General features: G+C 35.5%; 41 protein-coding genes (1 of these 41 cut by a window edge). 17 read left to right on the forward strand and 24 right to left on the reverse strand.

What is annotated here, in order from left to right; translation table 11 throughout:
* The 4 genes from WH267_RS19140 to hutI all read right to left on the reverse strand — a co-directional run.
* A protein-coding gene (locus tag WH267_RS19140) for an aldehyde dehydrogenase family protein (protein ID WP_115970447.1) crosses the window boundary here: on the reverse strand, positions 1-774 show its 5' portion. It extends 519 nt beyond the left edge of the window; the window shows 774 of its 1,293 coding nt (coding positions 1-774); the start codon lies at positions 772-774; its stop codon lies beyond the left edge, outside the window.
* A gap of 137 nt (positions 775-911) precedes the next feature.
* Entirely contained in the window at positions 912-1,835 is a 924-nt protein-coding gene (hutG, locus tag WH267_RS19145; protein ID WP_340010323.1) for a formimidoylglutamase, read from the reverse strand.
* Positions 1,836-1,995: 160 nt separating this feature from the next.
* A complete protein-coding gene (locus WH267_RS19150) occupies positions 1,996-3,060 on the reverse strand; it encodes a DUF695 domain-containing protein (protein WP_340010324.1) in 1,065 nt (354 codons plus the stop codon).
* A 12-nt stretch (positions 3,061-3,072) separates the two neighbouring features.
* Positions 3,073-4,299 carry an imidazolonepropionase gene (gene hutI / locus WH267_RS19155; protein WP_340010325.1) on the reverse strand — a complete coding sequence of 409 codons (1,227 nt, stop codon included), beginning with the start codon at positions 4,297-4,299 and terminating at the stop codon, positions 3,073-3,075.
* A 227-nt stretch (positions 4,300-4,526) separates the two neighbouring features.
* Between hutI and ruvB the strand changes: the two genes are divergently transcribed.
* From ruvB to coaE, 4 genes are all read left to right on the forward strand, one after another.
* Positions 4,527-5,549, forward strand: coding sequence for a Holliday junction branch migration DNA helicase RuvB (gene ruvB, locus WH267_RS19160; RefSeq protein ID WP_115970451.1), 1,023 nt, complete (start codon positions 4,527-4,529; stop codon positions 5,547-5,549).
* Positions 5,550-5,612: 63 nt separating this feature from the next.
* Positions 5,613-6,224 carry an FMN-binding negative transcriptional regulator gene (locus tag WH267_RS19165; protein ID WP_340010326.1) on the forward strand — a complete coding sequence of 204 codons (612 nt, stop codon included), beginning with the start codon at positions 5,613-5,615 and terminating at the stop codon, positions 6,222-6,224.
* A gap of 12 nt (positions 6,225-6,236) precedes the next feature.
* Positions 6,237-7,103: an MBL fold metallo-hydrolase gene (locus tag WH267_RS19170; RefSeq protein WP_115970453.1), complete on the forward strand. Its 867-nt coding sequence runs from the start codon at positions 6,237-6,239 to the stop codon at positions 7,101-7,103.
* A gap of 9 nt (positions 7,104-7,112) precedes the next feature.
* Positions 7,113-7,739, forward strand: coding sequence for a dephospho-CoA kinase (gene coaE / locus WH267_RS19175; protein WP_340010327.1), 627 nt, complete (start codon positions 7,113-7,115; stop codon positions 7,737-7,739).
* A gap of 64 nt (positions 7,740-7,803) precedes the next feature.
* Here the strand turns inward: coaE and WH267_RS19180 are convergent, their stop codons facing one another.
* The 14 genes from WH267_RS19180 to lpxB form a co-directional block, all read right to left on the reverse strand.
* Positions 7,804-12,831, reverse strand: a complete 5,028-nt coding sequence (locus tag WH267_RS19180) for a GEVED domain-containing protein (protein WP_340010329.1) — start codon at positions 12,829-12,831, stop codon at positions 7,804-7,806.
* 245 nt (positions 12,832-13,076) lie between these two features.
* Entirely contained in the window at positions 13,077-18,239 is a 5,163-nt protein-coding gene (locus WH267_RS19185) for a fibronectin type III domain-containing protein (RefSeq protein ID WP_340010330.1), read from the reverse strand.
* Between the two features lie 775 nt (positions 18,240-19,014).
* The gene (locus tag WH267_RS19190) at positions 19,015-19,680 is read right to left on the reverse strand and encodes a DUF6048 family protein (RefSeq protein WP_115970457.1); all 666 of its coding nucleotides are present in this window, start codon (positions 19,678-19,680) and stop codon (positions 19,015-19,017) included.
* Positions 19,646-20,101: a DUF6452 family protein gene (locus tag WH267_RS19195; RefSeq protein WP_340010331.1), complete on the reverse strand. Its 456-nt coding sequence runs from the start codon at positions 20,099-20,101 to the stop codon at positions 19,646-19,648. Before WH267_RS19195 ends, WH267_RS19190 begins: the two co-directional genes overlap by 35 nt.
* 53 nt (positions 20,102-20,154) lie before the next feature.
* A complete protein-coding gene (rlmD, locus tag WH267_RS19200) occupies positions 20,155-21,567 on the reverse strand; it encodes a 23S rRNA (uracil(1939)-C(5))-methyltransferase RlmD (RefSeq protein ID WP_115970459.1) in 1,413 nt (470 codons plus the stop codon).
* 108 nt (positions 21,568-21,675) lie between these two features.
* Positions 21,676-23,205: a TlpA family protein disulfide reductase gene (locus tag WH267_RS19205; RefSeq protein ID WP_340010332.1), complete on the reverse strand. Its 1,530-nt coding sequence runs from the start codon at positions 23,203-23,205 to the stop codon at positions 21,676-21,678.
* A 377-nt stretch (positions 23,206-23,582) separates the two neighbouring features.
* Positions 23,583-25,157 (reverse strand): vitamin K epoxide reductase family protein, encoded by a 1,575-nt coding sequence (locus WH267_RS19210; RefSeq protein ID WP_340010333.1) that lies wholly within the window; start codon positions 25,155-25,157, stop codon positions 23,583-23,585.
* Positions 25,158-25,236: 79 nt separating this feature from the next.
* The gene (locus WH267_RS19215; RefSeq protein ID WP_340010335.1) at positions 25,237-25,419 is read right to left on the reverse strand and encodes a hypothetical protein; all 183 of its coding nucleotides are present in this window, start codon (positions 25,417-25,419) and stop codon (positions 25,237-25,239) included.
* Between the two features lie 203 nt (positions 25,420-25,622).
* On the reverse strand, positions 25,623-26,390 hold the full coding sequence (locus WH267_RS19220) for a succinate dehydrogenase/fumarate reductase iron-sulfur subunit (protein ID WP_115970462.1): 768 nt from the start codon (positions 26,388-26,390) through the stop codon (positions 25,623-25,625).
* A 24-nt stretch (positions 26,391-26,414) separates the two neighbouring features.
* Positions 26,415-28,427 carry a fumarate reductase/succinate dehydrogenase flavoprotein subunit gene (locus tag WH267_RS19225; RefSeq protein WP_123320891.1) on the reverse strand — a complete coding sequence of 671 codons (2,013 nt, stop codon included), beginning with the start codon at positions 28,425-28,427 and terminating at the stop codon, positions 26,415-26,417.
* Between the two features lie 15 nt (positions 28,428-28,442).
* Positions 28,443-29,105 carry a succinate dehydrogenase cytochrome b subunit gene (locus tag WH267_RS19230; RefSeq protein WP_115970464.1) on the reverse strand — a complete coding sequence of 221 codons (663 nt, stop codon included), beginning with the start codon at positions 29,103-29,105 and terminating at the stop codon, positions 28,443-28,445.
* 147 nt (positions 29,106-29,252) lie between these two features.
* Entirely contained in the window at positions 29,253-31,025 is a 1,773-nt protein-coding gene (locus tag WH267_RS19235) for a ComEC/Rec2 family competence protein (RefSeq protein ID WP_340010338.1), read from the reverse strand.
* Positions 31,026-31,180: 155 nt separating this feature from the next.
* A complete protein-coding gene (locus tag WH267_RS19240; RefSeq protein WP_123320893.1) occupies positions 31,181-31,366 on the reverse strand; it encodes a hypothetical protein in 186 nt (61 codons plus the stop codon).
* A 218-nt stretch (positions 31,367-31,584) separates the two neighbouring features.
* Positions 31,585-32,688, reverse strand: coding sequence for a lipid-A-disaccharide synthase (gene lpxB, locus WH267_RS19245; protein ID WP_340010340.1), 1,104 nt, complete (start codon positions 32,686-32,688; stop codon positions 31,585-31,587).
* Between the two features lie 146 nt (positions 32,689-32,834).
* Here lpxB and WH267_RS19250 point away from each other — a divergent pair, with 146 nt between their 5' ends.
* The 3 genes from WH267_RS19250 to WH267_RS19260 all read left to right on the forward strand — a co-directional run bounded on the left by WH267_RS19250 (position 32,835) and on the right by WH267_RS19260 (position 35,345).
* The gene (locus tag WH267_RS19250) at positions 32,835-33,344 is read left to right on the forward strand and encodes a DUF2480 family protein (protein WP_115970468.1); all 510 of its coding nucleotides are present in this window, start codon (positions 32,835-32,837) and stop codon (positions 33,342-33,344) included.
* Positions 33,345-33,346: 2 nt separating this feature from the next.
* Positions 33,347-34,606, forward strand: a complete 1,260-nt coding sequence (locus tag WH267_RS19255) for a protein O-mannosyl-transferase family (RefSeq protein ID WP_340010342.1) — start codon at positions 33,347-33,349, stop codon at positions 34,604-34,606.
* An 82-nt stretch (positions 34,607-34,688) separates the two neighbouring features.
* The gene (locus WH267_RS19260) at positions 34,689-35,345 is read left to right on the forward strand and encodes a DUF937 domain-containing protein (protein ID WP_340010343.1); all 657 of its coding nucleotides are present in this window, start codon (positions 34,689-34,691) and stop codon (positions 35,343-35,345) included.
* Between the two features lie 58 nt (positions 35,346-35,403).
* On the opposite strand, the gene WH267_RS19265 is transcribed toward WH267_RS19260, so the two are convergent.
* Together WH267_RS19265 and WH267_RS19270 are read right to left on the reverse strand one after the other, a co-directional pair.
* A complete protein-coding gene (locus tag WH267_RS19265) occupies positions 35,404-35,523 on the reverse strand; it encodes a 30S ribosomal protein THX (protein WP_115970471.1) in 120 nt (39 codons plus the stop codon).
* 230 nt (positions 35,524-35,753) lie between these two features.
* Positions 35,754-37,148 carry an MATE family efflux transporter gene (locus WH267_RS19270; protein ID WP_340010344.1) on the reverse strand — a complete coding sequence of 465 codons (1,395 nt, stop codon included), beginning with the start codon at positions 37,146-37,148 and terminating at the stop codon, positions 35,754-35,756.
* A gap of 296 nt (positions 37,149-37,444) precedes the next feature.
* On the opposite strand from WH267_RS19270, the gene WH267_RS19275 reads away from it, so the two are divergent.
* The 6 genes from WH267_RS19275 (at position 37,445) to WH267_RS19300 (ending at position 45,565) form a co-directional block, all read left to right on the forward strand.
* Positions 37,445-38,584, forward strand: a complete 1,140-nt coding sequence (locus tag WH267_RS19275; protein ID WP_340010346.1) for a hypothetical protein — start codon at positions 37,445-37,447, stop codon at positions 38,582-38,584.
* A 16-nt stretch (positions 38,585-38,600) separates the two neighbouring features.
* Positions 38,601-39,620 (forward strand): T9SS type A sorting domain-containing protein, encoded by a 1,020-nt coding sequence (locus WH267_RS19280; protein WP_340010348.1) that lies wholly within the window; start codon positions 38,601-38,603, stop codon positions 39,618-39,620.
* Between the two features lie 171 nt (positions 39,621-39,791).
* Entirely contained in the window at positions 39,792-41,546 is a 1,755-nt protein-coding gene (aspS, locus tag WH267_RS19285; RefSeq protein ID WP_340010350.1) for an aspartate--tRNA ligase, read from the forward strand.
* Between the two features lie 34 nt (positions 41,547-41,580).
* Positions 41,581-43,740 carry a hypothetical protein gene (locus WH267_RS19290; RefSeq protein WP_340010352.1) on the forward strand — a complete coding sequence of 720 codons (2,160 nt, stop codon included), beginning with the start codon at positions 41,581-41,583 and terminating at the stop codon, positions 43,738-43,740.
* A 75-nt stretch (positions 43,741-43,815) separates the two neighbouring features.
* Positions 43,816-44,943, forward strand: a complete 1,128-nt coding sequence (locus tag WH267_RS19295; RefSeq protein WP_340010354.1) for a DUF6438 domain-containing protein — start codon at positions 43,816-43,818, stop codon at positions 44,941-44,943.
* A 25-nt stretch (positions 44,944-44,968) separates the two neighbouring features.
* Entirely contained in the window at positions 44,969-45,565 is a 597-nt protein-coding gene (locus WH267_RS19300; RefSeq protein ID WP_340010356.1) for a hypothetical protein, read from the forward strand.
* Between the two features lie 23 nt (positions 45,566-45,588).
* Here WH267_RS19300 and WH267_RS19305 read toward each other — a convergent pair whose 3' ends face one another.
* Both WH267_RS19305 and WH267_RS19310 read right to left on the reverse strand, forming a co-directional pair.
* Complete coding sequence (locus tag WH267_RS19305; RefSeq protein WP_340010357.1) at positions 45,589-46,857, reverse strand: adenylosuccinate synthase; 1,269 nt, start codon at positions 46,855-46,857, stop codon at positions 45,589-45,591.
* 304 nt (positions 46,858-47,161) lie between these two features.
* The gene (locus tag WH267_RS19310; protein ID WP_123320903.1) at positions 47,162-47,734 is read right to left on the reverse strand and encodes a Crp/Fnr family transcriptional regulator; all 573 of its coding nucleotides are present in this window, start codon (positions 47,732-47,734) and stop codon (positions 47,162-47,164) included.
* Between the two features lie 144 nt (positions 47,735-47,878).
* Here WH267_RS19310 and ku point away from each other — a divergent pair, with 144 nt between their 5' ends.
* From ku to WH267_RS19330, 4 genes are all read left to right on the forward strand, one after another.
* Positions 47,879-48,664: a non-homologous end joining protein Ku gene (gene ku / locus WH267_RS19315; protein WP_340010359.1), complete on the forward strand. Its 786-nt coding sequence runs from the start codon at positions 47,879-47,881 to the stop codon at positions 48,662-48,664.
* A complete protein-coding gene (locus WH267_RS19320) occupies positions 48,664-49,269 on the forward strand; it encodes a DNA polymerase ligase N-terminal domain-containing protein (protein ID WP_123320904.1) in 606 nt (201 codons plus the stop codon). The genes ku and WH267_RS19320 overlap by 1 nt, the downstream gene beginning before the upstream one ends.
* Positions 49,270-49,340: 71 nt before the next feature.
* Complete coding sequence (ligD, locus tag WH267_RS19325; protein WP_340010360.1) at positions 49,341-51,224, forward strand: DNA ligase D; 1,884 nt, start codon at positions 49,341-49,343, stop codon at positions 51,222-51,224.
* A 30-nt stretch (positions 51,225-51,254) separates the two neighbouring features.
* Positions 51,255-51,806 (forward strand): hypothetical protein, encoded by a 552-nt coding sequence (locus WH267_RS19330; RefSeq protein ID WP_340010362.1) that lies wholly within the window; start codon positions 51,255-51,257, stop codon positions 51,804-51,806.
* Positions 51,807-51,870: 64 nt separating this feature from the next.
* On the opposite strand, the gene WH267_RS19335 is transcribed toward WH267_RS19330, so the two are convergent.
* Together WH267_RS19335 and WH267_RS19340 are read right to left on the reverse strand one after the other, a co-directional pair.
* Positions 51,871-52,716, reverse strand: coding sequence for a mechanosensitive ion channel family protein (locus WH267_RS19335; protein WP_340010364.1), 846 nt, complete (start codon positions 52,714-52,716; stop codon positions 51,871-51,873).
* Between the two features lie 342 nt (positions 52,717-53,058).
* Positions 53,059-53,793 (reverse strand): SDR family NAD(P)-dependent oxidoreductase, encoded by a 735-nt coding sequence (locus WH267_RS19340; protein ID WP_340010365.1) that lies wholly within the window; start codon positions 53,791-53,793, stop codon positions 53,059-53,061.
* Between the last annotated feature and the right edge of the window lie 288 nt (positions 53,794-54,081).

The following is a 54,081-nucleotide window of genomic DNA, read 5'->3' on the forward strand; positions in this document are numbered from 1 at the left end:
TAAAAACTGATCTTCGATCTTTTCATCAATAATAAATCTTTTAGCTGCAGTACAAGTTTGTCCACAGTTTTGAAGCCTTGATTTTGCTCCGGCTTTTGCAGCTCCTTCAAGATCTGCATCCTCAAAAATGATAAATGCATCACTTCCTCCCAATTCAAGTAAAGATTTTTTAATATTTAAGCCTGCAATAGATGCTACTTCACCTCCTGCTTTTCCACTTCCTGTAAGACTTACTCCCTTTACAGCATCGTGCTCAAGAATTTCTTTTACTGCTTTGTGACCTACTTCAAGATTCTGGAATACTCCTTCTGGGAAACCTGCTTCCAAAAGTACTTCTTCTATTGCATTTCCGCTTCCGAAACAAATTGAAGCATGTTTTAAAACCACTGTATTTCCAGCCAAAATTGCAGGAACAGCAAATCTCAATACCTGCCAGAAAGGAAAGTTCCAGGGCATTACTCCCAGGATTACTCCTTTAGGAGCATAATGAACTTCAGAATAGGTAAATTCAGATTCTATTTCTTCGGGTTTTAAAATATTTTCAGCATTGGCATAATAGTTCATCATTAAAGCGCACTTTTCCACCTCAGCAATCGATTCCGAAATGGGTTTATTCATTTCCGTAGTAATGATCCTTCCAAATTTCTCTGAATTATTTTTTAGTATTTCTGCTGCTTTTGCGATTAACTTTTGCTTTTCTTCAAACGGCACTTTTCGCCACACTGAAAACACACCATCTGCTTTAATAAGCTTGTTTTCAATTAATTGTTCCATAATATAATTTCTGTTTTAAATTCAGCTAATGAATTTATGAGCACTTTTATTTTAAAAGCACGATAAAGTCAGCAAATTCTATTCCTTAAGGGTCAAAAAAAGAATGATTTTCTCTATCGGAAGAATATAGACTTCTCTTAAATCATTAGCCATTCATTCACCAGACAAGCTGCAAGTCTTGCCGTTCTGTCCTGAATATCGAACAACGGATTGACTTCTGCTACATCCAATGCAACCAGTTTTTTGTTTTTTAAGATATGCCTGTAAAAATGCATAAAGGTTGCGTCTGCAAAGATACCATTATATGCTGAAGCTGAAACCCCCGGAGCGATAGATGCATTAAAAACATCCATACAAATGGTAAGATAAACATAATCTACATTCTCCAGCAAGTCATCAATACGCTGATAAATAGAGGGGAGGTTTTCAAAGAATAATTCATCTGCAAGGATATACTTCATTCCATATTGATGCGCTGTATCAAAGAGTTTTAAGGTATTGGAATTCCTCTGAATCCCGATGTGTAAAGAATTAATAGATCCTTCCTGAGCTATTTGCCAGAATCCGGTTCCTGAGCTTGGTCCTACTCCCTTTTCCGGTTGTCTGTTATCAAAGTGAGCATCAATATTGATAATTCCTATTTTTTGTTCCGGAAAAGCTGTTTTAATCCCCAAATAATGAGCGTAGGTCACTTCATGTCCCCCACCCAAAACGAGTGATTTACCACCTTTTAAAAGCACTTTTGAAACATTTTTGGCAAGATTGTTCTGAGTATTTTCCAGGTTACCATCCTCACAAGTAATGTTTCCGAAATCCAGCATGGCAAAATTGGGAAGAATTACTGGAAAATTAGCCATATTTTTTCTGATCACGTTGGGGGCATCTTTAGCACCCTGACGGCCTTTATTCCTCCTGACTCCTTCATCCACGGCAAAACCGTGCAAAGCGAAATCATTCGTTAAAATATTATCGTAATTCTGTTCTTCCTTTACTCTCTGAAATAGCCTGTGGAAAAGAAGCTCTTCTCCATCTAATCTACCCTGCCAAATATTTTGAAGCATAATCCTTTAAAATTCAATTTTAGTCACATCATTCTATTCAGTAAAGCTAATTAATATTGTTTACATATAAAAACTCCTTTGCACATTATATAAAGAATTCGTTGCAAGAATATTACCTATAAAAAATGTGGAAAAGCTTTTCTTTTCCACATTTTTTATTTTAAACAGCATTATTATAATACTTAAAATACTGCCAGTATTTATCTTTAAAGATATTGAATGAGATTTTATATTCAGGGTTTCTATCTTTTATGGTTTTAAAAACTTTAGAGATTTCTCTGAAATCTTTACCTGCAAAATAGCTTTCTTTGATGTTGTCTGAAGTCTCCCTGCCTATATACAGATATCCTTTTTCTCTCAGGTTTTCAATAGCTTTATCTTCAATTTCACTTAATATTTCAAAATCCTCTTTTTCCGGAAGTCCGTCATTATTCTCACCGTTATAATGGAACTTAAGGACTGATATCCATGGATAGGAAGCTTTTTCATGATAATTTAATAAAGAGAGATTCATACAGGCGATGAGGGGTTTTCCATTATCAAGAGTTGCTCTGAGAATAGAAAATTCTTCTTCAACATCAGCATTCTTTATACTTTTATACTTTTCTGTAAATTCTCTTTCCCGCCATGACAGGAAGTCTTTCAGTTTTTCAATAGGAACAAGGTCCTGTTTGGCCTTATCTATTTCAACTACAGTGAAAGTATCAATCTGAGTCGCAAAATTCAATTCTCCTAAAAAGCTATCCAAAAAGATGCAGACACCTGTTGTTACAGCGTCTTTATTTTCAGCATTTCCATCATAAACAAAGACTAGGTCAATTTCATCGGGATATTCTTCCTGCTCTTTAGAATAGAAGAAAATATTATCTTTCGAAAAGCTATACTCTCCCATCTCAACGCCTACATTTTCTATATTTTTTTCAGGCTTTAAGGCTGTAAACTTCCAATGACCAAGTGTAGGAGCTGCTTCAATAAGTTCTTCTATAAAAACAATATTCCGGATTTCTCCATCTGCCGTAAGAACTAATTCTGCTGTAGAATCATTGCTCATCCCGGTCAGAAAATAAAATCCTTCATTGATCTGTCTTAGCTTGGCAGCAATATGATCAAAAAAATCTTTTTCAATAGCTTCCTGGCCACCGTTTTTAACGATCTCATAAAAGTATTTTTCTTTTGTTAAAAACCAATCCCAAAAATCTTTATAATCCAACTGCTTCTGCTCCATTTCAAATAGTATTTAATCAATTTGCTTACCGTCAATATAAACATGTTCAGCCTTAAGACTTCCCTGATTATAAAGAACATTTTGGAAATTATTAGTTTTAAACGTCACAAAATCTGCTTTTTTACCCACTTCAATTTTCCCTCTGTCTTCAAGATTAAGAGCATACGCAGCACGGTAAGTCATTCCGGCTAATACCTCAGCTGTTGTCAGCTTCTGGAATGTGGCCAAAATAGAAGCCTGAGTGATCAGGTTTCCCATAGGTGCTGACCCCGGATTCCAATCACTTGCAATCGCGACAATAGCTCCTGCATCTAATAATTTTCTTGCTGGTGTAAATTTTTCGCCCAATCCTAAACTTGCTCCCGGCAGTGCGGTTGCTACAGTATCCGATTTTGCCAGGAAATCGATATCTTCATCAATGGTAGCTTCCAGATGGTCTGCTGACTTCGCTCCCACTTCTACTGCAATTCTTGAACTTCCCGGTGTAAACTGGTCTGCATGAACGGTTATTTCAAAACCTAAATCTTTAGTTTTAAGTAAAAATTCTTTACTTTCTTCCGGTTGGAATGCTGATTTCTCAATAAAGATATCTACACGCTTCGCCAGATTTTCTTCTTTTACTTTTGGAAGTATTTCGGTCAGAATATAGTTAAGATATTCTGGATTACTACCTTCGAAATCTCTTGGTTTTAAGTGAGCGGAAAGACAGGTAGGAACTAAAGTTGCCTTTGTGGATTCCTGAGCTTTCTTAATGATTCGAAGCATTTTTAATTCGTTCTCCACATCTAGTCCATAGCCACTTTTAACTTCAATGGTAGTAATTCCAAGATCCACAAGGAACTTGATTCTTTCCAGCAATGTTTTCAATAATTCTTCTTCTGAAGCATTTCTTGTATGCTGTACAGAACTCCAGATTCCACCACCACTTTCAGCAATCTCCAAATAAGTTTTCCCTGCATTACGCATCGCAAAGTCATTGGCTCTGTTTCCACCAAAGCAAATATGAGTATGTGAATCTACAAAGGCAGGCAGAACCACCTGTTCTCCTTCAATGGATTCTATTTCTATTGTTGGATTTTCATTTTTCAAAGTTTCAAAATTACCCATTTTCTGAATGGTTTCATTTTCAACTATTATTCCTCCATCAACAATAATTTCTAATTGTTCGTCTGTAAGTTTTCCTCTTAGCGGAAGGTTGGCAAGTGTTACAACCTGCTTAAATGGGCCTATTAATTTCATTTATTTAGGATAAAGGTTAGAAAATGAATGATCTCTATTTAATTTCAAATACAATCAATCAAATTTTAATTTTCCTCTCAAAAATACTTAAAATATCTCAATTTCGTTCTTAGTCTCAGTGTAAACCTCAGCCTAAATCTTAATCTCAGTTTCAAATTCACCTTTTCTCAATCTTCATTTCAATCTTAGCCTAAATTTGCTATCTTTGAGGTAAATGAAATGAATTAATGCCAGATTTTTTACATCCAGATAAGGAAAACTACTCTCGGGAGGAGTTGATGCAGGAAGAACAAATTCGTCCCCAAAGCTTTAAAGATTTTGCGGGACAGAGAAAAACGCTGGAAAATCTTGAGGTTTTTGTGACTGCTGCCAAGAGACGTGGCGGTGCACTTGATCATGTCCTTTTACATGGTCCACCAGGTTTAGGAAAAACAACTTTAGCCAATATTATTGCCAATGAACTTGGGGTAAACTGTAAGATTACCTCTGGTCCTGTATTAGATAAACCCGGAAGTTTAGCCGGCTTACTCACCAATCTGGAAGAAAATGACGTTCTTTTCATTGATGAGATTCACCGTCTTTCACCGGTTGTAGAGGAATATCTGTATTCAGCAATGGAAGATTATAAAATCGATATTATGTTGGAAACAGGTCCTAATGCAAGAAGTGTACAAATCGGACTGAATCCTTTTACGCTGGTGGGAGCAACTACCAGAAGCGGTATGCTTACCAAACCTATGCTTGCAAGATTTGGTATCCAAAGCCGGCTGGAATATTATTCTATTGAGCTTTTATCGATGATTATTCAGAGAAGTGCAAGGGTTTTAGGAGTAGTTATCTATGAAGATGCTGCTATTGAAATTGCAAGAAGAAGCCGTGGAACACCAAGGATTGCCAATGCTTTACTGAGAAGGGTGCGTGACTTTGCAGAAATCAAAGGGAATGGTGAAATTGAAATTAATATAACCAAATATGCCTTGAACTCTCTAAACGTGGATGAGTTTGGATTGGATGAAATGGATAATAAGATCATGCGTGTAATGATTGAAAACTTTAAGGGAAAACCGGTAGGAATTTCCGCTTTGGCAACGTCTATTGGAGAAAATCCGGAAACGCTGGAAGAAGTCTATGAACCGTTTTTAATCCAGGAAGGGTTTATTATCAGAACTCCTAGAGGTAGAGAGGTTACTGATAAAGCGTATCAGCATTTAAGTATTTCAAGACCGAAAAATCCGGGAGAACTCTTCTAGCTTAAAGTTCAGGTTTTTGTTCAGGTTTTGAGTTCAAGATTTAAAAAGAAGAATTGCTAATTTATGTTTGTTCCTAAATTGTACAGAAGTGAAGATATGGATGTGATGAGAGAAATTATCAAGGTAAATTCTTTTGCATTGCTCATTTCTTCTGTTGATAAAATCCGTGCTACACATTCTATGATGATGCTGAATGAAAGTGATCCGGAAAATCCCTATATTGAAACTCATATTTCAAGGGCTAATCCGCAGGCGAAAACCCTGAAAAACGGAGATGAAGTGTTATGTGACTTTTTAGGTGCCCATACTTATATTTCCAGCAGCTGGTATGACCATATCAATGTTTCCACATGGAATTATGAAGCAGTACAGATCTATGGAAAAGTGGAGTTAATGGATCAGGATGAACTGTATGCACATCTGGATAAATTAACCTCGAAATATGAACAGTTTCAGCAATGTCCCATGATGGTAAAAGATATGGGAAGAGAATTTGTGGAAAAGGAAATGAAAGGTGCCTTCGGGATAAAGGTTATTCCAACAGAAGTCTTCATCAAACAAAAACTGTCTCAGAACAGAAAGGAGAATGATTTTAACAATATCATTTCGCATCTGGAACAATCGGATGAAGATGCCCGGAAAATTGCTGAGAAAATGAAATTAATAAAGAAATAAATCAAAATATATATGAAGTTATATCCAATACAATGTGGAAAATTTAAACTGGACGGCGGTGCTATGTTTGGTGTCGTCCCAAAGAGTCTGTGGGAAAAAACTAACCCGGCAGACGAAAAAAACTTAATCGAATTAGGAACCCGCTCCCTGCTTATTGAGGATGGAAAAAAACTGATCCTTGTAGACTGCGGTCTGGGCAACAAACAGGATGATAAATTCTTTGGGCATTATTCTCTTTGGGGAGATGATACCTTAGATAAAAATTTAAAAAAATATGGCTTTGTAAAGGAGGATATTACTGATGTATTTCTTACTCACCTTCACTTTGACCACTGTGGCGGTGCTATAGAATGGAATGATGACAGAACAGGCTACAGGCCTGCTTTTAAAAATGCACAATTCTGGACAAATGAAAACCATTGGCAGTGGGCAACAGAGCCTAATGCAAGAGAAAAAGCCAGCTTTCTGAAAGAAAATATTATCCCTATTCAGGAAAGCGGACAGCTGAACTTTTTACCCCTTCCTACTACCGGAAATTACGGATTTGCTCCTGATCTGAAAATGGATGTCATTTTCGTAGACGGACATACGGAGAAACAAATGCTTCCTGTTATTCAGTACCAGGAAAAAACAGTTGTTTTTGCGGCAGACCTTATTCCTACTGCAGGACATATCAATCAGGTATATGTAATGGGATATGATACAAGACCCCTTTTAACACTGGAAGAAAAAGGAAAATTCCTTAAACAGTGTGTAGATAATGAATATTTATTATTTTTTGAACATGATGCTCACCATGAGCTGGCAAGCCTTAAAATGACTGAAAAAGGAGTAAGACTTGATGAAACGTTCAGTTTTAATGATGTTTTTGGGTATTAATTTTTAATTATGGAAGAATTACATTCAGAGGCTCAACAAGCAGAGCCACCCGCACCCAAGATCATTGGTTTAACAGGAGGAATTGGCTCGGGAAAATCTACAGTTGCTAAATTCATTGAAGAATTTGGTTTTCCGGTTTATTATTCTGACGATAGAGCAAAAGATATTGTCAATGATAATGAGGATCTGAAAGTTCAGATCAAAACATTACTGGGAGATGAAGCTTATGATGAAAATGGCTTATATGACAGGAAATTTGTAGCAGCTAAGGTTTTTAATAACACTGATCTCCTTCAGCAATTAAATGAGATTATTCATCCTGCAGTACGCATTGATTTTGAATATTGGATAAAGCAGCAAACCAAATATCTGGTTTTTAAGGAAACAGCTTTATTATTTGAGCTAAGACTCAACAGACAATGTTATAAATCTCTATTGGTAACTGCAGAGGATAATATCCGAATCAAAAGAGTAATGGATAGGGATAGCAAAACCTATCGTGAGGTAGAAGCTGTTATGGAAAAGCAAATGCCTGAAAAAGACAAGATTAAAATGGCAGACTGTATCATTTATAATAATACAAATCTGGAAGAACTGAAAGAGCAAACCGAAAAGGTCATCTTTGCTATTGAATAAATCGTTAGCTTTCCTAACTTTTATATAAAAAAGCCCTCATTTCTGAGGGCTTTCTTTATATACATCATTCTTTAATAAATTTCTTTTGTGCAGTTTTATCATTATCATCAATATCTATTACATAGACCCCTTTGATAAGTCTGCTTACATTGAGTTGATTATTCAGAAGAATCCCGTTTGTTACAATCTGTCCTGCTGTATTGTAAATTTTATATTTTGCTTTCTTGCTGATATTTTTCACATACAATACTGAACTTACAGGATTAGGATAGATTAAAATATCTGTTTGGTTCAGAGGATTAGGAGTATATTTTCCAGATATCCTTATGGAATAGTCTTCTACTTCTCCGTTTTTAATATTAACACAGTTTACCGGAATACCATCACGCTCCATTGCAACCCGCATCACTACATACTTATAATCTGTCATACTTACAAAAGCGTCTGCCGGCACATTGAATCTTCCCGTAACAGGAGTTGTTGTATTTGGTGGGGAGGTGAGCACTTTTTCATCAATATCAAATTCTCCATTTCGGTTAAAATCAATCCATACGGCAATTCCTTCCTTATGGCTGGTTCCTGTCCATTTTTTTTCAATTGTGATTTCATTATCTGTAGATCCCTGAACCATTTCTATAAATGCCTTAGGAACTCCGGAATAATCCGTATAAGTTGATGCTCCTGAGGCATTTTCCATAACCGGCTTTCCATTTGGTCTTACAGTGACCTTGGCAATGTGTTCATTCGTAGCATTTCCGGAAACCATTTTACAATACGTTACAATAGGGGTTATAAAATAGTATGTAAGTGTGAATGTTCCTGATGATGCTCCGTTACACACATTGGCGACCTGCATTTCGTATTTTGTATTCTCCAGCAATCCTGTTAATGTATAGGTATTTGTAGCCACAGGAATATTGGTCCAGCTTGGAACCCCCACTCTTCTATATCTGAGAATATAAGTTACTCCTGGGAAAGAATCCCATTTAATTTCTGCTGAAGTAGGTAATAACTGGGTGATCGTTAATCCTGGTGGAGGAAGCTCACAGTTTCTTTCTGTCGTAAATACAATTGAATTTGAATATGAATTCCAGATCGTCTCATTTGCACACTGACTTGCAATCTGTACTTCATAGGTAGTATATGGAACTAATCCAGATAACATATAACTATTAATCGGGGCAGCCGGAAGATCAATTTCAGGATTAGGCCAACCTGTAACCCCTACTTTTCTCCATCTCATTTTATATTTTACATTTACTACTGCAGTATTCCAGGTAACAACTGCAGTATTTGTTGTAACACTACCTACCGTAACACTTGGCGGAGCAGGATCACATCTTGTCGTGAATGTTTGAACAGGAGTAAATATTCCTGCTGTTTTTCCACAATTTGCAGCCACCTGTACTTCATAGGTAGTAGAAGGAAACAGGTTATTAAGCGTATATGGAATACTTGAACCGTATACATCAGTCCATGTTGGGGTCCCTTGCACTCTATATTGCAGAAGATAGGTAAGGTTATTAGCTGCTGCCACCCAATTAATGTTGGCTGAATTATGGGTTATTGTATTCACCATAAAACCTGTTGGGGTATCTGTACTGCATGGTCTTAAACGTACTACATAATCTTCCACTTCCCCATCTATTGCATTCTGGCACATTACAGGAGCGCTGTTTCGTTTCAGGACAACTCTCATTGTAGTTGTTAACGGTCCAGAATAGGCGCCTGCGGGAACATTAAATTTAGCAGTAACAAGAGTAGTTGAACTGGCTGCAGAAATAAGAATCCTTTCTGAATTATCAAAAACACCATCTCTGTTAAAATCAATCCATGCTGTAACTGCTACACTTCCTGTAGCTCCGGTCCAATCTTTAACAACGGAAATCTTATTATCAACAGAACCTATTTCCAGTGTGATCAATGTAGCCGGAGTTGTATAGCTGATATAATTTGTTTGTGCAGAATTATTATTCATTACCGGCAATCCGGGATTTATCGGAGTAATCGTCACATTTGAAATATGATCATTGGTTCCTGTTCCGGTCATAGAACAATATGTTAATATAGGAGTGGTAAATTGCTGTGAAGGAGAAAATTGCCCCTGCACAGCTCCATTACATTTGGTAGCTACCTGAACTTCATACTGAGTCTGCTCCGTTAAGCCTGAAATAGTATAATTATTTATGGGAGCTGGTACAGGATTTATAGTGGTCCATGTAGGGGCTCCTATTTTTCTGTATCTTAAAACATAGATAGCCCCCGTTGTTGCAGCCCATGACACATTTGCAGAATTGGGGGTAAGGTTAGTGATTGTGATATTAGAGGGTGCAGCATTGGTACATGCTGGTATATCAATAATTTTCACTGCATAATCCTCAACTTCACCATTAGTAAATGAGGTGCATACATTAGGATTATTCACATCTCTTAAAATTACCCGCATACGTGTTGTAAGTGGTCCTGCATAGGCACCTGCCGGCACCTGAAATGTTCCTGTTACAGGAGTAACTGTATTATTGGATACATTTAAAATTCTTTCAGAAGTTTCAAAAGTACCATTTTTATTAAAATCAATCCAGGCACTTGCAGCTTTGTTACTCATAGCAGCAGGCCAGGATTTGGAAACCGAAATGGTATTATTGTTAGTTCCTCTAACTACAGTAATTAACTGTGCAGCATTTACAGAATAATCTGTATAATTATTGGCTCCAGAGGAATTACTCATAGTATAGGAATTTGTTGCAGCTACTGTTACATTAGAGATATAGCCATTGTCTGTATTACTGGAGGTTACTGCACAATAAGGAGTCATAAACAATGTTGGCGCGGAAAAATTACCGGTTATTCCTGAGCAGATATTGGCAATCTGAACTTCATAATGTGTTCCTGCTGTTAATCCTGTAAGTGTTACCGTATTTGTAATAGGATTTGGTGCATAAGTTGTCCAAACAGAAGCTCCTGCAACACGATACTGCACAATATAGGTAGCATTAAATGAAGCATTCCAGGTGATTGTTGCAGAGTTTTGAGTCAGGGTTGTAGCTACTACCCCTCCCGGAGGATTGGAAGTACAGATTGGTAATGTATCTATTGAAGCACTACCTATAGCATAAAATACATTATTGATAGCACTTACCCTGATTTTGGCAATCCCACCAACTGTAAGGGGAAAGGAACTAAAGTCTAACGTTTCACTTCCGTCATTAGGAGTTGAAGCAGTTACTACGTTCCAGCTTCCTCCATTATCTGTAGTAAAATCTATTTTTACATTGGCTGCATTATAAGGTGCTGTATTAGTTCCTACAACATCCCAGGTTACGTTTGTTGGTCCGTTATTATAAACCGTGGTGGGGTTTACTTTGAAAGGGCCGTTATTTCCTACAATAATAGTCTGAACAGCAGACTGAGTCTGTTGCTGATTGGCAAGTGGATGATTATCCCTTACTGTTATTGAAAATTTTGTTGTTCTTGCAACTGTAGACACTGCTTCCCAACCATTGATATCATGTAAAACTCCTGCTAATACAGAGGACAATTTAGGAAAATAACGAATAGGGCTCGTAGATGGTATTACAGATCTGAATGATGCACCGGAAATTGTATTTCCCAAGTTGATATTATCAATAGGAGGAGTGTTATCAAGCATAGCATCTGCCTGTTCCCAGGTATAGGTCATCGGATCATTTTCAGCATCTGTGGCTGAAGCTGTCAGAACAAATGCTGTTCCTTTAGGAATATTATAGGTAGGCAGAGCAGCAATTACTGGAGAATTATTTGTTATTGCTGTTTCTATATCACATGTCGCGGTAGTTAAGACTGTCTGAACCTGATTAATACTGTTTCTAAGGAAATAAGCATCACTATTGGGCTGTATATCAAATGTTCCTCCTGGAGAAGGGGCAGTACCGGCATTACCATTTGCAACTCCTGCATAGCCCATAATCGTTGTACCTGAGCCGGGTTCAAATTGTGTATTGGGTCCTTGAAACTCATACATAAATGTATGATTTCCTCCCAGTTGATGTCCCATTTCATGAGCAACAAAGTCAACATCAAAAGTATCTCCCTGTGGAACTCCATTAGCGGGAGAGGTATAACCTGAACCTTTACCGTTTCCTGTTGCTGGATTTGGATTGCCTGGATCTAAACAAATACAGCCAATACAGCCAGCCATCCCCCCCCCTCCTGATGCACCAAATAGATGTCCAATATCATAATTGGCATTTCCCACATTGGAAGCTAGTGTTTGCTGCAATTCTGTACTCCATGGAAAATTTGGGGGTGAATTTCCTATGCTTGCAGGAGAATAAGGATCAGTATTGGGATTTGTATATATGACATTCGGGTAGTTTTGTAAATTTAAATGAAGGGCAAAATCTTTTTCAAAGATTCCATTTACCCTGGTGAGTGTAGCGTTAATAGCTGTTAAAGCTCCTGCCACTGTACCTCCAAAAAACTGGGTGTATTCACCCGTAACAGACATAGCCAATCTCAACGTTCTATATTTTCGGTCAGAAGATCGTCTAAAATCTGTAGGTTGATTAGTAAAAGATTTTCCATATTGATGAAGATTTTCTATTTCTTGCTGATCACTCTCTCGTTCCCTAGTTGAACATATAAAACCATTTTTTCCACCTGATGTTTTCGGGTGGACTTCGTAGATTGTTTTATCTACATTGGCTGGTTCTATAAACTCGGTTCCTTCACCGGTTATAATCATAGACTGAAAATCATTAGGAGCCAGACTAAACCGTAAATATTTAGAGGGATCATCTACTCCTACTCCTACATAGGAGCCTAACTGATATTGATCGGCCAATTCTTTCACTACAACAGGAAAACTATACACAGCAAATCTTTCAATTTTTCCACTTACAGTGGGTAAAGATATAGTGACAGGTCGAGCATTTTGACCTGTCTCCTGTGCTCTCTCTAATTGAGATTTTAACAATGAAATGTCCAAAGAATAAAAGTTTTTGGCCGGTGAGCCCTCGTGAATCGCTTTTCCTCTGAATGCCGAAGGAGTCCACTGTGCATGGAACATTGCCAACAAGCTAAGGAAAAAGAAAGAAGTAAAAATTTTCTTCATAGTATTTCTCAAAACTTTGTATTAATCTCACAAACCTACTCACTTTATTATCAATAAACAATATTAAAACACAAATACAATATAAAGTCACTAATAAAACATTAAATAAATTGAAAATTTAAACAAATAATCAATATTCTAATAAAAATATCAACAATTATTGATTTATTTTCCTTAAAATAAAAATCTGAACAAAAAAATAAGCCTTCATTTCTGAAGGCTTATTATATATGAAATTTAGCTAATTATTCTTTGATAAATTTCTTTTGAGCAGTATTACCGTTATCATCGATATCTATTACATAAACACCGTTAATCAATTTGCTAACGTTAAGTTCATTATTTAATAAAATACCTTCTACTACGATTTGCCCTGCAGCATTGTAGATTTTATATTTAGCTTTTCTGCTGATATTTTTCACATACAATACTGTACTTACAGGATTAGGATAGATAAGGATCTCTGTCTGGTCAATCGGATTAGAAGCTCCCAGTTTAGAAATTCTAACTGTATAATCTTCAACTTCTCCGTTTTTAACATTCACACAGGCTACAGGAACACCATCTCTTTCCATTGCCACTCTCATTACTACATATTTGTAATCTGTTGTACTTACAAATGCGTCTGCCGGTACACTGAACTTACCTGATATAGGAGTGTCAAGGCTTGGATATGAAGTCAGGATTTTTTCGTTGATATCAAACTCTCCATTTCTGTCGAAGTCGATCCAAACTGAAATTCCTTCTTTATAAGTTTTTCCAATCCATTTTTTCTCGATGATAATTTCATTATCTGTAGATCCCTGGATCAGTTCAATCATTGCCTTAGGAACACCTGTATAATCTGTATAGCTTGATCCTTTTGATGCATTTTCCATTTTAGGTTTTCCATTTGGAATAACAGTTACCTTAGAAATGTACTCTGCTGCTGAATTTTCTGATTTCATCTTACAGTAAATCACAGTAGGTGTTGTAAAGTAGTACGGAGGAGTATAATTTCCTGGTTTTCCGCTACAGATATTAACGACCTGCATTTCATACTTTGTCATTTCTACAAGACCATCCAATACGGCTTTATTAACAGGTGTCGTAATTTCTGTCCAGCTTGGAATACCCACTTTTCTATATCTAAGGATATAAGTAGCTCCCGGATATGCATCCCATGCAACCTCTGCAGTCGTTGGCAATAGTTGAGTAATTGTCAGTCCTGGAGGCGGGATTTCACATATTCTTGTTGTTGTAAATACCTGAGAATTTGAGAAATCATTCCAGTTAGTTTCACCAGCACATTGATTGGCAATCTGAACTTCATAAGTAACAAATGAATCCAGATTATTCAATACATAAGTGTTGGTAGGAGCAGCAGGAAGATTGATTTCAGCATTTGGCCAATTTGGAGTTCCTACTTTTCTCCATCTCATTTTATATATAGCATTTGGTACTATTGGATTCCACGTAATCAAAGCACTTGTTGGAGTGATATTGCTTACGGTTACTGTCGGAGGTGTTGGATCACATCTCGTCGAGAAAGTCTGGATTGGTGTAGCTGGTCCCACTGTTCCACCACACATTGTAGAAACTTCAATTTCGTAAATTGTTGCAGGATTTAATCCTGTAATAGTAAGTGGAACATTTCCTAATACTGTAGATGCATAAATCTGCGTCCATGTAGAAGTTCCCTTTACTCTATATTTTACAAGATAAGTTGTCGTATTAAGAGCTCCTGATAAATTAACAACAATCGAAGTATGAGCCGGAGTCCCAAAAACAGGTGGATTTGGCATCGCATTACTACATGGTCTGATTCTTACCGCATAATCTTCAACTTCACCATTAGCAGCATTTGCACAGGCTGTTGGAACACTTCCATTCTTCAGCATTACTCTCATCGTTGTAGTATATTGTCCTGTATAAGCTGTAGGAACATTAGGAACAGTAAACAGATCAGTAACCGGAGTGGTAGTACTTGCCGGAGAATTAAGAATTCTTTCAGAAGTTTCAAACTGTCCGTTTCTGTTATAATCGATCCAGGCTACAACGGCATCATTACCTGATGATCCTGTCCATCCTTTTCCAACAGCAATTTTATTACCACTTGAATTTGCATCTAAAGTAATAAGGGTAGCTGGTGTTGTATAGCTTGTATAATAGTTCTGAACAGTTGTGTTGCTCATCACAGGAACACCTAAATTAGATGAAGTAACAGTAACATTTGAAATGTGGTCGTTATCTCCACTACCTGTTACCGGACAATACTGCAGCGGTAATGTAGTAAATGGCATAAGTGCAGACCAAGCTCCTGCTACCCCACCACAGATCGTAGCTACCTGAACTTCATACTCAGTTTGCTCTAATAAAGTGTTTGTTGGAATAGTATAAACATTTCCAGGTGCGGGTATTGTGTTAATAGGAACCCAAGCATTCCCAGGTGCCACTTTCTTTCTATACTGTAGCTTATACGTTGCTCCAGTAGCTGCAGTCCAAGAGAATGTTGCACTTGTATCAGTAATATTTGAAATCGTAATATTTGTTGGCGGAGCCGTTGTACATACTGGCTGATCAATCAATCTTACTCCATAATCCTCTACTTCTCCACTGCCTGTAAAAGGCCCACAAGGAGAGTCAACATCATCATTCATCATAACCACTCGCATACGGGTCAAAAGAGGCCCATCATAAGTAGCTGGAGATGGCGGAAGTGCTATTGTGAAACCAGTACCTATTGAATTCACAGGATTAGTTGTGCTATAAGAACCATTAACAAATCTTTCAGTAGGTTCAAAAACTCCATTTCTGTTAAGGTCAATCCATACTCCTATTCCATAGCTTGATGAAGAACCAGGCCAGAATTTAGTAATCGTTATTTTATTACTTGATGTACCTCTCACTAAAGTAACTAATCTTGTAGGATCAGCAGAGTAATCTTTATATCCATCATATCCTGAATTACTCACCATTAACGGACCGTTCGTAGGAGTAACTACAACTTTACCAATATACCCGCTTGGCATAGCAGTAGGCGGAACATTAGCACAGTATGTAAGAGCTGGTGTTGTAAAATTAGTACTTGCAGAGAATGGTCCCTGTGGACTACCGTTACAAATTGTTGCGATCTGAACTTCATATGTAGTTCCATCTGCCAAATTAATCAACTGTTGATTACTAGCCAGAACTGCTGTAGCTGGCATCGTTTTCCAAGGTCCACCAGAAGTTGGTCTGTATTGTACCACATAAGTAGCTCCTAGTGAAGGCGTCCATGTAACAATAGCAGTACTTGAAGTAATACTATTTATGGCAATATTAGTAGGTGGTGCTGCAGAACAAGGTACAAGTTCTAACCCAGTAAGTCTGATTTTCGGAATATCTTTGTGTCTACTAGTTGCAGTTGGAGGAGAAGTAGGATCCGGATTGGTGCTATCATTTCTGTATAAAATTCCTCTCTCAACACTAACTGGGAAACTTCCCCATCTGGCTTTCGTAGCTGACGCATAACCTGGAGAGTTTTCATCCACAGCAATAACAATATTACTTGTTCCATCCCATAACATCGGAGTAGTTAATGGTATGGTCACCCACGTTCCGGCTGTCATTGTAGGAAGAGTACCTTCCCATACTTTTTTCAAAGAAGAATATGGTACCCAACTTGAACTTCCAGGAAAACTATTTTGCGTGGTATTGCCCATATAGACTACCCACTCATTATATTTATTCTGCTCAGCAGTAACAGGCTGTTCAACATAGAACTTAAGTTCAGTGATAAATTTCCCAGCTCCTACAGCTCCTAAAACTTCTGCAGCAGTGTAAATCTGCTGAGAATAGTTATATCCATAGTATGCATCTACAGGAAGTTGTTCTGTATAAGCAGTTCCGGTTCCTATCTGCCCAGGGGCAAATGCAGGTCCCTCAACCCAGGAGCTTTTGTCTGTAGGCGTACAAACGGCTCTTACCCACCAATAATAAGTGGTTCCTGATACCAATGGAGATAAAGGGGCAGAAGTTCCTGCAACAATAGTTCCTATTGTACCAACAGCTGAAGTCGGTGGTGTCCCCGTTGTATTGTAATATACTTCATATCCTCCTGCAGGTGCTGAACTCGAAGCTGCCCAACCAACAACAACACTTGTAGGTGTCATTGATCCTACCGTCAGGGAACCAGCAGTTGAAGGAACCGGAAGACACGTAGGAGGTGTTGCAAAAGATTTTGGCGTAGTATTCCAGGCACTTTGATCTGTTGCGCTACATCTTGCCCTTACCCATACATAATAGGTTGTATTAGGAAGTAAAGGAGTAAGTATTGCACTTGTTCCTGACGGAACATTCTGTGTTGCCGGAGCTCCTGGAGGAGGCGTTGCCCCCGTAGTATTATAATAAATATCAAATCCTAATGCAGGTGTATAACCAAACGCAGTCCAGGAAATTGCTGCTGTTGTAGGCGTTATTGTTCCTGTTGTAATAGTTCCGGCAGCAGGCATTGCCGGACATGTAGCCGGCGTAGCAAAGGCAAATGATGCAGACCACTCACTTTGATCAGTTGCACTACATCTTGCTCTTACCCAAACATAATAAGTTGTATTAGGAAGCAATGGACCTATCGTAGCGGTAGGTGTTGCCGGCGGGACAGTTACATTAGGTGCTGTGCCGGCTCCCGGTGGTACATTAGTTGTGTTATAATACACATCATACCCTAATGCAGGTACCGGTACATAAGCAGGCCACTTGATCTCAGCACTTGTTGCTGTAATTGTTCCTGCAGTGATTACACCACCAGGAGGCATAGACAAACATGATGGTGGTGTTCCGAAGGTCATCTGAATATTAGGTCTGTTACCCGTAACCGTACCATTTCCGGTAGGCGCTGTAGTGTTGCCCTGAATATACATATGTCCTGTTGGTACACTAGAATAGGTAAGCTTTGCTCCTGTAGTGAAGGTTCCAGAACCACCATAGTTAGTTTCTACAAGCACCATAAGGTTATCCACTCCATTATAAGTGAAAGGAAGCTGTAAAGGGACAGTATACCATCCTGTTGGTACAAGACCTACAGTTCCACTATATAATAAGGTAGCCCCGGTAGTTGCAGCAGCCCAGTTTTGAGCTGTAAGCGTTGTAGCAGGTACAGCTTTTATATAAATTTTTAGAGGAATCCCTATATTGAAAGTTGAGGTAGAATTCCATCCCAAGGATAAAATACTTCCAGCAGTTCCTCCTGCGGCAGCAATTTCTGCAGCCGTGTAAACAGATGCGGAGCGTTCAAATCCATTAGCAACCCCTAAAGGATACTTTTGGGTTGCCGTTCCGGTACCAATTGTAATGGTTTGTGCCTGTATGGACAATCCGACGACCATACAGAGCAATGCAATGAGCACCTTAAAAGGTCGGCTCATTTTACAGAGTAAAAGTCCACTCATATTTTTTAAAATTTAATAATGATAACGATAATTAAGAATTATAGTATTTCCATTTAACAAGGCCCGTACTTTATTTCCAAAACCTCGTAATTTACAGAGTATCTGTAGTAAAAAAAGTAATTTTATTCCATAAACTAATATTTTAATATTTACACAAATCTAAACATTTTTTCATTATAATACATTCTTTAAATTGTTTTTTTGTAAAAATTAAACTATAATACCCTATATGATTAAAAATAAAGAATCCATATAAATTCAGTAAATTTATATGGATTTGACCCTATTATTATTTTTTAATGTATTCAATAATTTCCGAAAAATATTATCTTTTATCGCAATAATATAATTTACATTCAACAACCAAAGCACATTTACTTTATTATCATCAATAAAGACTTTTTTAACGATTTAACTTCCAAATTACACATTCATAAGGTTAATACATGAGAAACGCTGGGAGTATTCAGAATATCATTTACAGGGTTTGGAGAAATTACAAAGTTGCTGTCTTTTTTATTTACTTCATTGTTATCTAGCATTTGCTACCTTTTAATAGCTTATTCTGAACTGTTCCAGGAAACAATGTCACACTATACAGAGAATCTGAATATCTTTTCTGGTAGTGCTAGCTTCCTATGCTTCATCAGATTTTGATACTGAAGTTCTTCCAAAGAACTTTAACAACTATATACAGTAATCAACAGCCCTGATCAGTAAAAACAAAAAACCCGGGAAAGTTTCCCGGGTTCAATGTTATGATTAATGAGTTTAATTAAAATTTATATGCAATATTCCATGCGAATCCCATATTAAATTTGGAGGAACTTTTTCCAAATCCAGGAATAATCATTGGAGATATATTATCCTGTTTGGAAGTATAGGCCAGATAGCGGGGCTGCAGATTAACATCAATATAAAAATTGGAATCAAACAACTGTACTCTTCCTCCCAAAGTACCTTCCAGCCAGAAAGAAGACTGTGAGGATGCAGGAAAAGACACTGAAGAATTACTTCCTCCATATCCACGGACAGGAACAGCCATGTACTCCTGATTATAAAATGATCCGGCAACTTTTCCACCTGCATAGAAACCATTGAATTCATTTTCTCTATCCTTAGCCAGCATATAAAATGCACCAAGCTTAATAAAAGGACCGCTTACTTTAGCATCATAGCTGTTTTTCTGATATATATTTTTCTCAAAACCAGCTTCTGCAATAGCATGAACGTTCCCATTAATCTTTGAGGAAATAAATCCCTGATATAACTTTCTATCTGAAAAGAATCCCAATCCTGTATTCAAGACATCAAGCCCAACCATAAAATTTGGCTCATATTTCCAATGTACTTTTTTTACTTCTTCTTTCTTTTCTTCCTGTGCTGAGGCTAGAATCCCGAACAGGCTAAAAAATAAGGTAAAGATTAGTCTTGTCTTCATTCAATATTTGATTTTGTCCATTTTCCAGGCTTTGAACAGGGTCAGGAGTTATTAATTCTGAACTTAAATTGTCATATGTTTTTTTGGCTCCACATCCGGGAGATACATATATTGCCTGTGTTGTATATTTAATTCTTACTTTAGATTCTTTACCTTTAGTAGATGTTTTAAAATAAATATCGGTATAAGGTGAATCATCTACCCTTAGAGGAATAAGCCTTGAATCTATTTTTTTCTGCCATCCCAAATCCACTTTTCCTGAACCATAATCTACTGCTACAGACAATGAATCAAGTGTTGTTTCCTTACCATCTGATGCTGCAGTCTTAAAGGCAACCTTCATTCTTGGAGTTCCCTCTCCGCTTTCGCAGATATCATCATCACTGCCACATGAATAAAACATTCCAACGAAGCAGAGCATTATGAGAAATTTAAAATACTTCATATTAAGATTTGAGCTCAAATTTAATTAAATTATTTTTTAATCAGCAATGCTATATTTTCTACGTGATGCGTTTGTGGGAACATATCTACCGGTAATATTTTCACTACATTATAATGTTCTTTCATCAGCGCCAGATCTCTAGCCTGTGTTGCTGAGTTACAACTTACATAGACTACTTTCTCCGGAGCTAATTTCAATATTTGTTCCACTACTTTCTGATGCATTCCATCTCTTGGCGGATCTGTAATCAGGACATCTGCTTTAGGATGATTTTCCATAAATTCATCGTTAAAGACATTTTTCATATCTCCACAATAGAAAGTAGTATTGGTAAGACCATTTAATTCAGCATGTTCTATGGCTGCATCAATAGCTTCCTGTACAGATTCTATACCGATTACCTGTTTTGCATTTCTTGCTACATACTGGGCAATTGTTCCCGTTCCGGTATATAGATCATATACTACTTCATCTCCTTTAAGGTCTGCAAATTCAAGTGTTTTTCTATACAGTTCCAATGCCTGCTTATAGTTGGTCTGGAAGAATGATTTTGGTCCGATTTTAAACTTCAATCCGTCCATTTCTTCCATTAAATATCCTTCACCAAAATATACATTAATATCCAGATCATAAATAGAGTCATTGGCTTTTGGATTGATCGCATATACCAACGTTTTGATCTGCGGAAACTTCTCCAGAATATATGCAAAAAGCTTTTCTCTGTTTTCTTTTTCTTCTCTGAAAAGCTGGAATAACACCATCCATTCTCCTTTAGAGTTCTGTCTCATCATCAGAGTTCTCAGGAATCCTTCATGGTTTCTCACATCAAAGAAATCTAATCCGTTCTCTACAGCGTATTTCTTCACCGCTAATCGGATTGCATTAGATGGATCTTCCTGTAGAAAACATTCTTTAAGGTCTAAGATCTTACTCCACATTCCCGGAATATGGAATCCTAGAGCATCTTTGCTTCCAAAGTTTTCTTCAGAGCTTATTTCATACTGCGTAAGCCATCTCGCATTGGAGAAAGAAAATTCCATTTTATTTCTATAAAAATACTGTTCTTTCGAACCAAGGATTGACAGGGTTTCAAAGTCTTCAATTCCACCAATTCTTTTAATATTGTTATATACTTCTTCCTGTTTAAAATCAAGCTGTTTTTCATAGCTCATATTCTGCCATTTACATCCACCACAGGTTCCGAAATGCACACACTTCGGCTCTGTTCTGAAAGGAGATCTCTCTAAAACATCTACAGCTTCTCCCTCATAATATTTGGATTTGGCTTTTTTCACTCTTACATTCACAACATCTCCCGGAATTGCCCCCGAAACCAATACTGTTTTACCGTCTTCCGTTTTTCCAATAGCAACACCTTTTGCTCCGGCATTTAACAGCTTTATATTTTCAAGAACTAAATTTTTCTTATTCTTTCTGCTCATTCTAAAATTTTCTATTTTCCTAATCGAAACTTTAAAAGTTTCACTTTGCAAAAATACAATAAAAAAAACCTTATCCGAGGATAAGGTTCTGATCTATATTAAAGTTTATTATTTTGTAGGAGCAGGCTGCGGATTTGCAGGCTGTGGTGCAGTAGGATCAATCTGTAATTGTGGCTGCATCTGCTGAGCATTCGGATCTACTTTTGGAGCTGAAAGTCCTGTAAGTTTATCCAGAATAGTTACCAATTCCTGTTCTCCAAGGTTTACAAAAGATCTGCTTGCTATTTTTCCATCTTTATCGATGATTACAAAGCAAGGTAATTTGAATCCGTATACTCCATATTTTTTAGCAATATCAGACTCCATTCCTTTTTCTCCGTATACATTCACTCCCTGAATACCTTTTAATAATGAATTGCTTGTTTTAATAAACTGGTCTTTTGTATCGTCTACGTTTACAAAAACAAAGTTCATTTTAGATTTGTAGAAATTTACAACTTCTTTTAAAACTGGTACCGTAGCTTCTCCGATATAAGGATTCCATGAAGCATAGAAGAACAACATATAAGGTTTCCCTTTGTTTTCAGAAAGTTTGTATGCTTTTCCATCCTGTTTTACTAAAGCAGCTTCAGGGGCCACTTCTCCAATTTTAAGACCTGTAATTGCCATCTGCAATTTAAATAAGTCATTTTTAATTACTGAGTCCTTAATATCAGTATCAATTAATTTTTTGATTTTATCAATATTTTTAGCATCAGCACTAGGATGAATATCTTGAGATATAACGAAAGCTAAGAGGTAGTCTTTAGCCACCTGTGAAATCCCATCTCTCTGTTTAAGAAACTCTGAAAAAATCTCTGAAATCACAATATCTTTTTTATTCTTGGTTTTAGATTCTGCAAATTTTTGGAAATCAGGACTCATTGTAATTAATAGGTATTCTCTATAAGTAGCATGTCCTTTTATCATGTCATCCTTATTTATTTGAAGTTTATCTTCATAATCAAAGAAGGATTTAGAGACTTTAAAGGATGGATTTCCTGACGTTTGCGCTTGCCCTATTCTATATTGAGCAAGCAATTTAAGTATTATACTAGAAATATTGTTTTTATCCCATTGAATAACACCTTTATCTGGATTAAACTTATTTACATTTTCATCTATATTTTTGTTTAAATCTATTTCAATTTTCTGAACTCCGTTTAAAAAGAGCTTTTCTCCTTTTGCCACAAGCTCATCCATATTAATTTTCTGAGCATATTCTAATAAAAATTTCTCATTAGCTTTATGAAAATCATTATTTTTTTTTGCCTCACCAGAAATTACATACTCCATCGGGAATGTAATACCATTCCCCGAAAGATTAAGCTTTTGCCCTCCTTTTAAGTAAATTAAATTTCTTTTTCCTGCATAGGTCATTTCATACATCCCATCTTTAGAAACTTCAAAACTACCTGAAAAGTTACCATCTTTATCAGTTCCTAAATTTACTAGTGGTAATGTTCCAACTCCTGAAGCATCTATAAATTCAATTCTTTCCAAGGGGCCACCCCCTGTAATTTTTCCGTTTATTTCAACTTTTTTTGAACAAGACATCACGAAAATCGCGATGATAAACAATAAAAGATATTTTTTCATTTCAATTTTTAATATTACACAAAAATACGCTTTTTAGGGCCTGTTAATTCACACTGATAATTTTTTTTTGAAAATTTTATTACATCGATAAAAAGGAACATTCCAATTACTTTTTCTGTCTATTTTTCATCGTTAAAAAACAACTGAAACAATGCATTTTTTACATCATTCAACTGCCCTCCAAATATATACTTATTCAACAAAGTAAACCTAAGATCTGACAATAAGTTAACAAACTTTAACAGCTACAATACGTATATAAAAAAATCACTCCCGAACCGAGGGCGACTTTTAAGTATTTTGAATTAATTCTATCTTTCATCTATAAGAGCAGATATCTATTCTCTATTTATTCTTGCGATATTTTCAATAATATTCTAAAGCCCTTCATCTTCTATCCAATCTGCAATAAAATATTCTAAATCTTCTCTCTTATAATGTTTAGGATAGTTATATTGGTTAAGAAATATATTAGGTGTAAAACTTAACCCTTTTGCAAGATTTTCTTTAGTAATCTCATTAAGATGAGACTTTATCATACTTACATTTTGAGGCTTACCATATTTCAGAAACCAAGCATTAAAATCATTATTTTTAAACCATGTATTTAAAGCCTCAATAAAAATTAAGTCACCCCCATTATTATAAACTTCAACTAATCGTATTAGGAGATTTTTAGTATTATCATCCATAGCCTCCTCATAAAGATTAAACCTAATACTTATTGAAATTTGCTCTGAATATCTTTCTAAAACACCTTCTAAAGCTTCATGAACATCTTGACAAAAACCGCAAAAAGGACTTGTTACCACTGTAATCCTTTTACTAGTATTTGATCTTCCTAATATAATTAGATCTTTATTAAAAAATTCAATTTTTGAACTTTTTAAATTATTTCTAAAAATTTCATAATTTCTAGAAAACCTCAATTGTCTTATATACTCTTCCTGTATTTCTTTTTTTTCTATAAAATAAGGTTTTGAATAATATACTAAAGCCGCGATTAATAAAAATACAAATATAAAAAGACTCAATAATTCTATTTTAAAAAATAATTGCGGCAATTCTGTAAAAATTAATGTAGTTTGTAAATAAACAATACCTATAATAGTTAAACAAACAGGACACCATTTCTTCTCTATTGCATATTGAAAATATATGGAATAGAGAGTCATCGGAATGGATAAGACTAAAACAACCATCATATAACTTAAAAATACAGTTGAAGCTCCAGCAACAACAAACAATAAAAGGTTTAAAACTTGTGAAATAAAAAACCAAATACTAATATCACTTATTTTAAAATATTTGAGCCATGAAATCTTATTTGAATTTATAACTTGTTTACAATCTGCATTAGCCATTGCACTACAAAAAGTTTGTGAAATTTTAGAACTCAGACCTAATTCTGTTTTTAAGGCTTCAAATGAAAAAAAAATCCCTAATAAGCTTAGGGCTCCAAAAGAAACTACTAGAAGTGAACTAGAAAACAAGTAAGTAATACCTAAAATAGCCATAACCAGTCCTCCTATTAACAAAGATTGCATTATTCCATTATTGGGTTTTGTATCAATAAAGTCTTCCGGTTTTTCTATCAATAAAACTACATTTTTCCAAAGCTTATCAATCTCTTGTAATGTACCTTTCTTCTTTTCATCTCCTACAGTATATTGATATAATCCTTCTTTATATTCTAAAAATGAAAAAAAGGGAGCTTTTTGTTCTTCCTGTAACAATGCAATAAAGGAATCCGGCAAATCATCAAATTCGTTTGTATATATTTTTGTCGCGAGATTAGGAATATTAAAAAATGTAAGAGTATCACTGAAAGCAAGCAGACTTGGATAATCAGGATGCGTTTCTATTTGAATTTTAAATTCACTGAAATTAATTGAGATATTTTGATTTTTAAGATACAAAATGAATGGTTCCAAATTTTGCTCTACTGACATAATAAAGATTTAAATGTTTTAATTACCAAGTAAAATCCGCCTCTAATTAGAGACGGATTTATTTTTTTATAATTTGATATTAACCATGTCTTCGGCAAAAACCTGACATAAGAGGCGAAGACGCTGAACAGCTACAATCTGAATAACCAGAGCTACTGCAGCCAGGACCGTAGTATCCACAAATACCACCACAATATCCTCCTCCTCCTCCTTCACCATGCATTTCGCTCTCAAGAACAATAGCTCCACTAATAGTTCTCATTTCATTTCTTGATAAAATTCCTTTTGATTTTTTTAATTTTTTCATTTGATATTTTTTTACAAATTGTTCACCAAATATAGAATTATTATAGGAACAACAATCAAATCAAACAATAAATTAACAAACTTTAATAGATAAAATAGAGATATAAAAAAAAATCGCTCCCGAAAACGAGAGCGATTTTTAAGTATTTTGAATCAATTCTATCCTTGATCTACAAGAGCAGACATGTATTCTCTATTCATTCTTGCGATATTCTCAAGAGAAATACCTTTAGGGCACTCAACTTCACAAGCACCAGTGTTTGAACAGTTTCCGAATCCTTCTTCATCCATAGCTTTCACCATGTTCAGAACTCTTCTTTTAGCCTCTACTCTACCTTGAGGAAGTAATGCATACTGAGAAACTTTAGCTCCCACGAATAGCATTGCTGATCCGTTTTTACATGTAGCTACACAAGCTCCACATCCGATACAAGCAGCAGCATCCATTGCTTTGTCTGCATCTTCTTTAGGAACCGGAATCGCGTTAGCATCCAAAGTATTTCCTGAAGTATTTACAGAGATGAAACCACCTGCTGCCATTACTCTGTCGAATGCGCTTCTGTCTACCATCAAATCTTTGATAACAGGGAAAGCAGCACTTCTCCAAGGTTCAATAACGATTGTCTCTCCATCTTTGAACATTCTCATGTGAAGCTGACAAGTAGTAATACCTGTATCAGGACCATGAGCTCTACCATTGATGTAAAGGGAACACATACCGCAGATTCCTTCACGACAGTCGTGATCGAAAGCGATAGGTTCTTTACCATCGTTAATTAAATTTTCGTTCAGAATATCCAGCATCTCCAAAAATGAAGAATCTGTAGATACATCTGATATTTTATAGGTCTCAAACTGACCTTTAGTTTTACTATTTTTTTGTCTCCAAATTTTCAGCGTAAGATGAAGGCCTTTTTTTGCACTCATAATGTTATATTTATAGGTTGGAGATTATTTGTAACTTCTCGCTTTAACTTCGATATTGTCATAGATAAGATCTTCTTTATGCAGAACTTCTTGTTTGATATCATCACCCTGATATTCCCAAGCTCCTACATATTTGAAGTTCACGTCATCTCTTTCTGCTTCACCTTCCGGGGTAGCATGATCTTCTCTGAAATGCCCACCACAAGATTCATTTCTGTGTAATGCATCAATAGCCATTAATTGTCCAAGTTCAATAAAGTCTGCCACTCTGAATGCTTTTTCAAGTTCAGTGTTCATTCCTTCAACATCTCCCGGAACTTTTACGTTTTTCCAGAAATCATTTTTCACTTCTTCAATTTCTCTGATTGCTTCTCTTAACCCTTCAGGAGTTCTTCCCATTCCTACTTTGTTCCACATAATGTGTCCTAATTGCTTATGGAAGTGGTCTACAGAATGAGTTCCTTTATTATTTAAGAAGAAATCTATTTTTTCTTTAATTCCTTTTTCAGCCTCGTCAAACGCTGGTGTAGTGGTAGGAATCGCACCTGTTCTGATATCTGCAGAAAGGTAATCTGCAATCGTATAAGGAAGTACGAAATATCCGTCTGCAAGACCTTGCATCAATGCAGAAGCTCCAAGTCTGTTGGCACCGTGATCTGAGAAGTTAGCTTCACCGATTACGAAACATCCAGGGATTGTAGACTGAAGGTTATAATCAACCCATACACCACCCATTGTGTAGTGAACTGCAGGATAAATCTTCATTGGAGTTTTGTAAGGATCATCAGCAGTAATCTTTTCGTACATTACAAATAGGTTACCATATTTTTCTTCAACCCAAGCTTTTCCTAGGTCGTAAATTTGCTGATCACTAGGGTTATGAATATGCTTTTCAATAGCAGCTTCTTTACCTTTTTTGATAATTTCTGTAGAGAAATCTAAGTAAACACCTTCTTTAGTATCATTATTTTCGATTCCGAAACCAGCATCACATCTTTCCTTACCCGCTCTAGACGCAACGTCACGAGGAACTAAGTTACCGAATGCAGGATATCTTCTTTCTAAATAGTAATCTCTATCTTCTTCTTTAATATTTTCAGGTCTTAATTTGCCTTCTCTGATGGCTACAGAATCTTCAATTTTCTTAGGAACCCAGATTCTTCCTGAGTTTCTTAATGATTCAGACATCAAGGTAAGCTTAGACTGCTGTGTTCCATGAACAGGAATACAAGTCGGGTGAATCTGTACGTAACAAGGGTTTGCAAAATATGCTCCTTTCTTGTGAATCTTCCAAGCTGCAGAAACGTTTGAACCCATTGCGTTTGTAGAAAGGAAATATACGTTTCCGTATCCTCCTGAAGCAATGACTACAGCGTGAGCAGAATGTCTTTCAATTTCACCTGTCACAAGGTTTCTTGCAATAATTCCTCTTGCTTTTCCGTCAACAATAACAAGATCTAACATCTCATGACGGTTGTACATTTTAATTCTTCCTTTACCGATTTGGCGGCTCATTGAAGAATATGCACCTAATAATAACTGCTGCCCTGTTTGTCCTTTTGCGTAGAAAGTTCTTTTTACCTGAACTCCACCAAATGAACGGTTATCTAACTGACCGCCGTAATCTCTACCAAAGGGAACTCCCTGAGAAACACACTGGTCAATAATATTTGCAGAAACTTCAGCTAATCTGTAAACGTTAGCCTCTCTTGCTCTATAGTCACCACCTTTAATGGTATCATAGAATAATCTGTAGGTAGAGTCACCGTCTCCCTGGTAATTCTTAGCTGCGTTGATCCCTCCCTGAGCTGCAATTGAGTGCGCTCTTCTAGGAGAATCCTGGTAGCAGAATGCTTTTACATTATATCCCTGCTCAGCTAAAGTAGCTGCAGCAGAACCTCCTGCCAAACCTGTACCTACAACAATAATATCAATCTTATCTCTGTTGTTTGGTGCAACAAGGTTCATATGATCTTTATGATTTTTCCACTTGTCTTTAAGAGGACCCGCTGGAATTCTTGAATCTAATTTACTCATACTAGTATATTGATATTATTGAGTTATAAAATGATAAACCGCCACGATGATAAATCCTGCTGGAATAAGGATAGAATACCATGTTCCGAAAGCCTTAATCACGGGCGTATATTTTGGGTGTCTTGCTCCGATAGACTGGAATGAAGACTGGAATCCATGAGCTAAGTGTAAGCCCAATAGCACAAAAGAGATCACGTATAAAGCAACTCTCCATAAGTCTGCGAACTTCTCATGAAGCTCTGGCCAGAAACGTTCTGAATCAGGAGCTATTCCTTCAACATACTTATAGTTGATTTCATGTAGCCAGAAATCATATAAGTGAAGCGCTAAGAAAGCTAAAATAACAGCCCCCGAAATAATCATATTTCTGGACATCCATGAAGAATTCACTGATGCGTTGTTTGCTGCATACTTTACTGGACGCGCTTTATTATTCTTGATCTCCAATACAAATCCCATCGCAAAATGGAAAATTACTGCAAAACCAAGAATAGGCTGCATTAAGAACTGCACAAAAGGATTATAGCCCATAAACTCAGATGCTGTATTGAATGCATCCCTGTTTAGAACTGATAACAAATTGGTCGTCAAATGCAGTATAAGAAAAATCAGCAAAAATAGAGCTGATAATGCCATCGCATATTTTCTACCTATCGTAGAACTCGTTAAACCTGCCATATAAGTTTAAATTTGAATTTCCCACAAAATTAAGAAATGTTAACAATATCAAAAAGTGAGAAATCTCACAATTAGTCAGTTTGTAATCTTTCTAAATAAGAGCTTAATAGGTTATAAATAAAGAAAAAACCAAAAAACCAAAAATCATCATTCCATATCATACACCTGATCTCCAAAAACTATTTTTTTAGTTGAAAAAGGAATCGCCCTTATTTCAAAATGATGTATTCTTCTGGATGAACAATAGGGGTCTACTATAAATTGTAAAACCTTTTTCCTGTCTGCTTTATGCGGAATCCAAAAGCGAACCTTATTTCTTGTCTTTATAGAGATGACTGTACGCTTACTAAAGGAATGAATAATCACCTCTTCCTTCTGATTTTCAACAATATTACATCCGGTCCTTATCATTAGAAATGCTAAAACGGAGATTATCAAATTCATGGAATTTCTAAGGTTTAATTTTAAAATCACAGCCCGTAACAAATATACTACAACTGATACAGACAATACTTCAATCAGATTCATAGGAATGTTTTTAATGAGTACTGCATCTAACCCGGCAAACCAGTGAATAATCTTAAGAAGGAACTGGATCATATAATCATAAACTATATCAATAAAGCTGAAATCCATACCAAAAGCGATAAGAAGTGTCATCAAAAATGAAAACACAATAATCACTTCAGAAAAAGGAACAATTGCAAAATTGGCGATGACTGATACAAAAGAAAACTGATGGAAATAATATAACACCAACGGAAGCGTTGCCAACTGGGCAGATACTGAAATGGTTATGGTATTAAAGATCAGTTTCTTTAAATAATTATCGGCGGGGGGAAAGTATTTCAAAAGAGGTTGATTCAACCAGAAAATTCCTAATACAGCAACAAAACTAAGCTGAAATCCCACATCAAAAAGCTGTTGGGTATCCGGAATCAGAATAATAAATGCAGACAAAGCCAATGAGTGCAGTAAATCCGGTTTCCGCTGCAGTAAAACAAAAATAAAATATACACTCAGCATAATACAGGACCTCAACACAGAGTTTCCAAATCCAATAAATCCGGCAAACAACCAAATAAAAACCAAACTTGAAATAATGGCATATTTCCTGAATTGTAATGGGATGAAACGAACCATTAAAAAATAAAAAAGTCCGAAAATAATGACAATATGGGTTCCGGAAATTGCTAACAGATGAACCAGCCCCGATCTATTGAAATCCTGTACAGTAACGGCATCCATTTCAGTTCTGTCTGCCAGAATAATTCCTTTCAAAAATTCTCTGCTGCTTCCTGACATCCCGGTTTTATCAATTTTCTTCAGAACATTGAGTCTATACTGCCTGATCTTATCGGTAAAGTTTATATCATCACGTTCTGCAGAGAAAACTGTATTTGAAATATACACCTGATATCCAATATTTTTCCGTTTCAGATACTGCGCATAATTGAATTGAAAATTATATTGAGGCTGCTTAGGCTGTGTGATGTAAGATTCTGCTTTGTAGTAATGTTTAAAATCTAATTCGCCATGGTCTCTCGGAATATAAAAAACTGCATTAAAACTCATATTCCCAGATTGGGCTATCCCTTCATATTTTTTATATTTTTCTGCTGAATTTAATTTCTGGGAGATTTTAAAAACAATGACTTCTTTATTATTAACAGTTATATCAGCATTTTGAGAAAAAACAGTACAGAAATGAAGTAAGATGCCTATTCCAAAGAACAGTACTCCAAGAAGAGCCACCCTGATTTTATACAGCACATAGGTATTGAAGAATAGGGAAAGTAAAATTCCAAAATTGATAGCTGCAATCCCATACATCCATACTTTTCCCAATAAAAATTTATCCTGGAAAAAAATTCCAAGAATAAAACATAGTATCAGGATCAGTAGTGGTTCTCTATTCAATGACAGTTAATTATATCACCAATATAGGAAATTAAAGATTCGCTTATTATCACTGTAATTACTAAATAAAACACCCTGTAATCTTTAAAGAGATTAACAGGGCGCTTATTTTTTTGCTATAAAATTGTATTTATATAAAAAGTTTTACTTTCGATTTAAAAACTTATCTGTGAGACGCTGGTTTCTTTGATATAGAACCAGGGATCTTTTCCATAATCTTCATAGATAAAACTTTTGTTTTTCTTAGAAACGGCAGGTTCTATCCGGGTACCCTCATACCATTCGCTAAACAAAGTAATTCCAATCAATTCAGGATTCAATTTAGTGGCTGCATCAAACATTCTTTCATATAATATCTGCCGTTATCTCGGTTTTTGAAATCAGCCTCATTCCAGAGTCTGATCAGCCCAAGCCAATGCAAGGGATAAAAATAAGATGATGGTCTGTACATATTGAGCCATCCCCCCTAATTAGAGGTTCTACTTCCAAAAACAAAACCTTAATTGACAAAATAAGTATAAAACCATCAAATCCGGATTAAAATTTCCGGAGATTCGTCTCAGACCTTTAAAATCACCTCAGCAGCATGATCACTGGCTCCCTTACCACCAAGCTTTTCTCTCAAAAGGCTGTAGTCATTCAGGACCTGTTCTCTTTTTCCTCCTTCTAAAATTTTATTGAGTTCATCTACCAGAGTCTTAGTATTCAAATCATTCTGGATAAGTTCTTTTACAACTTCCCTATCCATGATAAGATTCACTAACGAAATATAATTGATATTTTTTACGAGTCTTTTGGCAATCGCATAAGAAATGGTGCTTCCACGGTAGCAAACGACTTCAGGGATATTCAGCAGAGCAGTTTCTAAAGTGGCTGTTCCGGAAGTAACCAAAGCAGCTTTTGAACATCTAAGCAGATCATATGTTCTGTTGGAAACAAAATGTACATTGTCATCCACATACTTCTGGTAGAATTCTTTAGGAAGACTTGGCGCTCCTGCAATCACAAATTGATAATTTTTAAAATGAGGTCTTACGGAAAGCATGACTTCAAGCATTTTCTCTACTTCCTGTTTTCTGGATCCCGGTAAAAGTGCAATAATTTCTTTTTCGTTCAGCCCGTTCTCTTTTTTAAAACCATCAATATTGATTTCTTTTAAATCAGAAATAGCATCAAGCAACGGATGCCCTACAAAGTGTGAATGAACACCATGTTTTCTGTAAAATTCTTCCTCAAACGGAAGGATAACCATCATTTCATCCACATACTTTTTGATGGTCTCTACTCTACCTTCTTTCCATGCCCATAGTTGTGGTGAAATGTAATAGATCACCTTAATTCCCAATTCTTTGGCAAACTTAGCAATCCTCAGATTGAATCCCGGATAATCTACCAGAATTAAAACATCAGGCTTGTTGTTCTGGATATCTTGTTTGCAGAATTTAATATTATTTAAAATAGTTCTGAGATTCATGACCACTTCCAGAAATCCCATAAAGGCCAGATCCCGGTAATGTTTTACCAGTGTTCCGCCCTGAGCTTTCATCAGATCACCACCCCAAAACCTAAACTCTGCACCAGAGTCCTTTTGTTTAAGGGATTTCATCAAATTGCTTCCATGAAGATCACCGGAAGCTTCTCCTGCAATAATGTAATATTTCATTTCCTCCGAAATCTTTATTTGTTTTAATAACCGTCAAAAACAGCCTGTTACTTTGCATCATGGGCAGTTTCTATGGTAAGGATAGAGAACAAATTAAGAGGTATATTGATCTTAATTTGTAAATTTGTTCAAAGATAATGATAAAAATGTCAGAAGAATTTGAAATCAGAAATAAAGTTGCCGAAAGCGGCCTTGTAAATTTTGACCTTACCACTTTACTTCCAAAAGGGGAAAGAAAGGGTATTGATCTTAAAGACTTCCTTTTTCAGGAGATGATCCTGAAGGAAAAAGATTTCCGCGAAAAAGTAGAGGTCATCAACACTGAAGAATATAAAGATTCCTATATCTATATCTACAACTCCGTAGATACTATTATTCCGCTTTGGGCTTATTTTGTACTCACTGCTAAGCTTACCGATGTGGCCAAAAAGATCGTATTCGGAAACCGCGAGGACCTGGAAGTTATTCTGATGCACAATGCTATACAGACCTATGATTTTGAAGATATGAGAGGAAAGAGGGTTCTTGTAAAAGGATGTTCGGATAAAGAAATTCCTGAAAATGCTTATATAGAGCTAGTGGAACAGCTAAAACCTCTGGTAAAGTCTCTGATGTTTGGAGAGGCCTGCTCTAATGTTCCCATTATAAAGAACTAAGAATGAAGCAATATCTATCGGCAGCAGCCCTGTTCTTTATTTTTTTAGCAATTTATTATATTGGGAGTTTTACTAAAATTCCTTTTGCTGATTGTGTAGGGTTTGTCCTGTCTGTAGAAAAAGGTGAGTTTGAAACTGCCGCTACTGCAACTTCCCATTTTTTATATACCAATACAGCGATCTTTATTAAAAACCTGACAGGTCTTCATCCTATTGAGGCCAGCCGTCTTTTGGTAGTAGCTTCAGGTGCTTTCACTGTTTCTATTATATATCTTATTGTAAAAACCATCACAAAAACACAATGGACAGCCATTACAGCTGCGTTTGTCTTTGGATTCAGTTTTTCTTTCTGGAGAAATGCTGAAATTGTAGAAGTATATACCTACAATTCTTTATGGGTAAGTCTTTTCTTCCTTTCTATGGTAAAGGTCTTTATTGAAAAGAAAAATATTCACATTATACTGAGCAGCCTATTCCTGGGAATTGCTCTCTGGGTGCATATTCAGAATATTTTACTGATTCCTGCTCTCTTACTTTTCTTATTTTACTTCAGACAGGAAAAGAGGTATGCCAGCTTTTCGGTTATACTTTTTGCTTTATTGTTTTCATCCCTGTTTATTCTTAATATGTCGCAGGGACTGCCATTTAAGGCCTTCTACTCTTCCGATCAGGGAACATGGGTGGAGGATTCTCTGAAACAGACTCCGGTGCAGCTGGTAAAAGATTTTTTCCAGTCATTTATATACCTCATCTATAATTTCAATATTTTTATATTTTTCGGAATAGCAGGAATGGGACTTTTGTATAAAGCCAACCGACAGATGTTTACTGTTTTCTTTGTAGCAGCATTATTGGTTTACGGGTTTGCCACTTTCTATCTTGTTTCTGATAATTATGTATTTTTTCTTCCGTTCAATATCATTTTTGCGCTGTCTATCGGATACGGACTATCTTCTGTTAAATATGTTTCATTTAAAAAGTTTTCGTGGGTTTGCCTGCTGATTCCTTTAGGTTATATTTCTGCTTATAATGTGGTCTTACTTACAGAAAAAGGTAGAGAAGCTGATGCTTTCAAAAAATATAAAGGCGGAATGAATTATTATCTGCTTCCCTGGATGAATGATAATGTAGGGATTCTGGAATTCACTGTTGACAATAAAGTAGCTCCTGAACCTATTAACTGGATGACTGTGAGCGCAAAGGAATATATCAAAGTATTGAAAAATAAAGGATATACTGAAGAAGAGATCCGAAAACTTTAACAATAATTATGAATCCGGGGTATTTTGGGAGGCATATTTTTTGATAACTTTGAGTCAATTAATACATTAACAAACACAAACAATGAGCTTAATCGACCTACTTACAGGGAACACCAGCAACCAGGTTGCTGAACAGGCTGAAAACAAATTCGGAATCAATAGAAACCAGGTAATTGCTTTACTAGCAGTAGCAACTCCTCTTATCATTTCTTACCTTAGAAATAAATCTCAGGATGCAAAGGAAGCTGAAGCTTTAAACAGTGCTTTGGACAAAGATCATAATGGCAGTATCTTAAATGATCCTTCACAAGTAGAATCCAGACAGGCTGAAGGCGGATCTATTCTTGACCATATTTTCGGTGGACAAAAGAGCACCGTGGAAAATCAATTATCACAAAATACGGGAATCTCTATAGACAAGATAGGACCAATCCTTGCGATGCTAGCTCCAGTTGTAATGGGGTATATCGGCCAGCAAAAACAACAAAGCAATGTGGGAGCAGGAGGTTTAGGAGATCTTTTGGGAGGAATCTTAGGAAATGCTTCTAATCAGGCTCAGGCTCAACAATCAAGTCCTTTAAATGATATTCTTGGAAGTGTTTTGGGTGGCGGACAATCTCAGTCATCAGGAAACCCTTTGAATGATATTTTAGGAAGTGTACTTGGCGGTGGTGGAAACCAGCAGCAACAAGGCGGTGGCGGATTAGGAAGTATTCTTGGTAATATTTTTGGAAAATAATTAATTTAATTTGTCATAAAAAAGACCGGAGAGAGATCTTCGGTCTTTTTGCTTTTTGTTACTTCTTAGGTTTTTCTTCGGTTGCTGTAAAGGATTTTGAAGCTTTTCTAGGTCTTCTTTTTCCGTAGTTTCCGGCATGAATTTTACCTCTTCTTGATTTATTGTCTCCTTTTCCCATAGTAATAAAGTATTTGTTGTTGTTACGAATTTAGGAAATACTTGATTAATATCCAATTATGTTAACGATTAAAGCCTTTTAAGAAAGGAAGATGGAGGTTGGAAGATAGAAGTTCTACCAGCAGTAATTTGATATACCATGATAAAGCTACTACAATAAAAGATGATAATCCGGGCTTTAACCTTCACAAACACCCATCTTCCATCTTCCATCTTCCCATTTCCTTTCTCTTACACCTTAACTGTCTTCCACTTTCCTTTTTTAAACAGAATAAAAGCAACCACAGTAATCAATCCCTCAGCTGCAGGGATTGAAATGAATACTCCTTTCGGACCCATCTCCAGATGCTTGGAAAGAAAATAAGCTGAAGGAATCTGAAACAGCCAGAATCCAAAAAGATTCACCCATGTTGGAGTCCACGTATCTCCTGCCCCGTTAAAAGCATTGATCATTACCATCCCGATTCCATAAAAAATAAAGCCTATACTCATAATGTGGAGTGCATTTGTAGCAAAATCTTTAATCTCTATCTGCTGAGTAAAGAAACTCACTAAGAAATCCCCGAACAAAACAAATATTAAGCTAACAATCACCATAAAGATGACATTATATTTCACTGTTTTCATCACAGACTGCTCTGCTCGCAACATTTCATTTGCCCCCATATTCTGTCCTACCAATGTGGATGCTGCATTACTCAGGCCCCAGGCCGGAAGCATAAAGAACATCATTAATCTTAAAGCTGTCTGATAACCGGCTGAGGCATTTTCACCTCCTGTAGTCGCTACCAGTTCTGCCAAAAAGATCCAGCTGCACGATGCAATCACAAACTGGAAAATTCCGGGAGTAGCAATTTTTATAATGGATTTAATTAGATCATAATGCGGTTTAAAGTAAGAAAGCTTAATACGGATTTGGGTATCTGCCACCAAAAGATGATACAGCTGATAAACTACCCCGATACTTCTTCCAATGGTAGTCGCCAATGCTGCTCCGGTAAGACCCATTGCCGGAATAGGGCCAAACCCTTTAATCAGGACCGGACAAAGAATAATGTTGGCAATATTGGCAATCCATAAACTTTTCATAGCAATCATCGCATTTCCCGCTCCTCTAAAGATTCCATTGATCAGAAACAGAAGCATTATGATGGTACTGCTTCCCATCATAATTCTCGTAAAGTCTTTTCCATAAGCTGCAGCTTCCGGTCTTGAGCCCATCAATATCAGAATTTCTTCAGCATAGATGACCCCGAATACACTTAAAACAAGTGTTATCACAAATGAAACCAGCAATACCTGTGCTGCACTTCTGGAAGCCTGTTCAGGATTTTTCTCCCCAATTCTTCTTGCTACCATAGCAGTTGCTGCCATACTCATTCCAATGGCAATAGAATACATCACAGAAAGTACAGATTCTGTAAGACCAACTGTCTGAATAGCAAACCCACTTTCTTTCAGATGCCCCACAAAATAAAGGTCAACCAATGCAAATACTGACTCCATCGCCATTTCCAACATCATAGGTATAGCCAGAAGTAACACAGCACTTCTGATATTTACCTTCGTAAAATCGGTCTCTTCTCCGCTAAAGGCTTTTTTAATAAAGTCAATATATTTTGTCATAAGTCTTCTTTGTTTGAATTACAAAAATATTCATTCAAAAACAATTATAGATTAGCATAGGAAAAGTTTTTCAACTTATAACCACTATTTAACAGTAATTTTTGGTTTACTAATCTTAAGAGTTAATATTATTCCATCTCTTACAAAACAACAAATATTTATACATTGACTGTAAAAAATAAAACTCATTGCATAAAAAAGTAAAAATTATAAAAGCTCCCTGAATAAAGATTAATCAGAAGGTTTCGCTTATTAAACCTGTAAAAATCTTATATTTGCACACTAAAAAAACATCCATGAAAACAAATTATCTTTTTTATGCATTGATATGCATAGTGAGTGTTGGAAAAATTAAAGCTGCCGATCTATATGTTCGTGATTTGGGAGCAGGAGGAGCTTATTCTACAATATCGGCAGCCATAACTGCTGCCAGTGATGGTGATCGTATCATTATCAAACCTAAAATAGGTAATGTACCTTATTTGGAGAATCTTTCCATCAATAAATCTCTTACTTTCACTTCTGAGAATAATTTTAGCAAATATTATGTACAAGGTACTATTTCTGTTGTGCCAGGAGCAGGCAGAGTGGTAAATATTCACAATATGTATGCTTTTCAAAGCGGCATTAATGCTACTTCAACCATTATTACCGGAGGAAGATGTACTATTAATATTGTAAATTCTATAGCTGATAAAAATCTTGATTTGGATGTTAAAAACGTAACGGCAAATATTTACGGAAGTACTTTCACCAATTTAGATTTTATGCATGGAAAGATTATGGGTAATACCTGCTCTTATATTTATTTACAAAAAGAGTCTGCTCCATCAGTAACTTCTGCTATTTATATTGCAGGCAATAAAATTTCAACAATTATTGGTTATTCAAGTTATCCGGTAAATATTTTGAATAACGAATTAGAAAGCTCTATAACGATGCAGGATATGTTATCCGGATCTACAAATATCATTCAACATAACCTTATAAAAATTGGTAGTATCACTGCTAATAGTGATAACCCATGTATCGTAATTGTAGAAAATAATATTATTAATCCCGGTTCTACTAATCATGAAATTTTTTCCAATGTGACTCCAACGGTAATTGCATCCTATAATTTATCTACTTCTGCTTTTACTACATATAATGTAGATATTCAAAATAATAATATTAGCAGTGGCTCTTATACTTTGGATTTAGCAAACTTTACATCTTCAGGAGATATTGTAAATGCAGGACGTCCTGAAGAAGAATATCAGGATCTGGATTTAACAAGAAGTGACATTGGTCCTTTAGGAGGTTCAAACTCATGGGCTAACTATTGGCCAACCAATGCAGGAAATAAACCAAGAGTAATGTTCTTAAATACTCCAAGAAGAGTTTATCTAGGTACAAGTTCTATTCAGGCAGAAGCAACAGGAATATCCAAATAATAAAAATATGAAAACAATGAACAAAAAAATACTCACAGGTATTTTTTCATTATTTGTATTTTTATTTCAGGCACAAATAAATGTAAATAATGCAGAATACTATTGGGATACCGATCCGGGTGAAGGAAATGCAATAGCTCTAGCACCTGCAGATGGTAATTTTGATAGCGCCATTGAAAATATTCTTCAAAACACATCATCTTTTCCTTCTGCTAATGGATTTCATACTTTTGCAATCCGATTTAAGGACAGCCAGGGAAACTGGGGACCTGTTTTTAAAAATATAGTTCATACTGGAAGCATTCCTGTAACAGAAGTTGGCATCCTTACCAACGGAGAATATTTCTGGGATATTGATCCCGGTGAAGGAAATGCAATAGCCTTAACGGCTGTAGATGGTAATTTTAATAATGCCATTGAAGATATTCTACAAAACAACATTGCAATTCCTCAATCTGCAGGTTTTCATGTTTTTCATGTAAGAGTAAAAGATGATCAAGGTATTTGGGGACCTGTTTTTAAAAATGTTGTTCATACCGGAACCCCTTCCACAGAAGCAGTAAGCCTTACCAACGGAGAATACTTCTGGGACATCGATCCGGGTGAAGGAAATGCAATAGCTTTAGCAGCCTTAGACAGTAATTTTGATAATATTGTTGAAGATATTCTACAAAACAATATTCCCATTGCACAGCCTACCGGCTTCCATATCTTTAATGTAAGAGTAAAAGATAATCTGGGAATATGGGGACCTGTTTTTCAGAATGTTGTTTATATTGAAACCTCAGGTTTAGGAACAAAAGAAGTCAAATTATCTAAAAATATAGTTTGTTATCCAAATCCTGCAGATGACATTATACGCTTCAACGCTACTGGTAAAATAAATATTTACTCTACTGAAGGAAGATTAGTTCTTTCTAAAGATAATGCGGACGGGAGCAAAGGGATAAATATATCATCACTTGTCAAAGGAAATTATATTCTAACGATAGAAAATAAGGAAGGAAAATTCTCTTCTAAATTCATCAAGAAATAAGATCATTCAAAACAAATGTGGATAATTTTATAAAAAATTTCAACAAAAAATATTTTAAAACTTCCTTAGGGAAGTTTTTTTGTTTTAAAAACCTGCAAAAATCTTATCTTTGCAAACGTAAAAAAAAGGTTCTAAGCTAAACCTTAAACATTGAACTTTAAACAAATAATTATGTTTCGATCACACACCAACGGGGAGCTATCTCTGAAAAATCTGAATGAAGAAGTTACACTATCCGGATGGGTACAGACTATCCGTGATAAAGGATTTATGATTTGGGTAGATCTTCGAGATCGTTACGGAATTACCCAGCTGGTACTTGACCAGGAGCGTTCTTCTGCACAACTGATGGAAGAGGCTAAAAAACTAGGCCGTGAATTCGTAATTCAGGCAACCGGAAAAGTTATTGAGAGAGTAAGTAAAAATCCTAATATTCCTACAGGAGAAATTGAAATCTTAGTTGAAAAACTAACGATACTGAATGATTCTCAACTTCCACCTTTCACTATCGAAGATGAAACTGATGGTGGAGAGGAATTAAGAATGAAATACCGTTACCTGGATATCAGAAGAAATCCGGTAAAAGATAAATTGATCTTCCGTCATAAAATGGCTCAGAAGGTAAGAAATTACTTATCTGATGAAGGTTTCATCGAAGTAGAAACTCCTGTTTTAATTAAATCTACTCCGGAAGGAGCAAGAGACTTCGTTGTGCCAAGCAGAATGAACCCAGGGCAGTTTTATGCATTACCACAGTCTCCACAGACCTTCAAACAGCTTTTGATGGTAGGTGGAATGGATAAATATTTCCAGATTGTAAAATGTTTCCGTGATGAGGATTTAAGAGCAGACAGACAGCCGGAATTTACACAAATCGACTGTGAAATGGCTTTTGTAGAGCAGGAAGATGTAATGAATGTATTTGAAGGAATGACTAAAACCCTTATCAAAGATATTACAGGTCAGGAATTCGGGGATTTCCCAAGAATGACATTCGCAGAAGCAATGCAGAAATACGGAAATGATAAACCGGACATCCGTTTCGGAATGGAATTCGTAGAACTTAACGAGCTTGTAAAAGGAAAAGACTTTAAAATATTTGATGAGGCAGAACTTGTTGTCGGAATCAATGTAGAAGGATGTGCAGACTATACAAGAAAGCAGATTGATGAGCTTGTGGATTGGGTTAAACGTCCACAAATCGGAGCTTCAGGAATGGTTTGGGCTAAATTCCAGAATGACGGAGTGAAAACCTCATCAGTAAACAAATTCTACAACGAGGAAGATCTAGCGAAGATCATTGAAAAATTCGGAGCAAAAGAAGGTGACTTAATGTTGATTCTTTCCGGAAATGAAAATAAGGTAAGAGCTCAGCTTTCTGCATTGAGAATGGAACTTGGAAACCGTTTAGGATTAAGAAAAGGAAATGTATTTGCACCTCTTTGGGTTGTTGATTTCCCTCTGTTGGAATGGGATGAAGACTCTGAAAGATACCATGCAATGCACCACCCTTTCACGTCTCCAAAACCAGAAGATATCCATTTATTGGAAACAGATCCTGGTAAAGCAAGAGCCAACGCTTATGATATGGTTCTTAACGGAAATGAAATCGGAGGCGGATCTATCAGAATTTTCGACAGAGATCTTCAGTCTAAAATGTTTGACCTGCTAGGGTTCTCAAAAGAAGAAGCAGAAGCTCAGTTTGGATTCCTGATGAACGCATTTAAATATGGAGCACCGCCACACGGTGGTTTAGCATTCGGATTTGACCGTTTGGTAGCAATCCTGGATGGAAATGAAGTGATCAGGGATTATATTGCATTCCCTAAGAACAACTCCGGACGTGATGTAATGATCGATGCACCGGCTTCCATTGCTGATGCACAGCTCGATGAACTAGAGTTAAAATTAAATTTAAAAGCATAAATTTAAAGCGGGGTATTTGCCCCGCTTTTTTATTATGAAAAAACTAATTCCATTTATTTTATTATTCTTTTTAAATCAATACAATTGTCAATATGCTGAAGGAGCATATTCTAAAAGTAGAATCTACAATTTAGTCAAACAATTACAGAAAGGTAATAAAAAAGCTTTTAATGAGCTTACTCCTTATTTCGATAGTGACAAATTACTTTCCGAAAATTTAGGTTATCATTATTTGGAGACGACAGAACAGTCTTTTGCTCACAGAGCTCTTACTGAGAATTTCATATACCCTGACAATGAATTACAATCAGAGAATATTAAAAACTCTAAAGACTTTATCCGTTTCTTAGCCATTAATAACGATAAAATAAAATATTATCCAGAAGTAGAAGCATTTTATATCACTCCAATTAATCAGAGAAAAGAATTCATTGAATTTCGAGAATTACCTGAAGTTAAACTACAGAAAATAAAAAGCAGATACACTGAAATACTAAGTAAAAACTGGATCAAAGAAAAAGGGATCGACTTATTAATTAAAAAGAATAACCCTATAGTCTTTTTAAAAATATGTGAAGAGTTTTATCGGCAAAGGGATAAGTTTAATAATTACAATCGAAACAAAGGAGATTTTCATGATTTATTAAGAATATTAATAGGTAAAGACATTGGATCTGCAGACCAAAATGGCAATATAACCTGGGATACTGAGGATATGAATTTTGATAATACTGCAACGCTTAACTTATTTGTTTTTTTCTCTAAAAACTATAAAAATTTCAAATGGAACAGTTCTAAAAACTATTTTGAAAATCATTCATTACAAGTAAAAGATACTGAACCATTAAGCAATCTAATAGAAGATCTTTATAGTGAAAATGATTCTATAGCTATACAATCATACATTATTCTTTCCCAAAGCGACCCTATCCGGGTAGGAAAACTATGTGATGAAAAAGAAAAAAACAGTTTAGACCGTCCCAATTCCATTACGCCATTATTTCCCTTCAGATTTCTGAAACAACTTTCGTTATTCACAAATTATTGCAGGCAAAATACAATTGATTATCTTGGTTCTGATGAACTCACTTCTCAAATTGAAAGATTAAAATCTGAACTGACATTCAATGAAAGAAGAAAACTTGAAGATCAGTTAATCAAAAACTTAACATTCGAAGATATCACCTCATTGGAATACTGGTCTCTCATTCATGAAAAAGAAGTAAAATTAGGAGAATCTACAGCCAGAATATTAGATATTTATTATACTAAAAACTGGCCTACCATTTTAAACAATCCTAATTTATTAAAATGGTACTTAAAAAAATCTATTTTATTTAGCCGGATTGGCATCAATGGAAGCCTTAATTATTATCTTATAAAATTCACAGGCAACGGTTCTGCAACAATTAAGATTCTTGATCTGATGAAATCTGATGATCCTGATATAAGCCTTCAGGTTGAAAAAGCAAAGAAAATATGTTTAAACACATTTGAATTTCCAATTGATAATTTAAAAATCAGTGAAGCTAACTTCAACAGTAAAAGAATAAATATCGAACAAGAAATTGAGACACTCAGATCCAAAAGTATAAAGCAGAATGATTTTGAATATAATATATTATCTCTATCAGCGAAAATTGGTTATAGTCAAATTCCTGAAGCCATTAAAAACTTCAAAAAATTAAAATTTGACGAAAAGAGCTATCGTTCCCCATATTCTTTCCTTGAAAGAGATTATGGTTTTTTTATGATTAAGAATTGGAAATCCCAGGAAGTACAGGATCAGTTTCTATCGATTTATAATTCTCATACAGAAGAACAATTATATCAATATTATTTGGATAAGGCCAAAATTGATTATAAAAATAAGGAGGCAATTATTGATTATGATAAGATCTTTGAGATTTTAAAATTTAACATTGGAATCCCTTTTACAGGAAGTTCACTGCAGGAAAATGAAGTAGGGTCTATCATTAAACTGTTAGAATTAGAGTTAAAAACAAACTTAAACTACCCTGACAAACTTTGTAATTCAGCAGGAATATACATTTGTCCACCTACAGACAGAGCGTGGGAATGGCAAAGATATTTGATAGACAACAATTTTTTAAAAGCCCAACATTCCGATATTGTTTCCTTCCACTATGGTTACTATCTGGATAAAGTTCTGCCATATCAATCAAAAGATTAATCTTTTCCTTCACAGAGCATTCAATACATAATCTCATAATCAATATGCTTTTTTAGGATCTATAAATTTAAATTTATGAAAAAACTAAGCTTATTTCTTTTACTTATATTACTACTTTCTTCCTGCAATTCCTTTGATAAAAAAGATTTATTAGGTGAATGGACTATTGAGGAAAAAAAAAATCAAGATGACCAGCCACCAGTACCTTTTCAACGTGATCCACAGATTATTGTTTTTAATAATGATGGCACTTACATCTACAAAAATGGAATGTTCAATTTTGATCGAGATTCTATACGCTATTATGGAGAAAAGACTCAATTTAAGATAAAAGGTGATTCGTTGCTTATTTTTAACCCTGCAACAAAAAAGTTTGATTCACAAAAAATTGTGGAACTAAGCAAGAATAAGATTGTTTTAGAAACTAAGAAAAAAACTTTAACAACTTTAATTCCATTTAAAAGCAAAACTTACGATAACCTGAACCCACAAATTGATAAAATTATTGTTTCAAAATCATTGTGTTTTGGTACCTGTCCCTCCAATTCTACGGTTATAGACAATAAAGGCAATTTTTTATTCTATGGAGACTTATACAATCTTAAGAATGGATTTTTCAGTTCTAAAATTTCCTCCCATATTACAAAAGAGATTTTTGATGAAATGAAATATATTGATTTCTATTCTTTAAAACCGATGTATTCAACATATATAACAGATCAGGCTTCTTCAACCATTACTTTTATATCAAAAGGAAAGATTATAAAAACAGTACATGATTATGGAGAACAGTCCGCTTTTGAATTAAGAAGGCTGATCAGAAACATCAGCTATCTTTATCAGCGTATTCCATTACAGTCCCTTATTACTGATCCTGTATTGGTTTACGATTTCAATTCCGGTACAAAGGCTGTTGATTTACAGGAATCTGAAACATTCTATTTATTCAGTGAGTTATTAAAAGCAAAAACAATCAGTCAATATTCCGGAAATCTTCCTTTTACTGGAAAATATCTCCTTCCTGTTCCTACCAATGAAGATTATAAAAAGTTCTACTTATATGAACGCAACATCAATACTGATGGTAAAATATTTAAAATCCAATTAGAAGATAAAACGTTCAAAACAGTTGATTTGGGCTATAATTTCTTTGATAAAAATTATTTGATCAGATTTAAGAACGACAGTGTAAGAGCCCGTTAAAAAAAGGAGCATACATTTTAGATTAATGAAAGAAAAACGAAAACTCAAAATTTGGGAAATCCCTATTACCATTGCCGGATTAATTGGGCTATTCATGTTCATTCATGGGATCGGTGGAAAAATAAAAGGAACAAACAGAACAGAATCTTTTAAAGTTGAATACTTTATCGGTGGAATTTCTATTCTGGCTCTTGTCTATTTTTTTATTTTTACACAAGGCAGCGATGAAGAGGAAGAAGGTTTTTCTTTAAAGAACTTCAACAGAAATCTTATCGTTGATGACATTAAAAGATATCATATTTCTGGTACAATAGACTTAAGTACAGCCATAATAGAAAGCTTCATTTTTGGAGTGGGAAAAACCCAGAATGATTATGTGAATATTTTTTATAATAAAAATGATATTGAATTTGTAAAGACCAAAATGACCGTTGAATATATCAATGGTGATTCTCCATTACTTCTTACAGCCTATACCAATATTGATACAATAGTTTTAAAGGATATTATTCAGCAACAACCTTCCACTACAGTGTATTTTGATAAGTATATCCCAAGTGATTATTATATTGACTTAAGCTTCCTACAGAGCTGGGAAATACAAAATAAAAGCGGGAAATAATCCCGCTTTATCTTTATAAAACCTTATTTCATTTTTAACATCTCTTCTCTTCCCGGCCCTATAGAAAGGTATGTTACCGGAACACCCACTTCTTGCTCCAAAAATGAAAGGAAGTTCATCAGTTCCTCCGGAAGTACAGAAGGATCTTTAATCACAGAGAAATCAGCATTCCAGCCCTCCAGCCATTTAAATATAGGCTTGGCATTTTCAGGAAGAGTTCCGGCCGTAGCTTCAACAGATCCGTCTTCCAGTTCATAATGGGTACAGACTGCTACTGATTTTAATCCGCTTAAAACATCTGCTTTAGTCAGAACCAATTGGGTAATGCCATTGATCATTACTGCATATCTTAACGCGGGAAGATCCAGCCAGCCTGTTCTTCTCGGGCGTCCAGTATTCGAGCCAAATTCATTACCTTTTATCCTGATTTCTTCTCCCATTTCATCAAAAAGCTCTGTTGGAAATATTCCGTTTCCTACTCTTGTACAGTATGCTTTGGCAATACCATAGATCTCACCTATCTTTTTCGGGGAAATCCCCAGTCCGCTGCAAGCTCCTGATGCAATGGTGGAAGAAGAGGTTACATAAGGATAAGTTCCATGATCTATATCTAACAATGTTGCCTGAGATCCTTCTCCCAATATTGTTTTTCCTTCGATCAAGGCTTTATTCAGGAACAGTTCGGTTTCTGTGCAGTTGAATTGTTTTAAAAACTCTACAGCTTCGAAAAATTCTTTGCTAATCTCTTCCAAAGGTGGAAGAAGCATATCCTTCCCTGTCATAAAGCTGTAATCTCTCTCTAAAATATGTTGTACTCTCTCCTGAAAATCCGGAGCATACATATCCCCGATTCTCACGTTTTGTCTTAAAATTTTATTTGAATAGGCCTGAGCAATTCCGTTCTTTGTTGTTCCAATAGTTGTGTAAGCAGGGTTTTCTTCCATGAAAACATCCATCAGCCTGTAAGTAGGCAATACAAAATGAGCCTTTTTAGAAATAATCAGATTGTTCTCTGGCTGAAGCATTTCGTCAAATTTCTTTAAATTAAGAATTTCATTTTTAAAACTTACGGGATCAAGAACAGTTCCCGTTCCGATAACATTCTGTACTCCCTGCATAAAAATTCCTGAAGGAATCATTTTAAGAGTAATTCTTTTCCCATTTCTTTCGATACTGTGCCCAGCATTTGAACCGCCGTTGAAACGGGCAGCAATATCATAATTTTCACTGATAAGGTCAATAAACTTTCCTTTTCCTTCATCTCCCCATTGAAGTCCTAATACAATGTCCATATAATTATTTTTTTATGGAACAAAGCTATGACAGTTTGAAAAAGAGACCATTGTCATTTGGCAAAAACGGTTTTTATCAATATAGAGTACAAATATTTATGAATCCGAAATCGGGATTTAACTTCATCTTTACTTTTGTTATAGGTTTTGGCGAAAGCCAATGGAATTTTTATAAAATGAGAGAACGGGCTAAAGTCCGTTCCTATTGAATTTATAATCCGTATGTATATTTAGGTAAAAAATAAGAAGATCAGAGACATTGTATTTTGATCTTTACCTTATATTTTACTATAAAAAGACTTCATTACTCATTGATAGTTCTCCTAATTCTGCTCAACGATGAAGGTGTCACTCCAAGATAAGAGGCCAGCATAGATTGCGGAACCCGGTTGGCAAGTCCCGGATAATGAGTAAGGAAATGTATATATCGGGATTTCGCATCCTGGTTGAGCATAATGCTTGCAACCTTAAGTTTGTTTTCTGCAACAAACCCATGAATTCTGGCAAATAACACGGGCCATATTGCAATCTTTTCCTCTAATATTTTAAAATGGTTAAGATCTATAACAAGTAAAACAGCATCTGTAATGGCTTCTATATATTCATGAGCAGGAAGCTGATCGGTAAATCCTTGAAAATCTCCAATAAACCGGCCCTCATAAATAAAATAACGGGTAAAATCATCTCCTTCTTTGTTGTAATAGAGAGAACGGAATACACCTTGCTTTACAAAGGCAATCTTTTGGCTTACTTTTCCAGCCTCTACAAAAATTTCACCTTTCTTCACCAAAGTTTCCTGAATTCCTTCTCCAATCAGAAATTCATCCTGAGCATTCAGTAATCCAAATTTTTTGATGTAGCTAAAAAGTTCTTCCATATTATTGTATCCACAGATTGTGGAAATATAAAGGTATAAAAGTAACCCATAAAAACAATTGTCATTTGACAAAAAGCTTCATCACACATACCACACAACTCCCCATCGGCATGTTAATTGCTTGATTTTTAAAAACGTAAGACAATGAAAGCAATCTGGAATGGTGCCATTGGCTTCGGTTTAGTAAATATCCCTGTTAAGATTTACTCAGCAACGGAGACCAGCAAACTGGACCTTGATATGCTCGACAAATCCGATTTTTCCAATATTCGGTTTAAGCGAGTCAATGAAAATACAGGAAAAGAAGTAAAGTGGGAAAACATTGTCAAAGGCTATCTCATGGATGATAAATATATTGTTCTTGATGAGCAGGATTATGAAGCAGCAAGCCCTGAAAAGACAAAAATCCTTTCTATTGATCAGTTTGTAAAAGAGAAAGAAGTAGACAGTATCTATTTTGAAACCCCTTATTATCTCGAACCGCAGAAAAATGGGGAAAGTGCCTACAGACTTCTATTAAAAGCCCTTGAAAAAACGGGCATGGTAGGAATCGGAACTTTTGTTCTTCGGGAAAGTGAAGCAATCGGAATGATACGTCCTTACAATGATGATATATTAATTCTGAACCGCCTGAGATTTGACCAGGAAATAAGGGATTATACAGATTTAAAAATCCCTGCTCATAAAGTCCCAAAACCTGCAGAGCTGAAAATGGCGGTCAATCTTATTGAACAGCTTTCCCAGGATTTTGATCCGGCGATATATAAAGATACCTATTCTGATGATCTACTTAAAATCATCAGGCAGAAAGCAAAAGGTAAAAATATTAAAACCCAAAAAGCACCTGCTGCAAAAGAAGGTAAAGTGATTGACCTTATGGCTCAATTAAAGGCCAGTTTAAATACTTCCAAATCTAAATCTGCATCATAATGGCTCTCAAAGATTATCAACAGAAACGTAAGTTCGATGAAACCAGTGAACCTAAAGGGAAAGCAAAAAAGAGTAAAAACAAACTGATTTTTGTTATTCAAAGGCATGCTGCAACACGTCTTCATTATGATTTCCGCCTTGAAATGGAAGGTGTATTAAAGAGTTGGGCTGTTCCAAAAGGACCTTCATTGGATCCGCAGGATAAACGATTGGCCATGATGGTAGAAGATCATCCTTATGACTATAAAGATTTTGAAGGTAACATTCCTGAAGGCAATTACGGAGCAGGACAGGTGGAAGTCTGGGACAGTGGAACTTATGAACCTTTAGAAGAAAACAGCAAAACATCTGATGAAAAAGAATTGTTGAAGGAGCTGCATGCCGGTTCCTTAAAGTTTATTTTACACGGTAAAAAACTGAAAGGTGAATTTGCCCTCGTGAAAATGAAAAATACGGAAGACAATGCATGGCTGCTTATTAAACATAAAGACGAATTTGCGGAAAGCCCTTATAATGCTGAAGAAAATACTTCACCAAAATCTTTGGTTACCAAATTCCTCGAGGAAAAAAAAAGCTTAAAAACAAACGCAAAAAAGAAGTCGTAGCTTCAGAAAAAAGATTCAGGAATTTTAATACTTTAACCAACGAAAAAAAGCTTAAATCATTCATCAAACCTATGCTTGCCAAACCTTTTGATAAAGCATTTGATGATAAAAACTGGCTTTTCGAAATAAAATGGGATGGCTACAGAGCTATTGCTGATCTCAGTCATGATGATCCTCTTTTCTATTCCAGAAACGGGATTTCATTTTTATCAAAGTTTGATCAGGTAGCTCAGGATTTTGACCAACAGAAATATCAAATGATTCTGGATGGTGAAATTGTTGCATATGATGATCATGGAAAGCCTAGTTTTCAGCTTTTACAGCAAATAGAGGATAATCCCAGCTTAGCTTTGGTTTATCAGGTTTTTGACCTTCTCTGGCTGAATGGCCATTCTACAAAAGAACTTCCGCTGGTTCAAAGGAAAGAACTTTTAAAAGAAGCACTCATTGAAACGGATACAATCAAATATTGTGACCATATCCCTGAAAAAGGCATTGCCTTTTTTGAACAGATGAAAAAAATGAAGCTTGAAGGTATGATTGCTAAACTGGCAGCCAGCCAGTATGTAGAAAATTACCGGACTGCTGACTGGCTTAAAATCAAATTTTCCAATACAGAAGAGGCTATTATCTGTGGTTTTACAGAACCAAGAGGTTCCCGGGAAAGTTTTGGTGCTCTTATTCTGGGAAAATATATCAGTCATGATTTGGTTTATTGTGGTCATACGGGAACGGGATTCAACAATACTTCTTTAAAAGATCTTTATCAAAGGCTTCAGAAATTAATAGTAAAATCTTCGCCCTTTGAAACCATTCCTAAAACCAATACACCTGTAACATGGACAAAGCCTGAGCTCGTTTGTGAAATCAAATATTCTCAAATCACAGAAAACGGAATCTTCCGTCATCCGGTTTTTATGGGTATTCGTGAAGATAAGGAACCGGAAGAAGTAAAGGATGCAGCAGATTTGGATATTCAACCTAAAAAATCAAGAACAATGAAAGCTAAAGCATCAACAAAAAGAACAGAAACTTCGGAAAAGGAAAAAGAAATTACCCTAAACAAACATATTGTAAAGCTTACCAATCAGGATAAAATTTATTTTCCAAAAGATGATATTACCAAAGGTGATGTGATAGAATATTATCAGTCAGTAGCAGGATATATTCTGCCTTATTTAAAAAACCGTCCGTTATCCCTCAACCGCTTCCCCAATGGCATTGAAGAACAGAGTTTTTATCAGAAAGATGCCGGAGAGCATATTCCTGATTGGATCAAAACCACACAAGTATACTCTGAATCTAATGATAAATACATTGATTATATCTACTGCAACGATAAAGTAACCCTGGCTTATCTGAACAATCTCGGATGCATTGACTTTAATCCATGGAACAGCTCACTGCCGGACCTTGAACATCCGGATTATCTGGTTTTGGACCTTGACCCATCAAAGAAAAATACTTTTGATGAGGTAATTGAGACAGCTCTTCAGGTGAATGAAGTGTTACAATCCATTAAAATTAAAGGATATTGTAAGACTTCCGGAAGTACAGGTATCCATATTTATGTTGCGATGGGTGGCAAGTATGATTTTGACCAGGTAAAAGACTTTGCGCATATTCTGATGAAACAGGTTCATGAAAATCTTCCCAAAATAACTACTTTAGAAAGAAGCCTTCAAAAAAGAGACAGTAAAAAAATTTATTTAGACTATTTACAAAACCGAACAGGTCAGACATTAGCAAGTACTTATAGTTTACGCCCAAAACAGGGAGCTTCAGTCTCTATGCCTTTGGATTGGGATGAACTGAAACCGGGAATACTGCCTACAGATTATAATATTGAAAATGCTTTGGAGAGAATTAAAGACAAAGGAGATTTATTTAAACCAGTTCTAGGAAAAGGAATTGATATGATGAAGGCTTTGGAATTACTTCAGAATATTGATTAATTTCTATACTTTTACCTGCAAAAACTATCCATGAACGAATCTATTACATTAGAAATTGCTTTTAATGAGAAGGCGGAACGAGAACACCAACAGTTTTTCTTTCGTTATCAATGGAAAAAAGGCTTTACAGAACTTAAGAAAGCAATCATCTATGCTCTCATATTTCTGTTTCTTGGCTTTTTTTCTCAATCAAAGTTTATTAATAACAGTCCTGCTTCCGTTGTTTTCAGATATGCAGGATTTATTTTTATTGCCTATATTTTTTTACTTCTTTATCAATTCTTTACCAGTAAAAAGAAGTTTTATAAATCAATTGAAGAGCAAATCAGTGACTTTAAACAGAAAGATGAAAAATTTAGTTTTATAATTCTTAATAAGGATGATATTACTTTAGAAAATCCATTTAATACCATAGTTTCTGTTTGGAGTAAAACCAACTATAAATTTGTAGACCAATATCTTATTCTGGGTATTCTTAACAACAATCTTAATTTTGTATTTACTGAACATGACTTTAAGGAAAATGATTATAAAACTTTTACAAATTTTCTTGAACAATACTCAAAGAAAAATAAAGAATAGCTATTACATAAAAAAACCTGCATTATAGAACGCAGGATTTTTTTATTATCATTGTAAATAATCATTACTTATTATAAATGTGGATATCTCTTTGTGGAAAAGGAATTCCTATTCCAGCCTGATCTAAAGCTTCTTTACAGTCAATAATAAGTTCCTCGTTCATTTTCCAAAAATTTTCAGTAGAAGAGCTCACTCTGATCGATAGGTTGACAGCACTATCGCCTAGTGTTGTTACGACTACCTGTGGAGCGGGTTCTGCAAGAGCAAATTCATTCTTTTTGATCATGTCCATTAATATTTCCTTTGTCTGTCTAAGATCAGCATCATAAGCAACTCCGATATCCAGAGAGGTTCTTCTGGTTCCTAACTGAGTAAAGTTTGTAATACTGTTATTGGAAACTACTCCATTAGGAATAATAATTAATTGATTTTGTGGCGTAATCAGCTTTGTGTGGAAGATATCAATCGCCTGTACTGTCCCTGAAACACCGGAATTGGTAGAAATAAAATCTCCTATTTTAAATGGTTTTAATAACAGAATAAGAATTCCTCCTGCAAAGTTGGTTAAAGATCCCTGTAATGCCAGACCTATAGCCAAACCTGCAGCACCAATCATAGCCACAAAAGCTGAAGTCTGTACTCCTAATTGGGTGACTACTACAATGAAGAGAAGAATATTAAGTCCCCAATTGATAATATTAAGTAGGAAATGCTGTAAAGAAGCTTCCATACCACGTTTTTTGAAGCCTTTTGCTACAAGTTTCTTAATCATTCTGATCATCCATGATCCGATCAGATAAATCAGTAATGCAGAAATCACTGCAGTAAAAATTCTCGGTGCCCATGAAATCGCTGAAGATATTAAGGTATCCCAATGTTTCTGAATGTTGTTCAATTGTAAATCGTCCATTTTATACTACTTATTTTTTTATCATATTCGTTATCCGCCCTTATAGCAGTAAGATTTCAAAGTGGATCTGAATAGAAAGCATGCCCTGTTTTCAAAAGAAGGCTGATCTTAACTTTTAAAGTTAAAATCAATAGTATTTGCATTAAAACAGATTGATTACTGAATGGATGTTTTCAGCTTACTCAATGGTCATTTAGAAATTGAAATCTTACGGGAAGAATAATCAGTGTCTACAATTACAAAAAAAATACCGAAGTTGTTTTTTTAAGGAATAAAATCACTTATTCAATGAAAAATATCATATTTTTTCATGTAAACCCTTTAAAAAGATAAGATTTAAAATTAAGGAAGTTTTGCAGCCAGGCTTTCCGGTAAAAGTCTCAGAATATGATAAATGATTTTCCATTTAAAATTCGGAACAATGGTAAAGGAATTTCCGGCATTGACAATAAATTTTGCAACATAATCCGGTTCCATGATCAAAGACTCATTGAGTTCTAACCCTTCATTAATTTTTGTTCTGATATAGCCTATCACTAAGGCATTGACTATTATTTTTCTGGAAGCCAGTTCCTGTCTTAATCCTGCCAGATATTGGGTAAATGCAGCCTTGGTACTTCCGTAGACAAAATTACTTTTTCTTCCTCTTACTCCTGATAATGAAGAAAGTCCAATAATCCTTTCCAGGTTTTTATTGCTTTCATCCATGGCAATCATGTTCAGAATAGAAACGCCCCCCATATAATTAACCTCCATCATTTGTTTTGCTCCTTTAAAATCTCTCAATGCCTTTTGGTTATCAACCAGGAAACCGGCTGAATACACAACAATATGAGGTTTTACAGGTAACTCCTGATAAAATTGATGATGAGAATCAAAAGCTGCAGCATCGAAATACAAAACCTTAGTTCTTTTCTGATCCAGATTATTTGAGGAGATAAAATCTTCCAGTGATTTTGTATTTCTGGAAGCTGCCATTACAGAAAAACCTTTTTCAAGGTATTGAATGATACATTGCTTTGCTACATCTGAATTGGCTCCTAAAATAAGAACAGTTTTGTCTGTGTTTTGATTCATAAGGCAAAGATAATTTTTTATTAAACATTAATTTCACAAATGGAATCAATGATTATAGAACATACAGATACCAATCTTTATATTGTAGTATCCCAGAAACTACCCTTTATTTTCATCCAGCCGTGAAATCCGCAGGATACTTTTATAGTTTTTGAATTGTTTTCGCACAGATTCCACAAATCTCACGAATCTTTTATTTGAAAGTCAACAGAGAATTTTGCTATAGAAGTCAATACTTTTTGGCTTACTATTTATATAAAAAAATGCGGCGGGTGAACAAAGTTCACC

Origin of the sequence: Chryseobacterium sp. MYb328 (assembly GCF_037572595.1) — a bacterium.
GTDB classification, from domain to species: Bacteria; Bacteroidota; Bacteroidia; order Flavobacteriales; family Weeksellaceae; genus Chryseobacterium; species Chryseobacterium pennae.

Coding starts and splice junctions, on each gene's coding strand:
- ligD (WP_340010360.1), top strand. CDS start 49,341: ATGCTTGCCAAACCTTTTGATAAAGCATTTGATGATAAAAACTGGCTT.
- WH267_RS19150 (WP_340010324.1), bottom strand. CDS start 3,060: ATGGAGCAGAAGCAGTTGGATTATAAAGATTTTTGGGATTGGTTTTTA.
- hutG (WP_340010323.1), bottom strand. CDS start 1,835: ATGCTTCAAAATATTTGGCAGGGTAGATTAGATGGAGAAGAGCTTCTT.
- WH267_RS19290 (WP_340010352.1), top strand. CDS start 41,581: ATGAAAAAACTAATTCCATTTATTTTATTATTCTTTTTAAATCAATAC.
- WH267_RS19180 (WP_340010329.1), bottom strand. CDS start 12,831: ATGAAGAAAATTTTTACTTCTTTCTTTTTCCTTAGCTTGTTGGCAATG.
- WH267_RS19225 (WP_123320891.1), bottom strand. CDS start 28,427: ATGAGTAAATTAGATTCAAGAATTCCAGCGGGTCCTCTTAAAGACAAG.
- ruvB (WP_115970451.1), top strand. CDS start 4,527: ATGCCAGATTTTTTACATCCAGATAAGGAAAACTACTCTCGGGAGGAG.
- WH267_RS19280 (WP_340010348.1), top strand. CDS start 38,601: ATGAACAAAAAAATACTCACAGGTATTTTTTCATTATTTGTATTTTTA.
- WH267_RS19220 (WP_115970462.1), bottom strand. CDS start 26,390: ATGAGTGCAAAAAAAGGCCTTCATCTTACGCTGAAAATTTGGAGACAA.
- rlmD (WP_115970459.1), bottom strand. CDS start 21,567: ATGAGCAGAAAGAATAAGAAAAATTTAGTTCTTGAAAATATAAAGCTG.
- WH267_RS19170 (WP_115970453.1), top strand. CDS start 6,237: ATGAAGTTATATCCAATACAATGTGGAAAATTTAAACTGGACGGCGGT.
- WH267_RS19320 (WP_123320904.1), top strand. CDS start 48,664: ATGGCTCTCAAAGATTATCAACAGAAACGTAAGTTCGATGAAACCAGT.
- hutI (WP_340010325.1), bottom strand. CDS start 4,299: ATGAAATTAATAGGCCCATTTAAGCAGGTTGTAACACTTGCCAACCTT.
- WH267_RS19270 (WP_340010344.1), bottom strand. CDS start 37,148: ATGACAAAATATATTGACTTTATTAAAAAAGCCTTTAGCGGAGAAGAG.
- aspS (WP_340010350.1), top strand. CDS start 39,792: ATGTTTCGATCACACACCAACGGGGAGCTATCTCTGAAAAATCTGAAT.
- coaE (WP_340010327.1), top strand. CDS start 7,113: ATGGAAGAATTACATTCAGAGGCTCAACAAGCAGAGCCACCCGCACCC.
- WH267_RS19195 (WP_340010331.1), bottom strand. CDS start 20,101: ATGCTCTGCTTCGTTGGAATGTTTTATTCATGTGGCAGTGATGATGAT.
- WH267_RS19265 (WP_115970471.1), bottom strand. CDS start 35,523: ATGGGAAAAGGAGACAATAAATCAAGAAGAGGTAAAATTCATGCCGGA.
- WH267_RS19295 (WP_340010354.1), top strand. CDS start 43,816: ATGAAAAAACTAAGCTTATTTCTTTTACTTATATTACTACTTTCTTCC.
- WH267_RS19210 (WP_340010333.1), bottom strand. CDS start 25,157: ATGTCAGTAGAGCAAAATTTGGAACCATTCATTTTGTATCTTAAAAAT.
- WH267_RS19215 (WP_340010335.1), bottom strand. CDS start 25,419: ATGAGAACTATTAGTGGAGCTATTGTTCTTGAGAGCGAAATGCATGGT.
- WH267_RS19335 (WP_340010364.1), bottom strand. CDS start 52,716: ATGGACGATTTACAATTGAACAACATTCAGAAACATTGGGATACCTTA.
- WH267_RS19300 (WP_340010356.1), top strand. CDS start 44,969: ATGAAAGAAAAACGAAAACTCAAAATTTGGGAAATCCCTATTACCATT.
- WH267_RS19190 (WP_115970457.1), bottom strand. CDS start 19,680: ATGAAGACAAGACTAATCTTTACCTTATTTTTTAGCCTGTTCGGGATT.
- WH267_RS19330 (WP_340010362.1), top strand. CDS start 51,255: ATGAACGAATCTATTACATTAGAAATTGCTTTTAATGAGAAGGCGGAA.
- WH267_RS19240 (WP_123320893.1), bottom strand. CDS start 31,366: ATGTTTGATGCAGCCACTAAATTGAATCCTGAATTGATTGGAATTACT.
- ku (WP_340010359.1), top strand. CDS start 47,879: ATGAAAGCAATCTGGAATGGTGCCATTGGCTTCGGTTTAGTAAATATC.
- WH267_RS19230 (WP_115970464.1), bottom strand. CDS start 29,105: ATGGCAGGTTTAACGAGTTCTACGATAGGTAGAAAATATGCGATGGCA.
- WH267_RS19165 (WP_340010326.1), top strand. CDS start 5,613: ATGTTTGTTCCTAAATTGTACAGAAGTGAAGATATGGATGTGATGAGA.
- WH267_RS19205 (WP_340010332.1), bottom strand. CDS start 23,205: ATGAAAAAATATCTTTTATTGTTTATCATCGCGATTTTCGTGATGTCT.
- WH267_RS19275 (WP_340010346.1), top strand. CDS start 37,445: ATGAAAACAAATTATCTTTTTTATGCATTGATATGCATAGTGAGTGTT.
- WH267_RS19255 (WP_340010342.1), top strand. CDS start 33,347: ATGAAGCAATATCTATCGGCAGCAGCCCTGTTCTTTATTTTTTTAGCA.
- WH267_RS19185 (WP_340010330.1), bottom strand. CDS start 18,239: ATGAGTGGACTTTTACTCTGTAAAATGAGCCGACCTTTTAAGGTGCTC.
- WH267_RS19260 (WP_340010343.1), top strand. CDS start 34,689: ATGAGCTTAATCGACCTACTTACAGGGAACACCAGCAACCAGGTTGCT.
- WH267_RS19340 (WP_340010365.1), bottom strand. CDS start 53,793: ATGAATCAAAACACAGACAAAACTGTTCTTATTTTAGGAGCCAATTCA.
- WH267_RS19250 (WP_115970468.1), top strand. CDS start 32,835: ATGTCAGAAGAATTTGAAATCAGAAATAAAGTTGCCGAAAGCGGCCTT.
- lpxB (WP_340010340.1), bottom strand. CDS start 32,688: ATGAAATATTACATTATTGCAGGAGAAGCTTCCGGTGATCTTCATGGA.
- WH267_RS19310 (WP_123320903.1), bottom strand. CDS start 47,734: ATGGAAGAACTTTTTAGCTACATCAAAAAATTTGGATTACTGAATGCT.
- WH267_RS19305 (WP_340010357.1), bottom strand. CDS start 46,857: ATGGACATTGTATTAGGACTTCAATGGGGAGATGAAGGAAAAGGAAAG.